Here is a 57,319-nt window from a genome sequence, read left to right as displayed (position 1 = left end):
TACGGATTCTGCGGCGACATCCCGCCGATCGAATGCGAACAGCTCCACTACACTCGACAATCGGATCAGCTCGCGAGCTGACCGAACTCACACGAAACCAAGTCTCCGGACTCACCGGTGCGGTTCAGATCGACGTCCACACTCCACTCGCCACCCATTGTGGCAGGTAAAATCCCAACACCGGTCCTCCGTCCTCCGCTGCGATTTGGCGCGTCAATTCGATACCGAGGTCCTTCCCCGCTCTCCGCGAGGGATTCGTGAAGTTCTGCAGGTATTCGCGCTTCTTGCGCAAATCAGGGCTAGGTATCGCCGTGATCGGGGCAGTTCGGCGCTCAAGCTACGGCGACGCAAACTCAATTATCGTCTTGTGGAATACACTGGGGGATACAATGCTTCGAGGTATCGGTGACTTCGAACAGCATTCCGTGAGCGGGCGAGGACTCACCCGGTCAGCGCACCACAACTGGTGAAATGAAGCGCAACCGTGAAGGCATGCACGGGCAACGAGACGCCTGGGTTCGGCGTGGAGAACGAGATGCTTGCCACGACCACGCTCGATCGGGGCCGACGAGGGCGCCAGGCTGGGGCTCCAGTCCAATCGACGAACCGATCAACCCGAAGCTTCATTGAGTGCAGTTCCTGAAGAACGTGGTCCTGATCGGCGGTCTGATGATGGTGTGAGCAGCTCGACTGCAGCGATGGACGATTCGAGGTCCTGGCGGCCCAGCACGGCAGCTCGGACGATGTATCCCTGGCAGAACGTGAGCATCGCTCGGGCGGTGTCGCGGGACGAGGACGGATCGTTCCCCGATGCGATTAGCCAACGCTCGGCGGCCGCGGCGAACGCGTCCTCGATTGCCGCCATCCGGGCCTCGGCGATGGCGCGGATCCCCGGATCTGATGCAGCTTCGCCCCAGATCTGGACGGCGGTGGCGTACGGGAGTTCATCGTGCTCGAGCCCGGCCAGCCACCACCGGACGGTCTCGAGAGGTGAGCGGGGAAACTCCTCGGACTCTGCGTTGAGCCGGTCGGCGCGATCACCGATCACCCGTGTCGCGACGAGCTCGATGATCTCGTGCTTGGTGCTGAAATGGGAGTAGACCGAGCCGGCGGAGAATCCGGACTCCTCGATGATATCGGCAATCGTCAACGCGCCCAGCCCGCGCCGCGCGATCACCCGAAGAGTTGCATCGACGATGTCATCGCGCTTGGCCTGCCGGTACGCGGCGCTCACTTTTGGCACCAGACCAGGTTAGCGTGTATCTTCCATAAAAGAGAATACTAATTCTGTTTAGGAGACCTCATGTCGACCCAGCAACCCGAGACCACGCAGCAGCCCGGAACCACGCCGCGCTCCCGTCCCATCGCCGTGGTCGCATTCGGGATTCTCGCTGGAGCAATCGTGGCGCTCGCAGCACTCGCTTTCCTCTGGCCGGTCGCCACCTCCGAAGCCCACGACCTCCCCGTCGGTGTGGTGGGAGGCCAGCTCCCTCAGGCGGCGGATCTGCCGGTGGAGTCAACTTCCTACGACTCACGAGCGGACGCCGTGCAGGCGATCCAGGAGCGCGAGGTCTACGGGGCCTTCGTCCTCGGCGCCGGCGGCCCAGAGGTGCTGGTCGCCGGCGCGGACGGCCCGGCGGCCGTGTCGGTCCTCCAGGGCATCGGCAGCCGGATCGCCCTTGCGCAAGGCGCGCAGCTCACCACTACTGACGTGGTGCCACTGTCGGCCGACGACCCCACTGGCGGCGGGATCAGCGCGATGGGATTCCCACTCGTGCTCGGAGGCATCATCGGCGGCGTCATCATTTCTCTGCTGGTTGCCGGTGTCGGTCGCCGGCTTCTCGCGCTCGCGGTCTACGCCGCGGTGGGCGGCGTCGTGGTCGCGCTGGTGACCGGCCCACTCTTGGGAATCCTCGGAGGCCACTTTTGGCTCGAGGCTCTCGCTATCGGTGTGGGAATGTTGGGGACCGCATCGACGGTCGTGGGTCTCAATGCGCTCCTGGGAGCTTCGGGCATCGGGATCGGTGCGGTGATCACCATGTTCGTCGCCAATCCGATATCCGGTGCGACCCTGCCCTACCAGTTCATCGCCGGGCCGTGGGGAGCGATCGGGCAGTACTTCGTCCCGGGGGCCGCAGCCAGCCTGGTCCGCGAGATCAACTACTTTCCGGACGCCTCGTCGCTGCACGAATGGATCGTGCTGCTGGCCTGGATTCTCGCCGGTGTTGCGCTCTCACTGACAGGCCACTACCGCAGCACCACCCCCGTGCACCTACCGGACAGCGAACTCGAGCAGCCGGTCGGCGCCCACGAGGCGTAGTAGACAGATTGCCACTCCGATCCCGATTCTGATGCCAGGTCCGCGGCGGGCGTGCGCGGCACCACCGGGCCGGTGAGGGCGCCTACAACGAGGACCGCGACTCCATACAGTGGTCATCATGACTGCCTGAATAGCGTTGGATCCGATCCTTGGTTCGACACGCCCAGCTGAGCTTGGCGGGAAGGATCGACAATGACCGGATCCGACCCTCTCCCGCCTGATCACAGTCTTGGCCGCCGACGCACCGAAAGCCCTGGCAGCGATCGACACCGCCCGAGCCGCGGCCCGTGCCGTGGCCTGGGACCATGCCGGCGAACGTGCCCCGGACCACGACATCGACGCCGATGACCCGATCATCATCGACCTCGATGCAACACTGGTCACCGCACGCTCAGAGAGAATGCTTGCTGCACCGACCTACAAACGTGGGTACGGATCTCACCCACTGACAACGTTCGTCGACCACGGACCATCCGGGACCGGTGAACCCGTCCCAGCACTACTACGCGCCCGGCAACCCCGTCTCGAACACCGCCGCGGACCACATCACCGTCACCCGGAAGGCGCTGGCACAGTTACCGTTCAGCGCTGAAAGCAGGCCTCGCAGAAAAGTATTGATCCGCACCGATGGCGCCGGAGCGACCCACGACTACCTGAACTACCTGCACCTTCTGCTTCGCGTTTTGTCGCAGCGTATCGATAGAGGCCCTGGCTCACTGACTCATCTGTTGCGATGGCGCGACGCCGTACTGGGCTCTGTATGTTGCAGCGAACCGTCCGGTGTGGGTGAAACCCCACCGCAGGGCAATGTCCGCCACTGTTCCACTACCGTCGAGTAAGTCGAGGCGAGCGCGTGAAAGCCGTATGTTCACAAGGCACTCACGAGGACTACATCCGACGTACTCCCGGAACCCCTCCTGAAGTCGGCGCACACTGACGCCAGCAAGCTCAGCCATGTCAGCTGCGGTCCACGCCTTGGCCGGGTCCGATTCCAACTCGTCGAGCACCCGTTTGACGATACGCGGCCGAGCTGCCTGCGTGCCGCCGACGTCCTCGGGCATAGCAGCGAGAATGAATGCGCTGGTCAGCGCCCCTGACAGTTGATCGGCCACGAGTGAGTTGTCCCATACGCCACCGCCTGTTCGGAGCCGACCGGACAGCGACTGAACCAGTTGCAACCAACTCCTACCGTCCCCTGTCGTGAGATCGATCTGCGGCGGCAGTTCGCGTTCCGGCTCAGCTAGCACCTTGACCATCTCGCGATGCAAATAGTCTCGATCCAAGCGCACACCGAGGATGGAGCAGCTCTCGCTCCATCGGGTGATCGAGGTCGGAGTATCGGCCGGACAAATGGTGCCGCGCCCCGGTGTCGACAGGACCTCGTGACGTCCTGTTCGCGACTGCAGATACCCGGACAACGGGATGTTGACCGCGTACGCGCCGCGATGCTCGGAGTCGACCGAGACATCCGCTCCCCATCCGATGTGAGCGATGCGAAGTGCACCGAGTTCGACGCTGTCGACATGCAGATGCGCTGTGGCAGCACGCGTCAGAGGACTCAGGCGATGCGGGAAGTACGCATGGGAGACCCTATCGGACGCGACGTCCCAATCGGCGGTGTCAGCCACCCTCTGTCCCTTCTGACCTACGGCGGACGCAAAGACGCCCGACAATTCAGTGTGACCGCAATCACTTCTTGATGCAACATCGAACACCCGCGTTTTTTGGATCACTTCCGCGCAAATCGGATCGACGGCACCTGTGATCGGGCTTACATTCATCGACATCTCCTGCTGTGATGCCACACAGCGGAGGTGAAATGAAAGGAAGTCGCGCTCATGGAGCCACGCGAGCTTCGCAACATATTTGGTCAGTTTGCCAGCGGCGTAACGGTCATCACCTGCACCAACGCTGATGGCACCCCGCACGGAGCGACCGTCACCGCATTCACCGCGATCTCTATCGAACCACGCCTGTGCCAGGTAACGCTCACCCGCAAGTCGAAGGCCTGCAGCTACCTCAGCGGCGAAGCCTTCGCAGTCAACATTCTCGCGGCCGACCAACTCGACACCGCGATGCACTTCGCCGGGCGCCCGCAATCGCCCGAACCCGTATGGGACGACGGTCCCACCGCGCCGGTCCTGTGCGGCACCGCCGCGACCCTTTCCTGTAAGCCGTGGGCCGAATACGACGGCGGCGACCACATCATCTTCATCGGCGAAATCGTCGATGCCACCGCCAGCGGCAAGGACCCCCTGCTGTTCTACCGCAGCACGTTCCACGATCTCGGGTCACCGACGGCCTCCGCCGCCTGGAACGGATCGATGGACGACCCGCACAGCGGCTGGTTCAATGCCGCCACCTCGTTCACACCTCTGCATCTCCAGCCCGCGCTCTGATTACCCGGAAGGACACCCACTGATGACCACCACCGAATCACGGTCCGATGCCCCGCTCGACCCATCCATCGACACTGCCGTCACCAACCCCGCCGAAAACTCCGCAGCGAACACCACGAAAACCTTTGCGACGAAACCCATGACCGGCAACGAATACATCGATTCGCTCAAGGACGATCGCGAGATCTACATTCACGGTGAACGCGTCAAAGACGTCACGACGCATCCGGCGTTCCGTAATCCGATCAGAATGACTGCGCGGCTTTACGACTCGATGCACACCGGCGATCTCGTCGACACCGTCACCTCGCCGACCGACACCGGCAGCGGCGGCGTCACAATGCCGTTCTTCAAGACCCCGCACTCCTCCGAAGATCTCCTCAAAGAACGCGACGCCATCGCTGCGTGGGCACGTATGACATACGGCTGGATGGGCCGCTCCCCCGACTACAAGGCCAGCTTCCTCGGCACGTTGCACGCCAACAAGGAGCTGTACTCCCCGTTCCAGGCCAACGCCGAGCGCTGGTACAAGGAGTCTCAGGAAAAGGTCCTGTACTGGAACCACGCGATCATCAACCCGCCCGTCGATCGCCACCTTCCGCCCGACGAGGTCGGCGACGTGTTCATGAAGGTGGAAAAGGAAACCGATGCAGGTCTGATCGTGTCCGGCGCCAAGGTCGTCGCCACCGGCTCGGCGATCACGAATTACAACTTCATCGCGCACTACGGTCTACCGATCAAGAAGAAGCAGTTCGCACTCATCTGCACCGTCCCGATGGATGCACCGGGCATCAAGCTCATCTGCCGGTCCTCCTTCACCCAGAACGCCGCAGTCATGGGCAGCCCGTTCGACTACCCACTATCGTCGCGGATGGACGAGAACGACACCATCTTCATCTTCGACAAGGTGCTCGTGCCGTGGGAGAACGTCTTCATGTACGGAGATGTGGACAAGATCAACGCCTTCTTCCCGCAGTCCGGATTCCTTCCCCGCTTCACCTTCCAGGGCTGCACCCGCCTCGCTGTCAAACTCGACTTCATCGCCGGCCTGCTCATGAAGGCCCTCGACGCTACGGGAGCCGGAGGATTTCGCGGAGTGCAGTCCCGCGTAGGTGAAGTCATCGGGTGGCGCAATCTGTTCTGGTCACTCACCGAATCGATGGCGCGCGATCCTGAGCAGTGGATCGGCGACACCGTCATCCCCAAGCTCGAATACGGACTGACCTACCGGATGTTCATGATGCAGGGCTACCCGCGGGTCAAGGAAATCATCGAACAGGATGTCGCATCGGGACTGATCTATCTACCGTCGAGCTCGCTCGACTTCAAGAGCCCCGAGGTTCGCCCGTACCTCGACAAATACGTCCGAGGATCTGACGGCATGACCTCCGTCGAACGCGTGAAAATCATGAAGGCACTGTGGGATTCGGTCGGCACCGAATTCGGCGGCCGCCACGAACTCTACGAGCGAAACTACTCAGGCAACCACGAGAACGTCAAAGCCGAACTGCTCTTCGCAGCCGAGGCCCGCGGCGACGTCGCCTCGATGAAGGGGTTCGCCGAGCAGTGCCTGAACGAGTACGACCTCGACGGCTGGACCGTCCCCGACCTCATCGGCAACGAGGACGTCTCCTACTTCGGCAACAAATAACATATCTATACATGTGGCGGCGATCAGAGTCGAGATTTCCTGGTCGCCGTCCAGGAAATCTCGACTCGGTCGGCACAGCCCATCGACCGCGATCCCCAGACCCCACTCTCGGACCCTCAGGAGCCCCACATGACCACCACCGAAGCGGGCAGCCCCACCGCTGCCGGATCCGGATCCGCAGCCACCGACAAGTTCAAGAACGAACGCGTCACCTCCGATACATCCCCCGAACGGCTTGCTGCCATCGCAAAGGACGCCCTTGGTGCACTGCACAAGGTGATCCTCGATCACGGCGTCACCTACCCCGAATACCGAGTCTTCAAGCAGTGGCTCATCGACGTCGGTGAAGGTGGAGAATGGCCACTGTTCCTCGATGTGTTCATCGAACATGCCGTCGAAGCAGTTCTCGCGCAGAGCCGTCAGGGCACCAAGGGCAGCATCGAAGGCCCTTATTACATCGCCGACGCTCCCACACTCTCCGCAGAGTGCGAACTGCCGATGCGCGACGAGGACCGCAGAACAACCCCACTGATCTTTTCCGGCCAAGTCAGCGACCTCGCCGGGAACGGGCTCGGTGGCGCAATCGTCGAACTGTGGCACGCGGACGACGACGGCTACTACTCACAATTCGCACCGCACCTGCCCGAATGGAATCTGCGCGGAAAGATCGTCACCGATCGTGACGGTCGGTACTCCATCAAGACGATTCAGCCTGCGCCGTACCAGATTCCAACGGATGGTCCCACCGGCGCATTCATCGAAGCCCAGAACGGTCATCCATGGAGACCGGCGCACCTGCACGTCATCGTCTCCTACCCCGACAAGCGGAGCGTCACCACCCAGCTCTACTTCCGCGGCGGCGAATGGATCGAGAGCGACGTCGCGATGGCGACCAAACCCGAACTCATTCTCGATCCGGTTACTGGCGACGACGGCATCAATCGCGTGTCTTACGACTTCGCACTCGACCCTGTATGACCCAACATGGCTGCCGCGGCGAGCTCAATGGAATGGCGGCACTCGAACTCACTTCGTCGCCGTCGCCGTCGCCGTCGCCGTCGCCGAAACTCGACACTTCGGCCAGGCTGCGAAACGCCTGTAGCTGGCGCAACAGGCATCGTCCCAGGTCCGTCCGGCAGCTCGAGACCGAGTGGGGTTGACACTGCTGGCCCGGACCCCGCTGCATGTCAGACTGATACCTGCAGCGAACAATCTGAAGGACATCTCATGAAGATCACCGCGGTCGACGCGATTCCATATTCCATCGACTACCGCAAGCCACTTCGGTTCGCGAGCGGCGAAGTTCATGCAGCCGAGCACGTTCTGGTTCGCGTACACACCCACGACGGGATCGTCGGTATCGCCGACGCTCCCCCGCGCCCGTTCACCTACGGCGAGACCCAGCGTGGCATGGTCGCGGTGATCGAGTCGATCTTTGCGCCACAGATAGTCGGTCTGAGGTTGACCGAACGCGAGATCGTGCATACCCGTGTCAATCGGACGGTGGGGAATCCGGTTGCCAAGGCTGCCATCGACTTGGCCATCTGGGATGCGTTGGGGCGCACGCTCGATCTCCCGGTCACCGAGCTACTCGGCGGCTATACCAACAGCATGCGTGTCAGCCACATGCTCGGCTTCGGCACACCCGAAGAGATGGTCGACGAAGCCACCCGGATGCGCGTCGACTACGGCATCGAGGTCTTCAAGGTCAAAGTCGGCCGCCGGCCCGCCTCCCTCGACACCGATGTAGTGCGTGCACTGCGCGAGAACCTCGGTGAGAGCGTCGAACTGTATGTCGATGGGAATCGCGGATGGAGTGCATCGGAATCCGCGAGGGCGATGGCGGAGATGAAGGACCTCGGGCTCACCCTCGCCGAAGAACTGTGCCCCGCCGACGACGTGCTCGGCAGACGGTGGCTCGTGCAGCAGCTCGACGTACCCTTCGTCGCCGACGAATCCGCTGTCACGCCAGCCGACGTGACCCGTGAAATTCTCGGCGGGTCGGCGACGGCGGTCAGCATCAAGACCGCCAGGAGCGGGTTCACCGGATCCCTCCGCACCCACCACCTCTGCGAAGGCCTCGGTCTCGAAGTCGTGATGGGCAACCAGATCGACGGACAGCTCGGCTCAGCCTGCACCGTCGCATTCGGCGCCGCATTCGAACTCACATCCAGGCGCGCCGGCGAACTATCCAACTTCTTGGACATGAGCGACGACCTACTCACCGAACCTCTCGAGATCCGCGGTGGCGAACTCGCCGTCCGCGCGGGATCCGGTCTCGGAGTCGAGATCGACGAGGACAAGCTCAGCCGCTATCGGCTCGACAAATAGACCCCGGATACCAAAGAAACAGCACGCGTCACCTGATAACGAAGCCGTCACCATGAGTATCGACCATGCAACGGACACTGCGACCGCCGCCGCTTCCGGCACCAACGCCACACAGCGGCTCACCTCCGACAATCAATTCGCAGCATCCACCCGTCCCAGGCGCGTGAACGCCGCTGCTCGACAGGTGTTTTCGGGGATTCACCAGACCATTCGTGAGTGCGAGGTCACCTACGACGCGTACAACTCGCTCAAAGCGTGGCTGATCAACGTCGGCCAGACCGGGGAGTGGCCTCTGTTCCACGAGGTAGGGGGCGAGCCGTCGTAGAGGAAGTCGCCAGCGACTCCGGTGGGGGCGGCAAGGGAAACCCTCGAGGGTCCCTACTACGTTCCCGATCCACCAGAAGTCGGTTCTGCTGCTCTCCTCCCCGTGCGCGATGGAGAAGGGCACTCCGCTGCTCGTCCAGGGTCAGGTCCGCGACGTTGCAGGCAACCGGTTGTCTCGCGCTGTCATCGAAATTTGGCATGCACACGTCTACGGTTACCACTCTCAGTTCGCACCGTGAATTCTCGACTGGAACCTGCGCGGAACCGTGACGACGGACGACCAGGGCCACTAGGATCCACACCATGAAGCCTGCGCCGTACCAGATTCCGACGGACGGCGCCGCCTGCGGCAACCTCATCACCGCTGCCGGCTGGCACCCCTGGCGCCCCATGCACCTGCACCTCGAGGTCGCAGCCGACGGATTCCAGCAGATCACCGCCCAGCTCTATTTCCCCGGCGACGAGCAGAACGACGACGTTGCCAACGCAGTCAAGCCCGAACTGATCCTCGACCCACAGAACGTCGACGGCGGCCAAGAAGTGACCTACAACCTCGCGCTAGACAAGGCCTGAGACAAAGACCGGGCCTGAAAGGAAATCGATGCTGTTTTCGGTCACCATGGACGTGGCGCTGCCACAAAACATGAATCCAGACGTCAGGAACGACACCCTCGCGAGGGAGAAGGCATATTCGCAGGAACTCCAACGCGGAGGTGAATGGGTCCACATCTGGCGAAACGTCGGGCAGTACTCGAACCTGAGCGTCTTCGATGTGAGAGACAACGAACGACTCCACGAAATTCTGTGGAATCTTCCGCTGTTTCCGTATATGTCCATCAACGTGACCCCACTGGCGGTTCATCCGTCGGACATTGCGAAGGCGTGATCTTCCCTGCCATTGAGTAAATCCGCTGGCGGACTACAGCCGGCGCGGCACTAGTGGTCCGTGTTTGAAGTTGAAGTGGTTTGACGGACCGCTTTCTCGAGAATTTCTTCCGCCGTTTTTGTCCACACGAATGGTGTCGCGCGGGCGTTCCAGCCGTTGATGAAGTCTCGGATCTTGGCGTTGAGGTCGGCGACGGAGGTGAAGATTCCCCGCCCGATGGCTTGGCGCTGGATGACGCCGAACCCGACTTCGACGAGGTTGAGCCATGTTGCCGATGTTGGTGTGAAATGCACTGCGATGCAGGGATTCGCGTCAGTTCAATCTCTCGTACTGCCGCTGTCTTGTGGGTGGCGTAGTTGTAGGCGATCAAGTGCAGTTCACGGCCGGGGTAGTTGCGTGCAATCTGTTTTTGAGAAAATTCAGGTATTCGCTACTTCGATGGCGTGGTTTACAGCACGCAGTGACGTGCCCGGTAGCGATGTCGTGAGCAGCGAACAGCGTAGTGGTGTTATGCCTCTTGTAATCATGGGTGCGGCGTTTGACCGATTCCGGTTGCTGGGGAGCATCGGCTGGGTGCGATCGAGTGCTTGGATCTGCAACTTTTCGTCGATAGACAAGACGATCGCGTTCTCGGATGGGTTCAAGTACAGAGCATCACATGCCTTGGGCCTTGGCGATCAACGCATCCTCGGATCGCACCTGGTCGAGGTTGACCACCCGCGTCGGCAGGATCGAGTTGTACAGCCAGTCCGTTGCCACGCGTACCCGCGCTCCGGCGGTCGGCAGCGCGTACAAGTGATAGCTGCGAGCGACGAACTTGGCGACCGGCCCCTTCAGCGGTATACCCAAAGGCTTTGCCACACCGTCGAACCCGCCGAGATCGGCCACGAGACCCAGATCCTTGTGCACGTACCGTTTCGACTCGCCTACTCCTACGCTCGCGGCGACGTTGCGCGCCACTCGAACACCTTGCCGTTGAGCGTGCTGCGCAGTCGGTGGGGTCGGCTTCGAAGGGTCGGCTGCCAGATCCGGTACAGCCGCCGCATCGCCGATGGCCCACACGCCGGGCACACCCGGCACCGACATGTCAGCATCGACGATCAGTCGTCCATTTTCGGTGGGCAATCCGAGCTTGGCGATCAACGGGCTCGGCGCCACGCCTGCACCCCACACCAGAGTTCGCGACGGGATCACCGTTCCGTCGGTGAGCGTCACCGACGTAGCGGTCGCTGATTTGACAGTCACTTCCAGTCTGACTTCGACGCCCCGATGCCGCAGCACACCGAGGGCTTCCTTACCGAGATCTTCCCCCAGCTCAGGAAGCACGGTCGGGGCCAGGTCGACGAGCAGCCATCGAACATCGTTCGGGTCGATGCTCGCCCACCGTTTCGCGATCCCTTTGATCCAGTTCTGCATCTGAGCCACGAATTCGGTGCCTGTATAGCCAGCGCCGACTGCGACGACAGTGAGTCGCTCCACACGCTCGGCCCTACCACCAGGGGTGTCCGGCAACGAATCTGCGGCGTCGAGCTGGGCAAGAACGTGGTTGCGAATGAACGTTGCCTCGCTCAGGGTCTTCAATCCGTGGGCATTCTCGGCGACGCCGGGAATGTCGAATTGACGGGTCACCGAACCCGGCGCGAGGATCAGCTTGTCCCACTCGATATCGGTCGATCCCTCACGTCCTTCGACCCTCAAGCGGTGTTCGGCGAAGTCGACGGCGGTGACATGACCGAGCACCGTGTGGGTACGCCGCAACGTCTGCCGAATGGACACGGCGATGTCACGCGGATCGAGCACACCCGTCGCCACCTCGGGAAGCAACGGACTGTAGAGCAGATAGTCGTTCGGTGCTACGAGCGTCAGCGACACCCGCTCCGGTTCGAGCAGTTTCTGCAACTTACGCAGCGCGTGAAACCCCCCGAAACCCCCGCCGACCACAACCACCTTGACTGCCCGGGGTGGGAGTGGTGCCGCCGTCCGAAATCGCTGTCCCAAAGTGCGCATGCAGTCACCATAATGCGCCTTCGGCGCCCGTGTGCGCGTACTGAATGTTGCGACACAACCGGTTGCCGATAGCGCGCTCCGGTTGCGAAGAGCGAAGGCCGCGGCAGGATCGTCTGCACCCCGACGGACCGGAACTGGAAGCTGTGGTGACCGGTCGGACAATTCCATCTCGAGGCGGTGCCGTCCGGCAATCTGCCTCAGTGGCGTGCGGAGGCTCGTCGCGTCGATGGCCTACGACCATGCACAACAACGAGTGCCACCGCTGCCACGAACTCCGGGGAATATCACCCAGAGCAAGCTTGCCTCTTCGGTACTGGATAGATATTGTCCAGGTATGCGAATGAGTCAAGGTGTCGAGTGGGCGGTGCATACGCTCTTGAACCTCGCATGGCTCGGAACCAACGATGCGGTCCCGACTGCTGCACTCGCCGCAAGCCATGACCTCTCCGCGACTTACCTCAACAAACAACTACAGCTCCTGGTCAAAGCGGAATTGCTGAGTTCTGCACCCGGTAAGCGGGGCGGCTTTCGGCTGACTCGCCCCCCTGAATCGATCACCATGCTCGACGTTGTAGATGCGATCGAAGGTCGCGAGTCACTGTTTCGGTGCGCTGAAATCCGTCAGTGCGGAACGCTCGGCTCCCAAAGCTCCGCAATCGATTTCACTACATCCTGCGCAGTGAAGAGTTCGATGGCTCGGGCCGAAGTAGCTTGGCGAGAGGCGCTCGCAAGCCAAACGCTCGCAGACGTCAAATCTGCCGCCGAGGCCCACGCCCCCACGTTGGGGTCCACCGTCCAGCGCGTCCTCGGACGCGACTGATCCACCGACGCACGTGCACGTTTCATCCAACTACGGAGGAATTCTAGATGACAAGTATCCTGATTGTGGGTGGCGGTTTCGCCGGCGTCTGGAGCGCCGCCGCTGCCGTTCGTCTCGCCCGCGAAAACACAAGTAAAGCTGGAGAACTGACGGTGACACTGATCAGCAGCGGAGACGATTTGGTGATCCGGCCACGCTTGTACGAGACGGACCCCGGTGACATGCGGGTCCCCCTCGATCGCATACTCGGGCCCATCGGAGTCCGGCGTATCGCTGCGACCGTCACCGATATCGACCCGGCGTCTCGCACGGTGTCGGCGATAGGTCGAGACGCGAAGTCACTTGTGTTGAGTTACGACAGACTCGTTCTTGCTACCGGCAGTCAACTGGTACGCCCCACTCTGCCAGGAGCCGAGCATCTTTTCGACGTCGATACCCTCACCGGTGCAGCAACACTGGACCATCATCTGAAACGGCTCCCCGGCCGCATCTCCCATGAAGGCCAGTTCACCGCCGTCGTCGTCGGCGCGGGCTTCACAGGCCTCGAAGTAGCGACTGAACTAGCCGGCCGACTCGCGGGGTTGGCACCTGACCGCAATACCAGAGTAGTTCTGGTGCAGCGCACCAACGAACTGGGCCCCGAACTGGGCCCGGGGCCCAGGCCTCACATCGCAGACGTCGTCGATCATCTCGGTATCGAACAGCGCTTGAACTCCACCGTCGAGAGCATCACGGCGGATGCAGTGACCCTCTCCGACGGTGAGGTGATACCGACAGCTACCGTCATCTGGACCGCCGGGATGTTTGCGAGCCCCCTCACCGCCGACGTCGCGAGCAGCAGAGATGCTCTGGGTCGACTCGAAGTCGACCAGCATCTCCAGGTTATCGGCGCCGACGGCATTTATGCCGCCGGAGATACCGCAGCCGCGACAGCAGAACCCGGACATACCGTCATGCAGAGCTGCCAACACGCGGTTCCACTCGGCAAATTCGCTGGCCACAATGTGGCCGCAGATCTACTCGGAATCGACCAAGTACCCTTCTCCCCCGACCCGTATGTGACCTGCCTCGATCTCGGCGCCACCGAAGCCGTTGTTACCTCGGGCTGGGATCGCGCCGTCCAGATGACCGGTGCGGATGCCAAAAAGCTCAAGCGGCAGATCAACGCCGAGTGGATCTACCCACCGGTCGACGATGCCGCCACGATCCTGGAACATGCGGATTACCGCATTACATGGCCTTCCGCCTCAGCGCACGCCTAATCGTTACGCGCGGATGCACTTCGGGCGTACGCAACAAACGATGGCGCGTTTGGCAGCATGGTGCGATGCACCATCACGTGTTGGTTCCTCCCCGCACGCCGACAATCTGTGCGGCTTGCGGTAGTCAACTGAAGGAGAAGGCACGACATGGAATCTTCCGCAAAAATGAGTCACACGACCGCTGAAAATGAACTGCATATCGACATCTTGGCTCAGGTGGCCGGCGTGCCCGTTCCTGCTCTAGCTGATGCGACAACGATCGTTGTGACCTTACCGCCGGGCAGCGAGGGCTCGTCCCCTCACCGACATCCCGGGCCAGTATTCGGATATGTCCTCGAAGGAGAAGTCATCTTCGAAGTCGCAGGGCACCCTGAGCGGATAGTCAAAGCAGGAGAGACATTTTGGGAATTGGGTGGTGAGGTCATCCACTATCGAGATGCGAACAACCTGCCGAACGCGCAAACTCGATTCGTCGCAGTGATCTTGACCGAGCCAAGCCGCCCTATCGTAATCCCGGTCTCGGACGACGAACTTGCGGCCCGGCAGCATCTACGCGCACCCCGCGGATCTACTGAGTCGTTGTCGAGCACCAGGATTGACCCACGATGACCCAAGCAACTGGCCATCGGCCGACACTGCCGCCCTCACCTGAGAACCCGCGGCCTGTATCGCCGTGCGCTTCCGAGTACACGATGTGACGGTGTGCCTATCGGACGTTGAAAATTCGGTACTTAAGGAGAAATGATGGGAGACACTACACCGCGCGACGTGGCGCAAAGAGCAGATGAGTTGCCCCTGCGGGAGACTCCAGCCCGCAGCTCGTTTTATCGGGGCGGATTGTCGATGTGGGCGTGGGTTGCGCAACGGGTCAGCGGGATGGTGATCTATGTCTTCCTGTTGGTGCACGTGGCGGACAATCTGATGTTGCGTGTCTCACCTGCCGCCTATGACGAGGTGATCGGCACCTACAAGACCCTGGTGATGGGTATCGGCGAAATCGGGCTCGTTGCCGCCATCCTTGGACACGGGTTCAACGGGATCCGTATTGTTGCGCTCGACCTCTGGTCGAAGGGTATCGACAGGTCTCGGCTGATGCTGTGGACCGTGGTCGTGTTGTGGGTGCTGGTGATGGTGCCGTTCATTATTCGTCATCTGAGTCATTACCTGTGAGAGGCGATTATCGATGAATGAGACTGCGAATAGTGCTGTCACGGTGAAGCAGCGTCACTCGAACTTCGAGAAGTACGCTTGGTTGTTCATGAGATTGTCCGGCGTCGTCCTGTTGGTGCTGGTTCTGGTGCACGTATATGTCAATGTGGTGGCCGGTGACGGGGTATTCAAGGTCGACTTCGCGTTCGTGGCCGGGAAGTGGGCGAGCCCGTTCTGGCAGCTGTGGGATTTTCTGATCCTGCTGCTGGCTGTCCTACATGGCACCAACGGCGTGCGGATCATTATATCCGACTACGCGATTCGGCCGATGCTGCGTTTCTGGTTGACCGCGTTGGTCACGGCGGCAGCGGTACTGATGCTGGCGGCCGGGACGTTGACCATCTTTACGTTTGATCCGTGTCCGACTGCCAAAGGGGATCTGCCCGCGTTCTGTCCGGTCGCGTCAGAATCGTCACGATAGGAGTGGTTCGTCATGTCTATAGGGTTGTTCTTCGAGGCCGTCCTCGCTGGGGCGGCGATGTTCATAATGTGGTTTACCGTTGTCGTCGTCCGGCAGCTCATCCGTAATCGACCGGGACGGTGAGTGTCGTGAACAAGAAGATGGTTGCGATAGGAGGAGCAGTAGTCGTCGGCGTCGGTGTGCTCACGTTGGGCTTCACGGCTGCAGCAATGTTTTCGAGCGGGGCGGTTGCAGGTATCGCCATGGGCCTGGCCTTGATCGTGTTCGGCTGCGTCATTGGTGTGTTGACCGCTAGCCAGATCAGATTCGGCTACACAGCTGACAGGCTACTCGCGAAAATGGTTTCACAGCAGGACTATCGAGCATATCCGGAGTTGGCATGTCTTCCCTCCGGCCGCGTGCAGCCCGCCGCGGCGAAGGAATACCTGGCCCGGTGTCGGTCAGGCGTCGCCGGTCGTCCCAAGGATTGGCGGGAGTGGTTTCTGCTTGCGGGTAGTTACGAGATCGCACGCGACCACCGGCAGGCGGCGCTCGCCTTAACGCGAGCGTCCGCTCTCGAAAGGACCGGCTCGCGCCCTGTGTAGGCGCTCCCGAAAATGAAGTGATCTGCCGCGGGGGATTCGGACAATGGAGATGGTGTTCCGCTGTCACAGCGCCGCAGGGCGGGCCGTTGTACGGCGAACGGCGGACACGGGCGCTTCGCTCGCCGATAGTTGCGGCCCTGCTACACCGCCGAGTCCGAACAGATCACCCTGCTCGAAACCTGAGGTGGGATGTGGGTGGTCCCAAGCACCGAGCTCACCGCACGCGCTGTGGCCCGTATACGCATCACTGGGCCGCGTGAGCTTGCTGATGTGACGTCCAACGCTCCCGCTCAATTCGGCGTCACCGCAGAGATTTTCACCACCGGGAACTACCAGCTGACGCAGCTGTGGGCGGCGGCGCTTCGTGGTGCGGGGTTCTCGGGGGATCCGGTACTGGGCGCGGCACGATCTCGCGCACACTCATGCTTGCCTGGGTGTGTTCGACACCGCCGGCGCCCACACGTGCCCGGGCGAGGATCAGCAGAGCTACTCAGTGACCGACACCGACATGCTCTCCGAACGGCCAGACCTGATCGACGCACTTCAACGCGACACAGGCATTATCGTCCTGCCCGTTCCCCAGCCACTCTGACGTTTCGATCAGGGCACGGTGCGCGAAACGCAGTTACCGCACCGTCAAGATGTCTTGACGTGAGGCGCGCCCTCTGGCCGGCTTCTATGTCAAACCACGCTCTGTAAATACCGGCTTCTGAGCGGCGATCGGGTCACTCTGGTGGGTACCGCCGGACGGTCTGATGATGTGGCGACGCGGGGTATGCAGTAGAGAAACGGCCCGTGCGGTGTGCGCGCCACCCGGTTCCATATCGGCGTCGGTCGAAACCGGCGGCGTCTTTGGGAGCGATGCGGATTCGGTGGCGGCCGCCGATTTACACGCTGGCGCGCCGTCGCTGGTGATGTCTGTGCGATCGAGTCCTGCAATATCCCTGTAAGGCAAGCCTGCTGCAGCGAGAAGGAGAACGACGGCGTCGCGGTGGCCGAACAGTGCAGCCGTCGATCCGTATGACGGCAATCCAGACGCGATTACTTGTACTGCGTGGCACGCCTGACCACTCGGTCGCTACGCGCCGAGTCCGGTGCGATCCGGATCGCGGTGACTCGACTCGGTGCGGGCAGGACGGCCTCGAGATGAACACGATTGATCGCGAAAACCCGGCGAAGCGGAACCGAGTCGCCAGCGGGGTTCAGCGAGGGATTCCGCCAGCGCGACCGGCGATGCCGATAGCGACTCGACGTCGGCCGCGTCGCACCAGTCGGCGAACAGCGACCACTGGACCTGGAACCGCCCGTCGTGCTGCCCCGCCTCGGTAACACAGATGCGACGGTGCGGGGCTGAAGGCTGACCGAATCAGACACCGCCGCCGCGAGCCGCTGCCCGCGAACCTGATGTATGCGCGTCGACGGATGGGGCAGTCAACGGTCGATCGGGATGGTGCACCACAGGCATCAGTATTGGTTTGAACCATCGTGTGTGTACCCGAGTATTACTCGGAGAGCTTGGCGATCGACTGCGCCCCGGGAAGTACTTGTTACATCCGAGATCGCCAATGGTCCCGGTGTTGAACGCGGTCTTGAGATGCGCGGCATCGCCAGGGCTGACCGCTGCACTTCCCCAGACCACTGAAATGGTTTGCGGGCGCCACCGACCAACGAGGAACCCGCCGGGTTGCACAGGCTCGGTTCTGGCTTTTGCTGTGATCTCCGCCTCCTGTGGGCCAGACAGTGCCATTTCAGATTTCGATTGAAATTTCTTGAACCTGCCTGGGTCGCTCAGGGTCACTTTGGGGGCGTGCATTTTCAGGATCACCGCACAAATATGGGAGATGTAGTACCGGAAGACAGAACCGAACATGTTGCTGCGCAACAGTTTTGTGTATTTTTTCAAAAAGTGGAATTTGAGGATGCGTGTCGAGACGAGCCCGCTTTTCGGTAGATCGTTGCGCGTAAGCATACTTGATTGTTAGCTGAGCTAAGCTTCAGTTTGTCAAGCTTACCTCCATAAAGGGTAAAGGTTAACCAAATCCGCAAGCCCAGCGCTGTGGACCATCTGGTCTCTTTGGCGTTATTTCCCTTTGACGACCTCCTCCACCGCTGTTACGGTTCGCCCATCGAATCAGGGCCCTGATATTGATAGCGTTAGAGATCTGTAACAGGGTCCTGTTAGATCTACCGGCATTGCAATCGCGAGCCCGTAGCAGTCCCTCTCCGGAAGAAGAGCCGATGAGCCTGGTTGACGCCTCAGACATGATCGTTGAACAACGCCCCCTCACCGACCACAGCAGCATCGACCGACGGCTCGTCCACCGCAGCGCTCTGAGTGAGGTGTTTCTGACAGACGCAGTAGCCGAGGACTCGCTCACGTACATTGTGGCCGCCCAGCTACCCCCGTCTCATGCTTACTTCACCGACCATCTGTCCCGTCGCGGCGGCATAGACCCACTGCTGCTACTCGAATGCTGCAGGCAGGCCGAGACGTACGTCTCGCACCGGTATTTGGACGTGCCGCTCGGGTATAACTTCATTCTTGCGTCGTGGTCGATGAGCTTCGAGAATCTTCATTATCGAAACAGGATCGAGCAGTGTGTATCTCTCCGGCTGAGTGTCCATGCCGAGGTCCCGCGCTACATCGCCGGACAGCTTCGGTCCGTGACATTTCGGATCGAAATTTCGACTGCCACTGCCGTTCGGCTCGGCACCGTCACGATGAAGGTGAAGTACACCTCCAAGGAGGTGTACCGAGCACTGCGCGAGAGCCGCAGGGGTTCTGCGCCCAAGATGAACACGGAACTGCCGGGTGCCCGGCACGGAGTGGTGGAAGCAGTCACAGTAGGTCGGCTCTCGGCGCAGAACGTGGTGCTCTCCGACCTCAGGCACACCCCGAACGGGATCAAGGCACAGGTACGCCCCGCGTTCGACAACCCCAGCTTCTTCGATCACCCGCAGGACCACGTCCCGGCCATGGTGACTGTCGAAGCCGTACGTCAGCTCGCACTGCTTGCCCTCGCCGACGAATGTGGTCTTTCTGCCATGCACACACAGGTCAGCGCAATCGAGGGCACCTTCTACGACTACATCGAGCTCGACACGACCGCTGAGCTGACCGTCGCAGAACTCACTACACGTGTCGACACAGATCACCCCGGTGCGCTCTTCCGCTCGAGGCTGCACGTGGACGTCGAACAAGAGTCGAAGACGATGTGCCGACTGGTCATGGAACTGATCACCGCCCGAGGCTCGATCACTCCTGCGGCGATGACGGCATGAAGATCGGCAGTCCACTGCGCGTCGCGGCGGTTGCAGTACAGAAACCGGACACGGCGGTTACGACTACGCACGCAATCGAACTGAAACGCACGGACGATCACGACGCCGATCGCACCGGCATCAACGAGCTGCCGGTCTCGACAATTGCTTCCGGCCCGGATCTGGCAGTAGGTGCTGCCCGGTCCGCGTTGGCAGCTGCGCGATGGGAACCTTCGTCGCTGGACTTCATCGGGCACGCCTGGATTCACCACCAGGGTCACGACTTCTGGTCTCCGGCGCATTTCGTCGCAGACTCCCTCGGCGCACATCGTGCCATGCCGGTCGGCATTCAACAGATGTGCAACGGCGGAGCTATGGGACTCGAACTTGCAGCGACGCGGCTGCTCGCCGACCCCACGGCACGACGCGCTCTGGTTACCACCGGAGACCGATTCGCAGACGAGGGCTTCGATCGTTGGAAAGGCGACTACGGCGTCTGGTACGGCGACGGCGGTACCGCATGCCTGCTCGAACGAGCAGACATCGTGAACCCCCACGACGTCACGTTGCGCTCCATCGTGTCCAAGGCGATCCCCTCGGTCGAATCACTGCACCGCGGGGTCGACGACTTCACCCCCGCAGCACGCTGGCTGTCGCCAACCACTGACGTTCGACGAACCAAAAAGGGATATATCGACGCCCGCGGACTCGACGAATTCCATCGAAGTTCGCGCGCTGCCCTCAGAGAGGTTGTGGCACAGGCCGTGTCAGAAGCCGGCATAACACTCGGCGACCCGCGGATCTCATCGATCACAGTTCCGCGTGTGGGCCGCACGCTGATGCAGGAAACCTACGCGAGTGCTCTCGACGGCATGACCAAATCGCACGTGAGCTTCACCGCCGCGCAGTCCGGGCATCTCGGTGCGGGAGATCTCGCAGCGAACATCGAGCACGTCGAGAGAACAGCCCCCGAACTCGACGGACACATCGGTCTATTCGTCTCGGCAGGCGGAGGATTCACCTTCACCTGCGCGGTCATCGCCTTCGGTGCAGGTGCTTGGTGACCGCCCGAGTTCTGGTGGTCGGAGCTGGTCCCGTTGGTCTGACCACAGCCTGCGAACTGGCACGTCAGAACATCGCCGTACGGATCGTCGATCGGCAGACCTCACCCTCGATTCATTCTCGCGCAGCGGTAATTTGGCCCCGCCAGCTCGAACTTCTACGTCGAATCGAAGTGACATCCGATCTCATCGGCGCAGGCCATCGCCTCGACAACGTCTCGTTCTATTCGGAAGGTAGACGCAGAGGCGGTATCGCCCTGTCCCGTCTCGAAAACAGCATTCACCCCTATGCCATCACCATCCCGCAGAATGCCACCGAGCGCATTCTCGCTGCCAAGCTCAGGTCGTACGGCGTCGAGATCGAACGCGGAACCGAACTACTCCATATCGACAACGGGCATGACGAGCCATATGCCACATTGCGCCCGAAAGACGCTGCGCTGGAAGGCGTGTCGTTCGACTGGGTCATCGGTGCTGACGGTGCACACAGCTCAGTCCGCCGGCTGCTCGGCGTTCCCTTCACCCCGACATCGACCGATCTTCGGTTCGGCATCTGCGATGTGGCGGTTGCCGACGGCCCCGCGGACACGGCGATGCATTACTACTACTCGCCCACGGGTGCGATCGGGCTAGCTCCGATGCGACACGGCATCTACCGAGTCGCGATGAGCGTCCCCGCGCGAACAGCCGACGGTGCAGTGCCCCCGCCGCCTGTTCGTGAGGATTTCCAACATGCACTCGATACCCGAGCACCGGGGGCCGGAACCCTCGCCATACCAGAATGGGCTGCGGCATTCGACGTGAGGTTCGGGACAGCCGAACGCTTCCGAGAGGGTCGGTGCTTCCTGGTCGGCGACGCTGCCCACATCATGAGTCCTGCCGGCGGCCAGGGGATGAACACCGGTCTGCAGGACGCGGTCAACCTCGGTTGGAAGCTGGCCGCTGTCATCTGCGGCCACGCAGACCGTTCGCTGCTCGACACCTACGAGACCGAGAGACGCTCCGCGGCCCTTCACATCACCAGATCGACAGGGGTGCAGTTGCGTCTCGGACTGGTCGATGGACCAATTCGCAGACGGGTCCGGGACGTCGCCATCACGCTCGCCGATCGCACCGGTGTCCTCCAACGTGTCGGGGCTCCGATTTTTTCGCAGCTCGACGTCACCTACTCGAATGCCCGCCGACCGGCTCTCGTCTCGACCTTGGAGGTGGGAGACCGATTCCCCGCATTTGCGCCCGACCCCGCCGCGGACACTTCAGGTCAGACCGGGTCGTGGCCGACCCTCGACTGTGACCGGCTCACACTCGTACTGTGGCCCGGCGTCGACCCCATCCAGGGATGGAGCACGTTCGTTCGCAGCACGGCAGCTGCTCTCCCTGAAATCGCCTGTGTCGACGGCGGTGGAATCGGCAACAATGCCCTGACCGCTCACCTAGGCCGAAAGCCTCGCCTCTTCCTCTGCCGTCCGGATGGCCACTTGCTGATGAGATCCGCGCTCGACATACGCAGGGGCGCAAAGCATGCCGTACGCACGATCGGTCCGCACACTCTGCAAGCACAGACCTCCCAGAAAGAAACCACCGCATGAACTCTGCAGCAGTCTTGAGCGGGCTGGGTTCGTGGCTACCGCCCACGGTTGTCACCAACGCCATGCTCGCCGAACGCTTCGACACCTCCGACCAATGGATCACGAGCAGGACCGGGATCGAGCAACGCCACGTCGTCACAGGCGGCCTGGCAACCAGCGACATGGCGGTCGAAGCCGGTATGCGCGCGATGAAATCAGCTGGCACCGACCGCGTCGACATGCTCATCGTCGCAACCACCACCCCGGACCGTCGTTGCCCAGCAACGGCACCCGAAGTTGCCGCAAGGCTCGGGCTGGGCCGGATCGCGGCATTCGACGTTGCCGCTGTGTGCTCAGGATTCCTGTATGCCCTCAGTAGCGCCGTCGGTGCTATCGCGTCTCGGCAAGCTGACACAGTGCTGGTCATCGGGTCGGAGTCGTTCACGACACTTCTCGATCCTGCGGATCGGTCGACCAATGCCATTTTCGGCGACGGTGCCGGTGCCGCCATCGTTCGCGCGGGTGACCGAGACGAACCAGGTGCCATCCTGAGCCTCGACCTGGGCAGTGACGGGTCGCTCGCCGATCTGATCGCAGTCGGTGGGGGAGGATCGCGCACCCGTCCGGAGAATCCCGAACTCGACCCGTATTTCCGAATGCAAGGCGGCGCAGTCTTTCTCGAAGCGGTACGCAGGATGGAAGAATCCACCCGAGCCGTTCTGGCTGCCACCGGATGGGCAACCGATGATCTCGACAGACTGGTCGGACACCAAGCCAACCTACGGATCATCACCGCGTTGGCCGAACAACTCGACCTGCCGGCAGAGGCAGCGGTGACCAACATCGACCGAGTCGGCAACACCGCCGGCGCGTCCATCCCCATTGCCTTGGTCGACGCCGTGGACACCGGTCGGATCAAGCCTGGCCACAAGGTAGCTCTGACCGCGTTCGGCGGGGGTGCCACCTGGGGCGCGGCAACTCTCGTCTGGCCCGAGATCGACATCATCTGACAGCGCCGTCAAATACAGCACTCCCGACATCTCCATCGAAAGGAACATTGTGACCACGACCCTTACCACCCTCGGAAGTATCCTGTCGACCAAGTTCGACGCACCCGAGTCCGACCTGGTTCCCACGGTGACCTTCGAGGAACTCGGACTCGATGACTCGCTCACCCTCGTAGAACTCGCTGTGTCCATACAACGCGAAACCGGCGCACGGCTCGAAGACGGTCAACTGTATCCCGACCAAACCCTCGGCGGTGCAGCAGCTCTCATCGATTCGGTACTCCTCGAATCCGTGCACACATGACCACTCTCCGGCCCCCGAGCGTCGTCATCACTGGCATCGGCTTGCTCACCCCAGCCGGCCGCGGAGTCGAAGCCAACTGGGAACGGGTCCTCAGTGCGGTGTCCACCTCGGCCGCGGATCCCACTCTCGGTGAGGCTGCATGGGCAATGTCGTGCACCGTGCCCCATTTCGATCCCCGCCGTGAACTAGGGCCGGGAAAATCGTGGAAAGTGGACAGGTTCGCCCAGCTCGCGGTAGTCGCCGCCCGTGATGCCGTCCTCGATGCCGGACTCGACCACAAGACCTGGGACGGTGCCAGAGTTGCTGTCGTACTGGGTAACTCGCTCGGCGGTTGCACAACCTACGAAGCTCAACAAACGGTGCACGCCGACGAAGGTGCCGACCTCGTGTCACCACTGCTCGTACCGATGTGGATGCCCAACATGGTCGCAGGATACGTAGCGATCGACATCGGAGCCCGTGGACCGAGCATGGTGACTGCAACCGCATGCGCATCAGGCACGACCGCCATCGGGACAGGACGTGACCTGCTGCGTTCCGGCGCGTGCGACATCGCAGTAGTCGGCGGAGCAGAAAGCGCACTGTCGCCTACGATCATGGCCGGTCTCGCCAGAATGGGGGCCTTGTCCACCCGCCGAGACGGCTCGGACACTGCGTCGAGGCCGTTCGACATCAGCCGAGACGGATTCGTAGCCGCCGAAGCCGCTGGAATCTTGATACTCGAACGGCAGAACGACGCCGTGGCCAGACACGCTCGTATGTACGCAGCGGTCACCGGCTACGCGGCGACCTCCGATGCCCACCACGTCACAGCCCCCCGCCCCGACGGAGCCAGCCTCACTGCCGCCGTCCGTGCGGCAATCCGCGACGCGGAGCTCACCGAAAACGACATTGCCTACGTCAACGCGCACGGCACTTCGACCCCCCTCAACGACAAGGCCGAAAGCCAGGCGCTGCACCAAGTGTTCGGAGATCGCACTGCCGTGAGTTCGACCAAGGGTGTGACGGGTCATGCACTTGCCGCTGCAGGCGCCATCGAAGCGGCGTTCACCGCGCTGGCGATACGCGACAACACCGCTCCGCCTACAGCGAATCTCGATATCCAGGATCCCGCGGTCGAGATCGATGTGATCTCCAAAACCCCGCGATCACTCGCGATCGACTCTGCACTGAGTGTGTCCGCCGGTTTCGGTGGACACAACGCAGTGATCGCCCTGTCTGCGATCTGAGTCTCGGAACCCCACGTCCACCCCGATCTACTAGGAGCCTTCGACATGCGACAACGACTGTTCACACCACACGGACCCTCCCTGGGAGCTGTGGGCCTCGGCTGCATGGGTATGAGCTGGGGATACGCTGAATCGAGTAGAGACGACGCCGAATCGGCCGCGGTGATCAGCGCTGCTCTCGACGCGGGTATCTCCATGATCGACACCGCCGACATCTACGGCGACGGGCACAACGAAACCGTTGTCGCCCAGGGAATCAAGGGACGCCGAGACGAGGTTTTCCTCGCCACCAAATGCGGCCTGGTCGTCGACGATCTACCTCGCAAACAAATGCACCGCGACGGCAGTCCACGCCATATCGCGGAGGCGGTGCGCGCAAGCTTGACCCGGCTCGACGTGGACAATATCGACCTGCTGTATCTGCATCGAGTCGACCCCGCAGTCCCACTCGAAGACACCTTCGGCGCAATGGCGCTGCTCGTCGAGCAGGGCTTGGTGAAGTATCTCGGCCTCTCGGAGGTGACCGTCTGGCAAGCCGGCGCGGCCAATGCGATCCATCCTGTGTCCGCTGTTCAGTCCGAGCTGTCGCTGTGGACCCGCGACGCTCTGGGGTCGGCGACCGATTCTCACGGCGCGAGCCCCGCTGCATCACCGCCGGGTGCAGGTGCCTCGGTAAGTGGCGACGTTGTAGGTTGGTGCCGCGCCAACGGGGCAGCGTTCGTTCCGTTCGCACCCCTCGGGCGCGGATTTCTCACCGGGGCCGTATCGGACGGGGTGTTCGAGGACGGAGACTTTCGGGCGACCAACCCCCGCTTCGCCCGCCACGCGTTGACTCAGAACCAGCGCATCGTCGACGTGGTGACCGAGGTCGCCCACTCTATCGGTGCAACCCCTGCGCAGGTATCGATCGCCTGGACACTCGCATGTGGCGATCACGTCATCCCCATCCCGGGCACGCGCAAGCTCACGCACCTCTCCGACAATGCCGGGGCGGCGGACATCGTTTTGAACGCGGAGGCATTGCGGGCGCTGGGCGAAGTCCCCGAGACAGTCGGATCCCGTTACTGAACGCACGAGCGCGCCGAGAAATTACTCGGCATGTACATATACTGATAAGTATCAGTACACTGATATAACCCAATCCGGATCGCCGTGCACCAGGAGAGCAATCGATGACCACCACCAATGAACAATCGCCTCTGCTGAGAGGCGCTTCTGCCGCGACACTGATCGCGGCGTGCATGATCGCAGTACTGTTTCCGACGTCGATCACGGGCACATCGGTTACGCTGCCTGACATTTCGAGTGACCTCGGCGGCGGAGTCGCTGGACTGCAATGGGTCGTACACGCCTACGACCTCACCTTCGCCGCGTTTCTACTGGCCATGGGATCGCTCGCCGACGTACTCGGGCGACGACGCGTCCTGATGTTCGGCTTGGCCTTGTTCGGAGCAGGATCCATCGCTGCGGCGTTGTCCTTCAACCTGCTCTTCCTCGATCTCGCGCGCGGCCTTACCGGGATCGGTGCCGCAGCGGCCTTCACCAGTGTCGCTGCCGCCCTGGCCAACGCCTTCGATGGTGCAGCCCGCGCCAAAGCATTCGGAGTGTTCGGCACGTGCTTCGGGATCGGCCTCGCGTTCGGACCGCTCCTCGGCGGCGGTATGAGCAGCTCGCTGGGGTGGAGGTACTTCTTTGCAGTACAAGCTTTGGTAGCAATAGCCGCTTTGATTTTGAGCAGTCGCGTGACGGCGACGGCCACCGTCAGCAACACTCGTGTCGATTGGGCCGGAACCGCCACGTTCGTCGGTGCCTTGTTCTTACTGATTCTTGCTCTCGTCGAGGGTCCACAGCTCGGCTGGGGATCGATCGGCACCATCGCCATGTTCGTCGGTGCGGCTGCTCTGCTGGCAGCGTTCGTCATCGTCGAACATCGGCAGGCCGCGCCGATGTTCGACCTGGCTCTGTTCCGATCGCGCCAGTACTTCGCAGTGTGCCTGTCACCGGTCGCCTTGGCGTTCGGATTCGTCGCACTCTTGGTGTTTCTGCCGACCTACTTCATTGCAGTCGACGGCCGGACACCTTGGGACGCCGGCCTTCTGATGCTCCTGCTGACCGCCCCGACGCTGGTGATGCCCGCAGTCGCCGGAAACCTCGCCGCGAAGGGCGTTACCTACCGGACACTGCTGATCACGTGCATGGTTCTGGTCGGCGGCGGAACTTTGTGGCTACTCACGTTGAGTGCCGGGATGCCGCTCTGGGAGCTGGCAGGGCCGCTCGTCGTCATCGGAATAGGTTTCGGAATCTCGAACGGAATCCTCGACGGGGCAGCAGTGAGCTCGGTTCGGCCCGAACGAGCAGGCATGGCCGCCGGCATGTTCGGAACCATGCGTATCACCGGCGAAGTGGTCGCCATCGCCGCGATGGGATCACTGATCGTCAGTCTGACGTCACGCCAACTCGGCGAACGCATCGACGGCCTCGCTGGAACGGCGTACGCGCAGGACCCGGCTGGACTCGCGAACTCGATGGCCAAGGGAGATCTCACCACGCCCGCCCAGGGACTGACGACAGACGCACAGTCGACGTTCCATGCCTTCGCTTCGGATATCTACAGCTCGTCACTGCACCAGGTCTTCGTCATTCTGGCTGCATGCTGCCTGGTCATGGTGCCCATCCTCTGGGTTCTACTACGTGACGACAAGTCCCCCACGTCGGACAACAGTGCACCGGTTTCGGCAGCCGCGAACAGTTCCGCAGACGCCGCGCCCACCGGTCAGGTGCTCACGCATGATTGAGCCCCAGGAGGGCATAGGCCGCAACGGAGTTGCCTTCTTCGATGTCGACGAAACACTGTTGACCATAAAAAGCATGGTCTCCTTCTACCGATACCATTGCGCGAATCTCCCAGCCGCCGAGCGACACACCCGACTCGATCGCCTCGACGACCTACTCGAATCCGGAATTCCGAGAGAACGCGCCAACACCGATTTCTATCGCTTCATCGAAGGCACGTCCGTCGCTGAGCTGGCGGAATCAGGCCGTCGATGGTTCACAGATGTTGCCATCCCAGCGCTGAACACCTCTGTCCTGACCCGGCTGCAGTCGCACAAGCAGCAGGGCCACGCCATCGTGTTGGTGTCCGGGTCGTTTCCAGCGTGCCTGAACCCTGTCTCGGCATACGTCGGTGCCGATATGATCCTTTGTTCGCGACCAGCCGTCGCCGAGGGGCGCTACACAGGCCGCCTCGCAACGCCCATGATCGGTAACGGCAAGGCAGCTGCGGTGGCCGACATTCTCGACACGATTCCCACTTCGGCCCCGAGCTGGGCCTACGGCGACCACGAGTCCGACCTTCCGATGCTTCTGCTCGTGGACAACCCCGTCGTGGTCGGCGCCGACGCGGTGCTGAACACCACTGCTGTGCAGCGGGGCTGGGACACCATCGAAAGCACCGCCTACGGACTGCGCCCCGCCGCGGATACCGCGGCCCCGATCCCGATTGGCACCCTATGACGTCGTATTCGGCATCAGACATCGCGGACCTCATCGAAGGTGCTGCAGGTGTGAGCTCGCCTGGGCAGCCTCAGCCGCCAGGTGCAGAGTGGTTGTACCTGCGCTACCTCAACAGAGCGCACGCCATGGCCGTGAGCGGGTACGCCGTCAGTGCATCCATCGACTCCGCAATGCGCGGCGCGTGCCGGCTCACATTCGGACCGGCCCAACTCCGCGCACACCACGATCGCGACGTCCTCGCGCGGTGGTCGAAACATCTCGACGCCGAGATTGACGGGACCGCCCGCAATCGCTCCTACAGTGCCCCGAACACCCACCCTGCCGGAGACGACGAGCAGGTCGAGCCGATGTCTGTCCGTTCGGTGGGAATCGTCGGCACCGGCATCATGGCAACGGGTATCGCCCAGACCTACTTGGCAGCGGGGATAGACGTCAGCGTCGCCTCGCGGTCCACCGAGTCGTCCGCGAAATTCAGTGCGAACCTCGACCGAGCGCTGACAAGACAACGCATCGACGAAAACACCCGGGCAGCAATAGCCGACCGAGTCCACATCGCCGAGGGGTACGGACACCTTCGGACTTGTGATCTGGTGATCGAGTGTGTCGCGGAGAATTTCACCACCAAGACAGCAGTGTTTTGCGCACTCGATCGCCTGTGTCCCAGCACAACTGTCCTCGCCACAACCACATCGAGCCTGCAAATCTGCGACATCGCAGCCGTCACCGACACCCCGACGCGGGTCATCGGCATGCACTTCTTCAACCCTGCGAACACAATGCCGCTGATCGAACTCATCGCCACCCACAAGAGCGCCCCGCGTACGATCACGATCGCCGAAAGCGCCGCAAAACTGGCAGGGAAAGAAGTGGTGCGTTGCGGAGACCGTCCCGGCTTCATCGTCAATGCCCTGCTCATTCCTTACCTCAACGACGCGCTGCGCGTTCTGCGCACGACCCGAAACGCACCTGACCTCGACTACACAATGCGGCGCTTCGGGTTCCCTATGGGGCCCGTCGCGCTCCTCGAGCTGATCGGCCTCGACGTCGCACTCACCATCCAGCACACCCTGAAGGCTGCATTCGGTGACGATGAGTCGGTACCGGATCCACTGCTCGCCGCGTTGGTAGAAAACAACATTCTGGGCAGGAAGAACCGAACCACCGTCGCGGAGTTTCTGGCGGCGGCTACGCCGGCGACCGACGTGAGCAGACGATCGGTGAATAGCCTGTGAACGCCCCCCTGCCGAGTTCACTGCCGCCCGTAGTCGACACAGCGGTCACCCGCCTCCTGACCGCAACGGAGCTCGTCGTCGACGGCTTCACAGCCGGAGAGCATTTCCAGACCTGGTGCTACATCGTCACGGACCCCGGAACATCGCAGTCCGTTGTCATCGATCCCGGCCAAGGTGCAGCTCGAGTCGTATCCGAACACCTACGGCTGCACGGGTTGGATGCAGTCGCTGTCGTGTTGACACACGGCCACATGGACCACAGCTGGGATGCGGTCCCCCTCGCATCCGAACTCGACGTACCTCTAGGTATCCATCCAGCCGACGAGCAATCTCTGGTGAACCCCGAAGTGCTACTGCCGGAGGACTTCCCGAACAGTGCGTTGGCCGACTACCCCCGCGTCCCGGCCCGCCGCCGGCTCGAACTCCTAGACGGAACGATAGTGGCAGTCGGAGCACTGCAGGCTCGCGTCATCAGCATCCCCGGCCACACCCCGGGGTCGGTGATGTTCTCGATCGACGCCGGGCACGCTGCTCTGTTCGCGGGAGACAGTCTCCACCATTTCGGGCCAGGACTCGCTGCACCTCCAGCCGGTGACCGCTCTACTCTGCGCAAATCACTTGGGCGGGTTCTGCCCCAACTTCCCGACACCACCGTGATCTTCAATGGCCATGGACCACAGACCTCAGCAGCCGAGTGCAGACGTCCGGCGCACAGCAAGGCACACCAGGTATGGTCGATCTGACATTGTCGACCCCACTGATACCCATCAGAGCCCTGGCTCACAATATGAAGGCCCACCATGGTGAGCAAAGCAGACAGCGCGACCATCCAAGCCGAGATCGCGGCACGCATCGGAACCGACATCAAACGGGCCGAAGTCGCGCTGATTGCTCGCAAGACCAATGCGCTGAAGCCGTTCGATATCACTGTTCCCCAGTACGCCGCTTTGATGACGCTCTATCACTCACCAGGATCGTCGAGCGCACAGGTCGCTCGAGCATGCATGGTGACCGCTCAGACCATGAACACAGTGTTCAAAAACCTGGAATCGAAAGGCTTGATCGTCCGCACCCCCTCCTCGGTGCATCAGAAGGTCCTCGTGACAGAACTGACGAGATCGGGGCGTGCCTTACTGATGAAAGCAGACAAGGTAGCTCGGACCATCGAGGGAGAACTTGCGGACGAATTCAGCGCCGATGAGCGAGCGGCACTACATTCACTTCTCGAACGTGCGATAAAGAACCTCAGTCGATAACGCATTGCAGGATTACCTCCTACTGAGGCCAGCCTTACGGGCAATTCATTACGACCAAAAGAGTCCTCCAACCAGATTGGACAGTTATGTCGGTAATTCCGGAGTCACACGTGGATCTTCTCACCAGACCGCTGTATGCCCATCTGGCGACGATCCGTCCCGACGGGTCGCCGCAGGCCAACCCCATGTGGTTCAACTGGGACGGCACGCACATCAGGTTCACGAACACGAGCACACGGAAGAAGTCCCGGAACGTCGCCCACGAGCCTCGTATTGCTTTCTCGGTCAACGACCCTGATCAGCCCTATAGGTACCTCGAAGTCCGAGGTCGTGTCGTAAATGTAGAGCCCGACCCGAACGCAGAACTTTTCATGGCACTGGCAGATCGGTACGACCTGGCAATGTCTGGCCCGCCGGGTGACGCACCCGACCGGGTCGTGTTCGTTGTCGAACCAACTTCGGTCAGTTATCAATAGTTACCGCACCGTCAAGAAATCTGGCCCTTGTGACTGATGTGTGGGGTTATCGGCGGCCGGGTAGTGACGGCCGGTGTCCTCCGAGATCGAGCATGGCCAAGGATATGAGCGCTTCGGGATGGACAAAGCCGAAGGCGATGCGAGTGAGTAGTCGGATCTTGGTGTTGATAGATTCGACGAGTCCGTTGGACAGGCCGTGCTCGATCGCAGCAAGGATTTGTTCGCGATGGACGCCGACTCGGCGTTGAAGGGTGACGAATGATTCGATTCGGCTCCGTCGTGCCCACTGAATCCAGCGTTCGAGTGCATCGGAGGCCTGGTCGACGGGTAGTTTGAAGACCGTTCGTAGGCCCTCTTTGAGCAGGTAAGCGCGGTGGAGACGAGGATCGGTCGTGGCGATCCACCGCAGTTTCACGCGTTGGCGGTCGGTGAGGTTCTCTGGGTTCTTCCACAGTGCGTAGCGGGAACGCAGCAACGCCGGGCAGGCCCTGTGGAGACGGTGGAGCGTCGTCCGTTGATCCAGCCGTGCGATCGGGTGTTCCCTCCACTGCGTGCGTCGGACCATGCTTGGCGGCGTACGGCATCGAGTGCCTCTGTGGCCCAACCGACTACGTGAAAAGGGATCGGCACAACGGATCGCGCCTGGGCATCGATCGCGAACTACATCGGAGATCCATAGCGCCCCGTCAGCGGTGACATGAGTGATGCGGGCACACCTCCCCGCACCGGATGACTCGAGTGCATCGAAGAAAGCGCGAACGGTCGCGCGGTCGCGGCCGGGATGAACCGACACCAGGCGTCCGGTGTCGTGGTCGACGACGACGGTCAGGTACTTGTGGCCGCGTTTGTAGGAGATCTCGTCGATCCCGATTCGTGTCAGACCCGCCAACGCATCGATACCGGCGGCGGTGTCGGCCCACACTCGAGCGATGATCGATCCTACTGTGCGCCAGGCGATCCGCATCAGTTCGGTGATTGCCTTCTTGGAACACTGAGTGGCCAGCCACGCGACCTGCTGATCGAAGGACCGGGTGTGTCCTGCATTGTGGCGGGCCCACGGGACCTGGCGCACTGTCGGTCCGTGTGTGGGGCAGTCGACTCGTGGGGCATCGGCTTCGAGGTAGACCTGAACGGTTCCCAGATCCAGGCCACGCCACTGCCGTCGACCCTGCCCACGGTCGTACCAGGAGGCCCTCGATCCACAGGCACCACATCGACCCCTGGTCGCCCTCGCAGGCCTCACCTGCGCCACGATCGCTTGTGCGTCGTCGTTGAATTCGATGTCTTCGACGACAGTGTTCTCGACGCCCAACACAGTGCGCCATAAGCTAGCGTTCTGCACGCCGTTCTCCGTTCTTCAGTTTTGACCTTCGACAAGCCAAAACCTAGACGGGGGACGGCGTGTGGCCGCTCAGGCGCGATCAGCGACCCACGCACGTGTCACAAGAGCCAGAAATCTTGACAACCTCCGGTACCTGCCAACCCTAGCGTGAAAAATTGTCAGGATAAAGAGCCGCGCATTTTGCCACGATTGGCCACGGCCTTATGGCCCCGTCAGCGAAACTTCCATCTGAACCCTAAGCGATCACACCTCTACGTTGCACCAGCAGCGCGTGCGCAGCTACCCCAACCTCAACTCGTGCGCCACACGAGCAGGAAGGTCTGCACCTCAGCAAGATCGCGGCACACACCGACGTCGAGCGCATGTTCGCCGGGCGTCGGCTGTACTGGGGTGCTTCGTAGTTCTCGGTCCGTCGCTCCGAGGCCGAGGCTAATTGCATTCGTAGAGAGGTCGGAGTCGCGCGAGAATCCGGCGGCCGCGCCCTCCTGGGCTGCACCCGCCCCGACCCGGGGGTACGCGCTCCGTGGTGGTGGCACAACACTTGGGCGTGCATTTTCAAGGAATCCGGACAAGCGGTTCTCGTCTTGGGTCGCAACCGTATTGTCGCACGTGTCCGCACTCGCCACGGCGGTCTGCCTGCTGAAGCCCGCGCCTGGCTGAAAGGATGCCAGCACGTTCCGATATGAAGTAGTTCAACTGACTCCGAAGGAAGCGCGCACCCAGTGACGATCACCCAGCAACAATTCGAGACGCGTCTTTGGGACGCGGCCAACGCCCTGCGCGGACCGGTCGACCCTGCCGACTTCAAGACCTACGTCTTTCCGATGCTGTTCTGGAAGTGGATCTCCGATACCTGGTCGTACGAGCACGACGAAGCACTCGACGGGTACGGTGACGACCTCGACGACGAGATCGAGGCCGACTTCCACAGGTTTGAGATGCCCGCGGGCACGCTGTGGTCCGAGATCACGACCAAGGTCAAGAACCTTGGAGCGACTACGGTGACAAGTCGGTTCGACGAGAACTGCGCGCGGTCCTGAAGAACTACTCTCTGCCGATCAAGGGCGACCTTTTCGACCTGACCTATCATTACGTCCGAGAGAACTACTAGCGCTAGTTCGGGGTCCGGAAACTGGTCTGCGAGCGCAGGTCCGGCGTTGATCGTCTCCTACTTGTGGACCAAGGCCCGCGCGCCGGTCAACAGCCTTGGATGACGTTCGGAGCTCCGCTCGTTGCCCCTCTGTTCAGGTTCGCCAGGACCCGTCTTTTTCGGAAAGGCTCGCAGCGGTGTGTTTACCGACACACTGTGAAAACCTGGTCGGCGCGCATAAGGCGCGGCGAGAGTGCCGTTCCAGGCCGGTCTGCGAGAATCGTCGGCGACGAGAGGGGAATGAGCATGGCACGGGCAGATCTGCTTCTCGCGCTGGTTCGGTCCGGGGCAGGCGGCGACGACTTGGCGTTTCGCCGTGCCGCAGAAGCCCTGATCGCCGAGGAAAATGCGAAGAAGCACGGGGTCTTGGCCTCACAGCTGGCCGAGGCGCTGACCAGGCGTAAGACGTTGGGGTCGACTGTTTCCCCACTAACTAGGCCGCGTGAGTCCGTCGGCCTCCTCCACGAGACCGAGCCCGTACGCCGCCTCACCGACCTCGTCCTTCCGACCACGGTTCGACTGTCCGCAACCGAACTTGTCGAGGAGCACCACCGACGGGACCTGCTTCGCAGCCACGGCTTGGAACCACGGCATCGTATCCTCCTTGAAGGACCGCCTGGGAGTGGGAAAACAACGCTCGCCGAAGCCATCGCAACGGAAGTTGCAGTCCCGCTGCTTACGGTCCGGTATGAGGGTGTCATCGGTTCGTTCCTTGGAGAGACCGCGAGCCGGCTCGACGCGCTGTTTTCGGCGGTCCGTGTCCGCCCATGCGTGCTCTTCTTCGACGAGTTCGACGCCGTCGCCAAGGAGCGCGGTGACACCCATGAGACCGGCGAGATCAAACGCGTAGTCAGTTCGCTCCTGCTGCAGGTCGATAAACTGCCGAGCCACGTCATCGTCATCGCGGCGACCAATCACGCCGAGCTGCTCGATCGCGCAGTGTGGCGGAGGATGCAGATTCGGCTGCCCCTGCCTAGCGCAACCCGCGAAGGGAAGATCGAATGGCTCCGGGCGTGGTCGGCTCGCAAGGGAGTGGTGTTCGGCAAGTCCGAACGAACGATAGCCGACCGTCTGCGCGACGCGAGCTACGCGGAGCTGGAGGACTTCGCAGGCGACGTCCAGCGCCGCCAGATCCTCGGTGGTTTCGACGCCGACCCCACCTCAGTGACCGAGAGCGTCCTGCGGGCGTGGGCGGCCCGAGCGCGACCTGGCGCCAATGGCTGACGCCGGGGTTCAACGGCCCGTGCTGTGGGGCGAGGTCCGGCCTCCGATTGAATACAAGCCGACGACGAGCGGAGGGGCAAAGGTCGACGCGCCGTCGTACGGCGAGCAAGGCTCTCGGCTCGGAAGCAGATTTGACGACATCGACAATGCGTTCTCGGAGCAGGCGACTCTCATGCAGTCACTGGGGGCCAGCGATCCGCAGTTGGTCATCGTGTTCGAGGCCGTCGATGAACAGGCCGATTTGACCCGCGTGGCCGAGCTCGCTGGGTTGGAGATTCTCACGGAGGTCGAACGGGACTACGATCCAGACCCGGCATTCCCACGTAAGAGCAAAAACAAGGCCCTGCCCGTTACGGGCTGCCTCCATGCGGTCTGCATCAACGAACGGTCGCGGGCCAACATTCTCGCGCAATGGCGGCAATACAGTCAGACGGGGCAGGTCGATCGCGGCTACGCGCCACTGCGGGTGGTATTCGATCACCTGAAAGACGTGCGGCCTTGGGGGCCGCAGGACCGGGTGCGGACGAACGAACTTGCCGCCGCGCTGTCCGGGATGCTACCCGGCGACCACTCAATCGAGATCGAGCTCTGGTACCGCCTGTCAGAGTCGTTGCGTCAGAAGGCCCAAACCGAGGTGGCAGCACTCGTCGAGGCGAGCGCCGGTCGAGTCGTCTCCGTTGCCCGGGTCGACGAAATCGGGTATCACGGCATGAAGTGCTCCGTCCCGCTTGAGTTGCTCCAACGGTTGGCCAGTGGCGACCTCGATGCGGTCATGGCCGTGAAGTCGAGCCACGTGATGTACCTGCGAGCAACGGCGCAGTCCTATTCGTTCTCCGACGGTGTACCTGCGGAGTCGGTCGCTGCGAGCCCGCTCCCAAATGGCGACCCCGTTCTCTGCGTGCTGGACGGAGTGCCCGTGGCGAACCACCCAAGACTGGCCGGCCGCGTCATCGTGACCGATCCGGACGACCTGGGAGCCGACACCGGGTCCGAGACCAAGCTGCGTCGCCACGGGACTGCCATGGCTTCTGTATGCGTCTGGGGTGACCTCTCTTCCTCTGGTACTCCCCCAGCAACGAGGCCTGTGCTCGTCCGTCCGATCCTCACCCCGGTCGCTGATGCCCAAGATCGATTCGAGGAAGTTCCAGACGGGGAACACGCCCCCGACCTCATGCGCAGAGTGTTTCGAGAGCTCTTCGACGGAGACGGAACCGCCGGTCCGACCGCGCCCTCCATCGTGGTTCTGAATCTGTCCGTGGGTGATCCTGCGTCCCCCTTTGACGGTTTAATTTCGTCGTGGGCGAGGACTATCGACTGGTTGAGCGCGCGTACGGCGTCGTTGTTGTGGTGTCCGCAGGTAATCACCGCTCGCTATTAGTCCCGTCGGGGGTTGACACCCTGACCGCGCTTAACGGCGCGAAGCGCGCCGACGCAGTCAACGCCGTCGTAGCGGAGACAACGCCACGGCGCAGCCTACTCTCCCCGGCAGAGTCGATGAACGCGCTGACGGTCGGCGCACTGAACGCGGATGAGGCCGGCCCGGTGAATCTGGGGTATCGATTCGATCCCGCGGACGGCGAACTTATCGTCAACCCCATGAGTGCCGTCGGCGCCGGCAACCGTCGATCGGTGAAGCCTGACTTGCTGGCTCCGGGCGGTCGAGCCCTGTTCCGGGCCCCCGTGATGTCCGGAGAGACGGAGCTCTTTCCAGCCGTCCAGAGCGCGCAAGGTCCCGGTATCAGAGTTGCCGCGTCGAACGGTGCTGAAGAAGCCTTCACGATGGGTAGCAGCCCCGCCGCAGCGATGGTATCGAGGGAGGCCGCGCGCGTCGTGGACTCGATCCTCGACCTCGCGGATCGACCGTTGACCCGGTCCGAACTCGCTGTCGCGACAAAGGCGTTTGTCGCTCACTCGGTACGTCTGCCTGACGAACTCCGCGTTCACGACGCTCTGCGTCCGTTCGCCCACGGCTATGGCGCTCCTGCTCGAACGCTTGCTGACGGTTGCGAACCTCACGAGGCGAGCATCCTCTTCGTCGGTAACGTCGGTGCAGAGGAACAGGTCGCGTTATCCTTCCCGCTGCCCAACGGTCTCCAGCAGACGGGCTTGAAGCGGGTGACGGCCACTCTGGCTTGGCTGTCCCCGATAAACTGGCGGCATCGTCAGTACCGCCGCGCTGCGCTGGACTTCTCGAAGCCAACTGGCTTCACAGAACTCGGCTCGGCGCTCGATGTAAGCAGCAACCGCTCGAAGCGGGGCACGCTCCAGCACGCCGTTTGGGAGGTCAACCGAGCGATCGGCGTCGGCTCGGGAAACACCTTCGACCTCACAGTCCACTGCAAGGAGCAGGCCGGAGGTCTGATGGGTGCGCGCGTGGACTTCGCCGTTGTGTTATCTCTCTGGGTCGCGCCTACGCTCGGCGTAGATGTCTATACGCAGGTCCAGCAGCAGGTATCTGCACGCGTCACGGTCAACCCAGGTGCTTAGAGTCGACCTTGCGTGCGTTGGCTTTTGTCGTCCGTCCGCCCTACTGCTTGGAGTAGCAAGCCCATTGGCCTGCTTCGATGGTCTTTTCTGGTTTGCCTAACAACGGTCAGTCGGCCGAATGCGGCGCATTCGACGCCACACGAGCCTGTGACACCGAACAGCGACGATGTCGCCGACCAGTGATGTAGGCGTTTGCGCTTTGCTCATCTAAGAATTGCCCCGAATTACTCTGCATTCGTTGCGGTTTCGGCTTTTGTGAACCGCTACAACCCAATCTCAGTGACCGCATTGCCCACGAGCGGTGCGTGTTCCCGGCGATACACCTCGACGGAGTCGAGGCTGGCGTGTCCGGTTTGGCGGGCGATGGCGGATCCGTCTGCCCCGTTGCGGGTGCTCTGGGTGACGAAACCTGCGCGTAGTGAATGTCCACCGAGTTTGGCGAGTGCACTGGGATCGAAGCCGGCCTGGGCGGCGCGGCGCCTGATGGTCTGGTGAATCGCCGCTCCGGACAGTGCGGTGCTGCCCAGATTTCCGTTCTGGGCAATCGCGCGGAGCAGCGGTGCCCGCGCGGCGGTGCGTGGCACTCCCCCGCGACACACATGCGCGCCGAACGGCTCAGGTTTCCGGAGCAGCCGGATGACCGACGAGCGGCCGCCCACATCGAATGCGGCCACGACCTGTACCCAACGGACATACGCACAGGGTGGGCAGGTCTCGTGAGACTCGGTGTACGGCAGTGCCTTGACCGCTCCCCTACCCTCCTGGTCCGTCTTCGACTTCCGTAGCCGTATGTGCAACCCGTCATGCCGATGAACGGTGACGTCTCCGCAGACGAGGTCCGACAATTCACTGCGGCGGTAGGCACCTGCGAACCCGAGCAGCAGGATTGCGGAATCGCGGCGCTCGAGGACCTCGTCGGCCCACCCCCGGCACCGCTCCCGGGCCGTCCCGACAAGGACCTTGATGTCGTCGACCAACAGTGGATCCCCTGGGGTGCGGGGTCGGTCCCCCGCTGCGGCGTACTCGCGTCGGATACCAGACAGGGTCGCAGTGACCAGTTCGTGTGCCGTGGGTGAGAGGTGTCCGGTGGTGCGGTGCTGGTGGTTGATCGCCGCGATCCAAGTACCGAAGGTGGCGACAGCGTAGGCGCGCTCCCCTGATTCCGAGCGAGTGTCGGCGGCGTCGACGAGGTACGCCGCGACGGTGACCGGGTGCGCGGGCAACGCGATATGCCCCTCCCGCTGACACCAACCTTCGAAGCGTCGCCACGCGGCCGCGTAGGTCCGGCGGGTGCCCTCCGAGCGGGACGACTGCACCGCACCAGCGATCCGCGCGGCCACGGCGGGCGGTATCTCGGGCGCCACAGCCACCGACACGAGCCCGTTGCTGTCGCCACGACTGCTCACCGCAGGCATTCGGGCTGGTCGGAAGTCCATACGGGCAGCCTAGCTCAGGTCACCGACGGATCCGCAACGCGAAAACTGTGCTGAACTGGCGTTTCGCTAGAGAGGGTGCGGAAAATGCAATTTACGTCGCCGTGGCCCGCAAATAGATGGATCAAGCAACATTCCATTTTTCAAGGGCCAAGTACGTTCTGTCGCTGCGTCCCGGAACGCACAAGTCCGACAGAGGGAGTTCACCGTCGACAAGTGCCATTTCCCCGCACCGAGGTGCACTAGTCAACTGATCTGATCGTTCCGAGGTTGAAGTTCACCGTCGAAACTCGGTCTGTATATCGGACTTCGGTGGTCCCGAAAACCGAGTAAGGATCGAGTAGTGACATCGGGCGGCACCGAGCCCCGTTTTGACGCTAAAAAGGCGGCTCCGGATTTCTCCGAAACCGCCTCAGACCTGCATCTATATGTCGGGCTGACAGGAATTGAACCTGCGACCCCTTGACCCCCAGTCAAGTGCGCTACCAAACTGCGCCACAGCCCGCCGCGCCCCGTAAGGCGCTCGATGAGATTACCCCAGCCCTACCCCCGAGGCGAAATCGCCTGGTCGGAGGTAGGGCGAAGAACTACTAGCGTCCGTTGCCCTTACCCGGCCGTTCACGCTTTTCGCGGATACGGACGGACACGCGCACCGGGCTGCCGTCGAAGTTGAATTCTTCACGCAGACGCCGCTCGATGAACCGGCGGTAACCGGCTTCGAGGAAGCCCGTCGTGAAGAGAACGAATGTCGGCGGACGCGTCGTGGCTTGCGTCGCAAACATGACACGCGGCAAACGCCCACCGCGCATCGGAGGCGGTGTTGCCGCCACAACTTCCTTGAGCCAGTTGTTGAGCTTGCCCGTCGGGATTCGCTTGTCCCAGGACTCCAACGCCGTCTCGAGCGCTGGTACGAGCTTCTGAACGGCCCTGCCGGTGTGCGCCGAGATGTTGACGCGCTGCGCCCACGGAACCCGAGCGAGATCGCGGTCGATCTCTTTCTCCAGCTGCATACGACGGTCTTCGTCGACCAGGTCCCACTTGTTGAATGCCAACACCAGCGCGCGACCTGCGTCGGCAACCATGCTCAGCACGCGGAGGTCCTGTTCCGAGATGACCTCCGAGGAATCGATCAACAGAATCGCGACCTCGGCAGCTTCGATGGCCGACTTGGTACGCAGCGAAGCGTAGAACTCGGCCCCGCTGGCGTGACTGACACGCTTGCGCAGACCTGCGGTGTCGACGAATCGCCAAGTCTTGCCGCCCAACTCGACGAGCGAGTCGACCGGGTCGACGGTGGTGCCAGCGACGTCGTGCACCACGGACCGCTCGTCACCGGACAACTTGTTGATCAGCGAAGATTTGCCAACGTTCGGCTTGCCCACCAATGCGACTCGGCGAGGACCGCCGCCGGGAATTCCCTCACGCGGAGTCTCCGGCAATGCTTCGAGCACCCGATCGAGCAGATCACCTGTACCGCGCCCGTGCGTTGCGGACACCGAAAGTGGCTCACCGAGGCCGAGCGACCACAGAGCGGCAACCTCGGATTCGGTGCGACCGTCGTCGACCTTGTTGGCTACCAACAACACCGGAGTCTTCGACCGACGAAGAACCCGAGCAACTGCCTCGTCGGTGGTGGTGGAACCCACGCGTGCGTCGACGACGAGAAGGATCGCGTCGGCCGTCTTCATCGCCAACTCGGCTTGGCGCGCAACGGATTGCTGCAGTCCCTTGGCGTCGGGCTCCCAACCGCCTGTGTCCTGCACCATGAATCGACGGCCGGCCCAGTTGGCCTCGTACGACACACGGTCGCGGGTCACGCCGGGAACATCCTCGACCACCGCTTCACGACGGCCGATGATGCGGTTGACGAGCGTCGACTTGCCCACGTTGGGACGACCGACGACAGCAAGCGTCGGAACGGCAACTGCCGCTTCGCCTTCCTCACCGTCGACGTAATCGAGAAGCTCCCACTCCCCCTCGTCGTTCCACGTTCCGTCGCCGGCAGTCTCGGCTGCGCCGCTGAAAAATTCCTCGGTCACTGCAATGCTCCAGTTCTCTCGCTCACGACTTGGAGCAACGCGGCAATAACGCCGTCCATGCCCAGATCGCTCGTGTCCACGATCACGGAATCCTCGGCAGGCCGCAATGGAGACACGGCGCGAGTGGAGTCCGCATGATCGCGGCGTTGGACGTCGGCGAGAACGGCGTCGTAGTCGTCGCCTCGTCCTTCGTTGATGTTCTGCTTGTTACGACGGTCAGCACGAGCCTCGGGCGACGCCGTCAGAAAGACCTTGACGTCCGCGTCCTGCAGTACGACCGTCCCGATGTCGCGTCCCTCCACCACAATTCGAGGTGAGGTGGACACCAGATCACGTTGCATCTGCACGAGCAGTTCGCGAACCCGCGGTACCGCCGACACAGCAGAAACGGCCTTGGTGACGGCGTCTCCACGAATTTCTGCAGACACGTCCTCACCGCCCATCGTGACGGCTTCGGCGGCAGGATCGATGCCGATGTTCAACGGAAGGGTCGCAACGACGTCGGCAACCTTCTCCGAATCGGTCGGATCGATCCCGGCACGCAGCACCCACACCGTCGCCACGCGGTACATCGCACCCGTGTCGAGGTAGCGAGCGCCGAGCGCCGTCGCGAGCTTGCGCGAGACTGTCGACTTCCCGGTGCCCGACGGCCCATCCATGGCCACGACGATTCCGTCGGTGCCGGTGACGAGGCCGCTCATCAGAGACCGACCGACTCGTACAGCTTGCCGATCTCGCCGCGTCCAAGCACGCGCAGCGTGCCTGGACGCTGATCGCCGAGCGCAATGTTGCCGACATCGGTGCGTACGAGGCGACCGACCGGGTAACCGACCTGCTCGAACAGACGGCGCACGATGTGCTTGCGACCTTCGTGCAAAGTGACTCGCACGAGCGAGAGGCCATTGGAGATGTCGAGAAGCGCGAAGCCGTCGACCTTCACCGGGCCGTCGTCGAGCGTGATGCCCTCTTTCAGCTTCTTACCCAGATCGCGAGGAATCGCGCCGAACAACGTAGCCAAGTAGGTCTTCGATACCTCGAACGACGGGTGCATCAGGCGGTGAGCAAGATCACCGTCGTTAGTGAACAGCAACAGGCCTTCGGTATCGGCATCGAGACGGCCGACGTGGAACAGCCGCTGTCCCGACTGAACGCGTTCCTGGACGATGTCGCCCACACAGGGACGGCCAAGATCGTCGGACATGGTGCACTGCCACCCACGTGGCTTGTTCATCGCGAGGTGGACCAATTCTTCCTTGACGACGACACGCGTGCCGTCGACTCGCACGACTGCGATGTCCGGGTCGATACGAATTCCTTGCTCGGTGACGATACGTCCGTCGACCTCGACGCGGCCGTCGGCGATCAGTTCCTCGGCGGCGCGACGCGATGCCACACCTGCCTGAGCGAGGACCTTCTGCAACCGAACGCCCTCACCGCGAGGCACGTGACGACGCTTGCCTTCGGGCTCGATGTACTGATGCTTCGCAGGCTTCGCATTGCTGATGGTGGTGGTCGGCGTCTGCTTCTTCTGCGGCTTCGGAGGCTTGGGGCGCGAAGGCTTCTTGCGCGGAACCGCATCATTGCTGCGGTCGTTGATGCCGTTGTCGACAGGCTTGTCGTCGAATGATCTGCGCTGGTCGGCACCATTTCTGGGTGCTGCCGGTCGTGCTCCTGCGCGCGGTCCGCCAGCGGACCGAGCGCCTCCACGTGGGCTTTCCGATCGTGCACCGCGGGGGGCATCGGCGGACCGAGCGCCTCCACGAGAGCCTTCCGATCGCGCACCGCGGGGGGCATCGCCCGAGCGGCGGTTCTCGCGCGGATCGTCCGACCTTCCACCTGTGGTCGGCTTCCTGTGCGGAGCCTGTCGTTTGTTCCTGTCCGGTGTGCCATCACGGCGAGCGGGCTTGTTCACTTCTTTACCTATCAGTCGTCCGAGTCGAGCTCAGCTACCGGATCGGGTTTCGATCCGCGGTTCTTGGTGGAGCGGGTAACTCTCGGGTCGGTATCCATGCTGTCACTGATCTCGTCGATCAAGTCCACACCTGGCAACAACGGAGCCAGTGCCGGCAGGTCCGTCAATGAAGCCAAGCCGAGGCGTTCGAGGAACAACTCGGTGGTGGTGTACATGGTGCCGTTCGATTCCGGGTCCACTCCAGCTTCCGAAATCAGACCGCGAGCGAGCAATGTGCGCATCACTCCGTCTACGTTGACCCCTCGCACGGCGCTTACTCGCGCGCGGGTCAAAGGTTGACGATATGCGATAACGGCCAGAGTCTCCAATGCAGCACGTGTGAGCTTCGACCGAGCACCGTCGAGAAGCAGCCTCTCGACGTACGGGGCGTACGCGGTGCGGGTATAAAAACGCCATCCATCGCCGGCGTAGCGGAGGTCGATTCCGCTGCCTCGCTCGGTGAATTTCGCCGCCATCGACAGCAGCATCGGCTTGACGCGGTTGACCTCGCTCCCGACCGCCGACGCCAACTGCTCGTTGGATGCGGGCGAGTCGACGACGAGCAAGATGGCCTCTAGCGCCGACTCCAACGTCGCGTCGTCGAGTTCCGACTCGTCCTCGGCGGCCTCCGGCTCGACTGCCACAGGCTCGACTGCCACAGGCTCGACTGCGACGGGCTCTTCCGGCGCGGCCACATCGGTCTCGCGAGGCGCCGTTTCCTCGGCCTCTTTCTCCTGGGTGTTCGATTCTCGCGCTTCTGGCTCGGTCATCTGCAATTCCTGATCATCCATAGTCCACCGCCGAGACGAGATCGGAGTCCGGCTTCGCGGTGCCGGTCCAACTCACCATGAGCTCGCCGAGGGGTTCCGGCTGTTCGAACGCGAGTACCTGCTCACGGAACAACTCCAACAAAGCGAGGAATCGGGCGACGATCTCGACCGTGTGCTCGCACCCCTCGGTCAATTCTGAGAACGGAGTCCATGCACCCTCGCCCTTGGTCTTCAGTAGGTCCATCACCCACTTCGCCTGCTCGGGCACGGACACCGAATGCTGGTGAATGTGATCGAGCCCAACCTTGGGTATCGGCTTTGGGCGAAACGCAGTTGCTGCGATATCTGCGAACCTTGACGGATCGACACCGAGAAGTACCTCGGGAATCAGATCGAGATAGCGATCCTCGACGGATACCGATCGCGGATACCGCCGCAGCGCAGCAGCTTCGAGCTCCCCGAACAGCTGAGCGACTTGTTTGTACGCTCGGTACTGCAACAATCGCGCGAAAAGGAGATCGCGAACTTCGAGCAAGGCAAGGTCTTCGGCATCTTCGACGTCGCCGGAGGGCAACAACCTCGCAGCCTTCAGATCGAGCAACGTGGCTGCAACGACAAGAAACTCGGTGGTCTGGTCAAGTCCCATTTCCTTGCCGAGACTCTTGGTGAATGAGATGAAATCGTCGGTAACCGTGTGCAGCGCAACCTCGGTGACATCGAGACGATGCTGACTGATGAGGGTCAACAGCAAATCGAACGGCCCTTCGAAATTGAGCAGCCGGACACGAAAACGTGACGGATCCTCGTTCTCGGGAACTTCGATTGTCGTCGAGTCGGTTTTGGGAGCGGCCACAGGTTACGGACCGGACCGGTAGATCACCTCTCGGGCGAGGGCCCGATAGGCTTGTGCACCAGCAGATTTCGGTGCCCACGTGGTAATCGGCTCGCCGGCGACGGATGTCTCGGGGAATCGAACCGTGCGTGTGATCACCGTGTCGTAGACGACGTCGCCGAACACCTCGACAACGCGCGTCATGACCTCGCGAGAATGCAGCGTCCTCGCGTCGAACATCGTGACGACGATGCCTGCCAACTTGAGTCGCGGATTGAGGCGGTCTCGTACCTTCTCCACGGTGTCGTTGAGCAGTGCCAGTCCGCGCAAACTGAAGTACTCACACTCCATCGGAATGAGAACCTCGTCGGCGCACGTGAGGGCGTTGACGGTGAGGAGACCAAGCGAGGGCTGGCAATCGATCAGCACGTAGTCGTAGCGGTCGAGTATCGGATGCAGCACGCGACCGAGTGTCTGTTCGCGACCGACCTCGGTGACCAACTGAATCTCCGCAGCGGAAAGGTCGATGTTGCTGGGAAGCAGATCGAGGTTCTCGACCCTGGTACGCATCAACACGTCGTCGGCCGAAACCTTGGACTCGACCAGCAGGTTGTAGACCGTCAGATCCAGCTCGTGGTGCGCGACGCCCAGTCCGGCCGACAGAGCGCCCTGCGGGTCGAGGTCTACGAGCAGTACACGACGTCCGTAGGCCGCAAGGGACGCACCGAGGTTGATGGTCGACGTCGTCTTGCCGACGCCGCCCTTCTGGTTGCACATCGCAATTATCTTTGCCGGGCCATGGCTCGGCAAGGGTTGCGGATCGGGCACTACGCGGGTCTTGCGACCTGTGGGACCAAGTTCGTCGGCCGCCGGAATTACATTTTTCGTCTCACGGCTGGATTCGGGCTGGCGGGTGTGAAACAGCGCGCCATCGCTGTGCGGATGCTGAGGCGACAAGCCATCAGGGGTGGCCTCGTACGAACGATGCGAGCTATCCGGGCCCGGCGTTGTCGGCGCCGGGGGTGTCGGGGGTGTCGGGGGATGGGGATCGGCTGAATTCGACGGAGCCGAGGTCACGGGAGTCGGGTTGCCCCAGGTTTGCCCTGAGCCTGACTCCGCCGCTGGCGGCTGCGGTGTCGACACGTGTCCTACGCTCCCCTGTCCGTTCAATCCTGCAATTGATCTTCAACGCTACCGCGTGCCCGGGCGCCGGGTTCGCCGGACACGCACAAAGTGTTTGTCCTCGCCGTCATCGAGCACGCGGATGCGCCTCCGCCCATACTTCTCGCAGCGTATTGACGGTGACGAGAGTGTAGATCTGTGTCGTGGTGACCGAGGCGTGACCGAGGAGCTCCTGCACGACACGCACATCGGCGCCACCGTCGAGAAGATGCGTCGCGAAAGAATGTCGCAGCGTGTGCGGCGACACGGCGGTCGCGATCCCTGCCCGCTCAGCAGCGCAATGCAACACCTGCCAAGCGCTCTGCCTCGACAATCGCCCACTGCGCGCATTCAGAAACAACGCGGGCGTCGCCTTCTTTGCCAGTGCAGGCCTGCCTCGAATCAGATACGCGTCGATTGCCTCGATGGCTGGACGTCCGACAGGAACGATCCGCTGTTTGTCCCCCTTGCCGCGCAGCAGCACCGAACGGGTCTCGGTGTCGATGTCTTCCACATCCAGACCCACGGCCTCGGAGATACGCGCACCGGTCGAATACAGAAGTTCGAGTATCGCCTTGTCCCGTAGGCCCCGCGGTGCTTCGTCACCTGAGATGGTCGCCGAGTCGAGAATTGCGAGAACCTGATCGAGCGGAAGCGACTTGGGCAACCGGCGACTCGGCGTCGGCGGTTTGACGGCACTCGCCACATCCAGCCGCGTCATTCCCTCGGCCGCGGCGAACTTGTGCAGCCCACGAACAGCGATGAGCGTCCGCGCCGCAGAGCTGGCGGCAAGTGCCGGGAACTCATCGCTGCCGCGGCGCAGATCGAGAACGAACTCGGACACGTCGGCCTCGGCCACTCCGCCGAGATCGTCGATCCGGTGGCCGGACAGAAATGCCTCGTACCGCCGAAGATCTCGGCGGTACGAGGACAGAGTGTTCTTCGCGGCGCCCCGCTCGACCTCCAAATGATCCAGGTAGGTCGAAATCTGATCGCTCAGCACGGCAAACTACCCGTGCGATTTCTTCCGACGCTCGAAGGTAGTCGGCAGATCCGGCCACGGAGCATCGGCAGAGCGAAGACTCGTCGAACCTGATCGAGCGGCTGCCAAGGACAGGATCCCCGACACGGCGGCCGCGTTGACGAATTCGCCGGACAGCACCCGGGTGATCGCCTCGTCGAGCGAGACGAACGTCAGAACGATGTCGGCTTCCTCGTCCCTCGCGTCCGGCTGCTGCACTTCGCGGAGATCTTCGGCCAAGAAGATGCGCACGCACTCGTCGGTGAACCCCGGCGAGGCCATGACGTCGACCAACACCGACCATGTCGAGGCCGCAAGCCCGGTCTCCTCGGCCAGCTCACGCTTGGCTGCCTCGACCGGTGGCTCGTCGATCTCGTCGAGCAAACCGGCGGGCAACTCGTACAACCGGCGACCGATTGGATGGCGGTACTGCTCGATCATCGCGATTCGGCCCTGATCGTCGAGCGCAACCACCGCAACTGCGCCGTGGTGCTCGACCACCTCACGCTCGGCTTCGCGGCCGCCGGGCATCTTCACCTGGTCGAGCCGCAACGCGAGGATAGCGCCTTCGTAGACGGTCTTGGACGAGACCGTCTCGAACTCGAAACGATCTGTCATCCGACACTTTCGGCGGTGGCACCGGAGATGGGGAATTCCGAATTCGTCGGAGCGTCGTCGCCGTGAACATCGACGGGAAGACGCTCCGCTGCCTTGTATTTCAGCGCCGCATTGATCAGTGCTGCGAACAGCGGGTGCGGACGCGTCGGGCGGCTCTTGAGCTCCGGGTGTGCCTGTGTGCCAACGAAGAATGGGTGCTTCGATGCGGGCAACTCGACGAACTCCACGAGGTGGCCATCGGGAGAGGTCCCACTGAAAACGAGGCCGCTCTTGGAGATCTGGTCCCGGTAGGTGTTGTTGACCTCGTAGCGGTGACGGTGACGCTCGGAGACCTCCGTCGCGCCGTAGGCTCCGGCGACGACAGATCCCTTGATCAGCGTTGCCGGGTAGGCGCCGAGACGCATGGTTCCACCGAGGTCCGCTTCGCCCGCGACGACCTCTTCCTGATCGGCCATCGTCGAGATCACGGCATGCTCGGTGTCGGGTTCGAACTCGGCCGAATTGGCATCGGTCAGACCCACCGAACGCGCGGCTTCGATGACCATGCACTGCAGACCGAGGCAGAGTCCGAGCAATGGCACGTTCCGGGTGCGCGAGTACTCGATGGCGCCGAGCTTGCCTTCGATGCCGCGGATACCGAAACCACCGGGGATCAAGACCGCGTCGACGTCACCGAGCGCAGCCTGAGCACCCGCAGGCGTCGAGCATTCGTCGGAGGGCACCCATTTGATCTCGACCTTCGCACGGTGAGCAAACCCACCGGCACGCAGCGCCTCGGTGACCGAGAGGTAGGCGTCAGGCAGGTCCACATACTTGCCGACGAGAGCGACCCGCACGGTTTCGCGAGGCTCGTGGACACGTTCGAGCAGTCCACCCCACACGGTCCAGTCGACGTCGCGGAACGGGAGTCCGAGCTGGCGGACGACGTAGGCGTCGAGGCCTTCCTTGTGGAGAACCTTTGGAATGTCGTAGATCGACGGCGCATCGGGCGTCGAGATGCAGCCATCGACATCGACGTCGCACATCAGCGCAATCTTGTTCTTCAGACCCGGAGGAACGTCGCGGTCGCAACGGAGGATCAGGGCATCGGGCTGGATTCCGATACTGCGGAGTTGAGCAACGGAGTGCTGCGTCGGCTTGGTCTTGAGCTCACCGGACGGTGCGAGGAACGGGACAAGCGAGACGTGTAGGAAGAAGACGTTCTCGCGGCCGACGTCATGGCGTACCTGGCGGGCGGCTTCGAGGAACGGCTGCGACTCGATGTCGCCGACGGTTCCACCGATCTCGGTGATCACGACGTCGGGCCGATGTCCCTGGAGGTCAGGGCCGCTCATCGCGAGGATGCGGCTCTTGATCTCGTCGGTGATGTGCGGGATGACCTGGACGGTATCGCCCAGATATTCACCGCGACGCTCCTTCGCGATGACCGCGGAGTACACCTGACCGGTGGTGACGTTGGCGAACCCGGACAGATCCCGATCGAGGAAACGCTCGTAATGGCCGACATCCAAGTCGGTCTCGGCGCCGTCCTCGGTCACGAAGACCTCGCCGTGCTGGAACGGGTTCATGGTGCCCGGATCAACATTGAGATAGGGATCGAGCTTCTGCATGGTGACGCGAAGGCCACGTGCTGTCAGTAACTGGCCGAGGCTCGACGCCGTGAGGCCCTTGCCCAGCGAGGACGCAACGCCACCGCTGACGAAGATGTGCTTGGTGTCAGATCGCGACTGAAGGCGTGACAATGATGCTCCCGTGACCAATCTGCAGGGCTTGCTCCCACCAGAGAGCTGGCAAGAGAGGTATTACGTACATAATGGGCCTGCTGCCCACGGGTCTTCACGGTAACACCAATCGGTGCATCATCGCGAACGACGCGCCATTTCAGGCAAGCGACCTCAGTGCCTTCTTCTAGCGTGCCGGTGCCCCGACCGTCACTGCAGTGGAGTTCGCGCCCGTTCCGTATCGACCCGACGCACCGTCCAACTGCTCCTGCAACGCCAACGCCGTCGTTATCCGACCTGCCTCACGATCCACGTTGTCGACAGTGCTCACAGCAGCCGACAGGGCCGCGTCCGCGCGAATGACAGCGACCGGCCCATTGCCGTCCGCAGCGCCGGTACGACCCGCAAGAACCGTTCCAGCGCCCCTCGCATCGAGTCCGCCCGCGAAGCGAGCGACGATTGCACCGCGGTTGCCGTCCTCGTTCGAGGTATTGGCACCGGTGACCACGACGGCTAGCTGAGCAGGCGCGACAGCGCCGTTGTCGTACGCGATGAATCCACCGCTACGCAGCGTCTCCAGGGCGAGCGACAACTCCTCGGGAGAGGACTGCGGCTCGGCAGTCTGGGCGTTCAACAGAAGGACTGAGCCCAACAGGTCGCCGGCCAGGCTTCCCTGGTCCACAGCACCCGTGCGCAGCTGAATACCGGCAGGGACGACGTTGGTCAGCCGAGTACGGAGATCGTCGCCGCTCGCTGCAGAGACGAACGAATCGGTCAGCGATACACGGCCCGTGACTGCAGCGCCCGACGCCTGGATCGACCTCGTAACGCCCTCGACGTCGCCGGGGTCGGCATCCGGGGTGGTGATCACGACGACACTTCGGTCCGCGAGTGCGTCCCGAACCACGCGTCCTGAGACGGCGGCATCGAACCCGTCGGCCGAGTTGAGCTGCTCGCCGAGCTGATTGTTGGTGTCCTGCAACGAGTTCACATCATTCTGAAGATCGGTCTTGTCGTCTCGCAAACCGGACACGAGACCACTCGAGAGCAGACCGGACCCGAGGACCACACCGATTGCCAGCGCGATGAAGATTGCCGCGATCGAAATGGCATGTTGGCGCATAGAAATCACGCGAGCAACCCCTGGACCCACACAGCGAAGGAATTCCACAGATTTACTGCCCAGTCCAGAACTTCACTTCCCATGTTGGACACGACCAAGGCAACGATGATCGCAACGAGGGCGGCAAGGATGAGCAATGCGACCGCTCCCCCGGAGACCCGGCTGCGATACAACGTCGCTACAGCTTTCGAGTCGACAAGTTTCGCGCCGACTTTGAGGCGGGTCATGAATGCCGCCGGGTTGGTGTTCCGTCGTCCACGATCGAAGAACTCGTCGAGGCTGGCGGGGCTACCGACGGTGACGATCAGCGACGCACCGTGGTGGTCGGCGAGCAGAAGCGCAAGATCAGCGGGCGCACCGGTGGCGGGGAAGGTCATCGCACCGATACCGAGATCCTGAATTCGCTCCAGACCATGTGCATGGCCGTCTGAATCGGCAGGAAGCACCACCTCAGCGCCGCATTTCAGCGTCTGCGCCGTGATGTCCTCCGGATCCCCGACGATGAGGTCCGGACGGTAGCCCGCCCGCATTGCAGTATCCGCTCCGGCTCCAACCCCGATGATGACGGGCGAGTACTCCTTGATGAACGGCTTCAGGTTCTTCAGGTCCTCGGCGTGACCTGGACCATCCGCCACGACCACCACGTGCCGGTCCTGCAGCACGATGTCGATGTCGGGAACCCCGACGCCGTCGATCAGTAGTGGACTTTCGGTGCGGATGAACTCGATGGTGTTTCCGGAGAATGCTTCGAGATGATCCACCAGGCCGGTCTTGGCTTCGATCATCTTGTCCGAGATCTCTGCTTCGCTCAGCTCCTCGCCTTTGGCGATGCGACGATCACCGGTGTACACGCCCCCCTCGTTGAGGCGGACCTTGGCACCGTCCTTGATCTTCTTGAAGATGTCGGCGCCTGCCGAGTCGATCAGAGTGATGCCGTTGGCGACGATCGCCTCGGGACCGAGGTTGGGATACCTGCCCGATATCGACGGGGACGCGTTGACCACCGCGAGGACCCCGGCCGCCACCAGCGCATCGGCGGTCAGACGATCCAGGTCGAGTTCGTCGAGAACGACGACATCTCCCGGACCGACGCGCTTGAGCAGCTTGGCGGTATTGCGATCGACCCGGGCGATACCACTGATTCCGGGCAGCGAATCCTGACTACGTGATAACAGAGCCGGCATCTTCATGGCTTCCATGATGACGCCGCCGACACGCCCGTCGGTGGAGGCGCGCCGAAACAACTACCACACGGCTCACACGAGCCTCATCAGTCTCGAGCATCGAGCGACGCGAGGCATGGTGTGCTCGACACGTCCGGACCAGCGCGTATGCACGTTCATGTGCGTGGGAACCCGGGAGGAGTCAGTCGTCGCGGTCCGCTCGGGCCGTCGCGAGCAGCTCTTCTGCATGTGCACGACCGGTTTCGGTGTCGTCGAGACCGGCCAACATTCGAGCGAGTTCGACGACGCGTTCCGACGAAGACAGAGTTTTGACGCCACTGTTCGCCGCACCCTTTTTCGCATCCGCCTTGTCGACGACGAGATGCGTGTCGGCGAAGGCCGCGACCTGCGGAAGGTGGGTTACGACGATGACCTGGTGCGTGCGTGCCAGACGCGCGAGACGTCGGCCGACCTCGACCGCCGCTCGACCACCGACACCCGCATCGACCTCGTCGAACACCATCGTTGCGCCTTTGTCGGATCCTGCGAGCACTACTTCGAGGGCCAACATGACGCGCGAAAGCTCACCACCGGATGCACTCTTACTGATCGGGAGAGCCTGGGCTCCGTCGTGTGCCGAGAGCTTGAATTCGACCTCGTCGACCCCACGCTGGCCTGCGTGAAGCTCAGTGCCATCGACGGTCATCGGCGCAGAATCTTCAGGACCGGCGGGCAGCGTACGAAGGTCGAGTTGCAGCTTGGCTTTGCCCATCGCGAGACCAGCCAATTCCGAACTGACCGCCTTCGCGAGTTTTGATGCTGCCTTGCTACGCGCCGCGGTCAGCTTGCTTGCGCATGCGGCCACCTCGAGTGCTGTCTCGTCGACGCGAGCCGACAGCTCGGCAAGTGCATCTGCCGACACGTCGATCTTCGACAGACGAGCGCGCGCATCCTCCGCCCAGGAAATCACGCCATCGACGTCCGCCGCGTACTTGCGGGTCAACGATTTGAGCTCGGCCTGACGATTGAGCAACGTCTCGAGAGCGCTGGGATCCGACGGTAGATCTGCAAGATACGAGGTGATGTCCGCACCGATGTCGGTGACGACGGCCAGAGCGTCGTTGACACGTGGGACAAGCTCGGAAAGGAGTGCATCGTCGGCGCTTTCGAGCCTGGTGCGCGCCTCCCCCAGAAGGTAGAGCGCTGAAAGACCCTCGCCTGTATCGTCGGCGGCTCCGACCAGAGCAGCTCCAGCGACTTCCGCCGATTCACGGAGTGAATCGAGGTCGCCGAGTCGGCGAACATCACCTGCAACCTTCACATCCTCCCCGGACTCGGGGGCAACGGCCTCGATCTCCTGAAGTCCGAACTGAAGGCGATCGGCTTCCTGAGCAAGCTCACGACTGCGCTCGGTGCGGTCGATCAGCTCTGTGCGCACGGACAACCACTGCGTCCGCGCTGCCCGGTACTTCTTCAAAGGGCTCGCGACAGACTCGCCTGCAAACCGATCGAGTGCATCGAGTTGCCGGTCTGCCCGCAGCAAACGCAGCTGATCATTCTGTCCGTGGACTGTCAACAACGAATCAGTGAATCCCGACAGAACAGCTGCAGGAACACTGCGACCGCCAAGGTGCGCCCGGGATCGTCCGTCGGCATTGACAGTTCGAAGAGCGATGATCGAATCGTCCTCGTCGCGTTGCGCGCCCGCTGATTCGAGGACCTTCTCGACTTCGTCGACAACCTGCGCCGATGCCGTGTCCGTGCTGAATCGGCCCTCGACCACCGCCCGATCTGCACCGAGTCGAACTCTGCCCGCATCTGCTCGCGCGCCCGAAAGCAGGTGAAGGCTGGTGACCACCATCGTCTTACCCGCCCCGGTCTCACCCGTCAGTACGGTGAGGCCCTCGTGGAACTGAGCACTCGCCGACGAGATGACTCCAAGGCTGTCGATTCGAATCTCTTCGAGCATGGTTACCTCGCCCTCCCCCGCCAACCGGAAGTGGGCAACGCAAACTTGGTCACCATTCGATCGGCGAATGGCGCCGAATCCAGCCGAACCCACTTGATCGGTGCGGCGCCTCGGATGACCTCCACGCGTCCCCCGGCAGGTAGCTTCATCGTCCTTCGGCCGTCACAGAACACCAGCGCCTCGTGTCCGCCGGCATCGGTTTCCACGGCGATGACCGACTCGGGACTGGTGACGAGCGGCCGCGCGAACAGTGCATGCGCATTGCTCGGAATGACAAGTATCGCTTCGAGTTCCGGCCAGACAACCGGGCCGCCAGCCGAAAAGGCGTACGCGGTCGAACCCGTAGGCGTCGAGATCAGAACACCGTCACACCCGAACGCCGATACCGGTCGATCGTCCACCTCGAGCACAACTTCGAGAACCCCGAGGCGAGAACCGTTCTCGATACTGGCCTCGTTCAGGGCCCACCCATGTTCGACCACTCGATCGCCGACTCGAACCGTGACGTCCAACGTCATCCGGTCTTCGATTCGGTAGTCACAACTCACGACGCGAGCAAGCGCGTCCTCTAGATGATCTGCCTCGGCTTCGGCGAGAAATCCGATGCGTCCGAGATTTATTCCGAGAACCGGGATTGCTGCGGCCTGAGCGAGTTCGGCGGCGCGCAGGAACGTTCCGTCTCCTCCGAGAACCAAAACCAACTCGCACCCGACCGCCGCCTCCGGGCCGAACTCCACGACGGTCAGTTCGAGGTCCGATGCCAGTCCCTCGTGTCCGTCGGGTCCGTCCATAGCTTCGATACGCGACGAGTCGACCTCGTCGAGAAGAACCCTCAACCGGATGCCGGCCTCACCGAAAACCTTTCCCACACGCCGGGCAGTCTCGGTGATATCGGGTCGTCCGGGATGAGCTACGAGCAAAACCTCACGCGGCGCTGTCACTTCTCACCCTTCGTTGTCACTGTGGTCCTTCCTCGACGGCGCGCTGCACGAGGGCTGCGACATCACGCTCGGACGAGACTTCCTGCGCCACGGACTGCGATCGTAGCCACAAAAAATACTCGACGTTGCCTGAGGGGCCAGGAAGCGGACTGGCAGTCACATCCTGCAACCTCAACCCGAGTCCTGCGGCAGCCTCGGCCACCTCGACAACGGACCGCACGCGGAGTTCGGGGTCCCTGACCACGCCTCCCGTACCGACCCTGTCCTTGCCGACCTCGAACTGCGGTTTGACCATCAGCGCCAAGTCCGCACCCGGTGCGACACTCGCGACGAACGCGGGAAGTACCAGTTTGAGCGAAATGAAAGACAGGTCGGCGACAACTACGTCCACGACTCCCCCGAGGATGTCCGCGTCGATCGAACGAACATTGGTGCGGTCGATGACCTTGACTCGAACGTCGGACTGCAGGCGCCACACCATCTGGCCGTATCCAACGTCCACGGCCACTACTTCGCGTGCGTCCTTGCTGAGCAATACGTCTGTGAATCCTCCGGTCGAGGCACCGGCATCGAGGCATCGTCTACCCGCGACGGCGAAGCCGCCCTGTTCGAAAACGTTCAACGCCCCAAGTAGCTTGTGCGCGCCTCGCGAAGCCCACTGAATCTCGTTGTCTTCTTCTGCGACCAAAAGCGGAGTACCCGCCTCGACCGCTGTCGCCGGTTTCGTGGCCACGGTCCCGGCGATCTTTACCCGGCGAGCGTCGATCAACTCGACTGCGTGTTCGCGTGACCGAGCCAAACCTCGACGTACGAGTTCGGCGTCGACGCGTGCGCGCCGCGCCATGTCAGCTCTTGTCCACGGACGATAGTGCCTGCACGAGAACATCGTGCGCACGTTCGAGGATTTGCGCTTGCACGTTCAGATCCATCGGCGCGTCAGCATCGGTCGGGAGGCGGTCCAGGAGACTGTCCACTTCGGCCTCGACAGCGGTCGGCTCGACCGCTGGGGTCTCGGACGGCCGGTGTTGTCCGGGGAGTGGAATAGGGGTGCTCATCACCGCTCACGCTATCGGATCACGGTGACACATGTCCGAGCGCATATCCCCTGCGAGTCAGGCAGTCAGAAGGTCGGCAAGTTGTTCGGTGCCGTGGCCGACGACGTTCACCGTGGACCACTCCTCGTCCTGCCAGGCTGCCGCTGCCACCGTAAGCAACCCGTCGAGGGTCGAACAGGTGGTCGAACCCTCGAACCTCACTGTCAGAACACCGTCGACGGACGTTGCCGCCCAACCGTCTCTGGATCCCACAACAGAATTCGCCGTGGGCTGGTTCAGGATGTCCAGATCGAAGCCGATATGAGTGGGACGCTCCTCCGGAATCGCACGGACCGCGTCGAGCGCGCTACTGACCCCGGTCAGCACCAGAAGCGACGGAATTCCTGTCGCGTTTGCGCCTGCGATATCGGTGTCCAACCTGTCTCCGACCACGAGCGGTCGTTCGGCTCCGCTCAACCGGATCGCGTCGTGCATGATCGGCGCGGCGGGCTTACCTGCGACCAAAGGTTCGACTCCCGCAGCCGTCCGTACAGCCGCCACCATCGAACCGTTCCCAGGCGCAAGACCGCGCGCAGTCGGCAACGTTGCATCAGTGTTGGTGGCAACCCAGATCGCACCCGCACGGATGGCGAATGTCGCCTCGGCGAGGATGCCCCAGTCCGACGCAACATTGTGCCCTTGGACAACCGCCTTCGGCTCACCATCGGAGCTGCGCACCGGCGTCAGCCCCACCAGCGAGATCTCGTCGACGAGGGCATCGGTGCCGACGACGACGACCGAAGAACCAGCCGGAATCCGATCGGCCAACATGCGCGCAGCAACCTGCGCGCTGGTCACGACGTAGTCCTCCGAAGTATCGAAGCCGAGCTCGCGAAGATGCTCGGCAACACTCGCCGGCGAGCGGCTGGCGTTGTTCGTGACGAAGAACTGCTTCTCCCGACCCAACTTCAGCGCGTCGAGGGCCCCGTCGATCGGATCTTGTCCCTGATAGACGGTTCCATCAAGATCGAGCAGCAATACATCGTGCTGAGAACGGAGAGTCGTCATTCGCCCAAACCCGACAGCTCCTCGACGCGCTCTTCCGCGTCGGTTTCGCCGTCGACATCGGCCGCAGCCGAATTCAGGAACCACTTGATGCCTTCGTCGACACGACCAGCCGCTACCAAAGCGTCCGCGTAGACATAGAAGAGCCGTGCCGCTGCGGTGCCGGACCGTGACGAATCGAGATCAGGTGTCTGCAGTGTCACTACCGCCTGATCGAACTGGCTGAGATCCATCCGTGCGCCGGCGACGACGATCCGGAGTTCCGACGCTTCGTCGCCGGTCAGTTCCCGAGCCTCGTCACTTCGACCCAGTTCGATAGCGCGTTCGGGACGACCGAGACCGCGCTCGCAGTCCGCCATGACCGCGATATGTCCAGGCCCGCCCGCCATGCGGCGAGCCGCACGGAGCTCCGACAGCGCTTCGGCCCATTCACCCGCGTGATAGGCGGTGATTCCTGCGGTCTCGCGAACAACAGCGATGCGACCGGCCCGTTGACGTGCCGCACGCGCATGCTGAAGGGCAAGCTGGGGATCGTCGTCGACGAGTCGACTCGCCATCACAAGGTGGCGAGCTACCGCTGTCGCATTGTTCTTGTCCAGGCTGAGCAAGTCGCGGCGTACAGCCGGCTCGAGCTCACTTGCTTCGAGCTCATCGGGCAGATCCGGTTCTTCGGGACGCGGTGGACGACGATCTGCCGGGCCACCGCCGGTGCGACGATCCCCCGAGAATCCACCCTCACCACCACGCCGGTGTGGAGGTCCGTCGCCGCGGCGATCGTTCGGGCGACCGGCGCCTTCGGACCTGCGGGGATTGCCCGACCGTCCCGCACCATCGGGCCGTCCGCCGGTTCGGCCGCCACGCGGATCGTTCGAGCGTGGGGTCCCGTCACCGCGGAAGGAGCGGCGGTCGTTGCTGTCTTCCGGCACAGCGGTTCCTTTCGATCGTGCGTTGCGCCCCCAATCAAATCAGAGAAAGGGCTGTAAACAGAAAAAAGGGGACCCACCGTGTGGGTCCCCTTTGATCGAAGTGTGTTCGGCGGTGTCCTACTCTCCCACACCCTGTCGAGTGCAGTACCATCGGCGCTGGAGGGCTTAGCTTCCGGGTTCGGAATGGGACCGGGCGTTTCCCCTCCGCTATGGCCGCCGTAACTCTGT

General features: G+C 62.4%; 54 protein-coding genes, 1 tRNA gene, 1 rRNA gene and 2 pseudogenes. 31 read left to right on the top strand and 27 right to left on the bottom strand.

Translation table 11 applies throughout. The features are described from left to right. Window positions 1–610 precede the first annotated feature (610 nt). On the bottom strand, window positions 611–1,243 hold the full coding sequence (locus QMK17_RS23335) for a TetR/AcrR family transcriptional regulator (protein WP_283511674.1): 633 nt from the start codon (window positions 1,241–1,243) through the stop codon (window positions 611–613). Between the two features lie 60 nt (window positions 1,244–1,303). On the opposite strand from QMK17_RS23335, the gene QMK17_RS23330 reads away from it, so the two are divergent. Together QMK17_RS23330 and QMK17_RS23325 are read left to right on the top strand one after the other, a co-directional pair. Further along, window positions 1,304–2,320, top strand: coding sequence for a hypothetical protein (locus QMK17_RS23330; RefSeq protein WP_283511673.1), 1,017 nt, complete (start codon window positions 1,304–1,306; stop codon window positions 2,318–2,320). A 199-nt stretch (window positions 2,321–2,519) separates the two neighbouring features. Continuing rightward, a pseudogene (locus tag QMK17_RS23325) lies at window positions 2,520–2,985 on the top strand (transposase); the annotation flags it as partial. Window positions 2,986–3,033: 48 nt separating this feature from the next. Here the strand turns inward: QMK17_RS23325 and QMK17_RS23320 are convergent. Continuing rightward, window positions 3,034–3,948: an AraC family transcriptional regulator gene (locus QMK17_RS23320; RefSeq protein WP_283511672.1), complete on the bottom strand. Its 915-nt coding sequence runs from the start codon at window positions 3,946–3,948 to the stop codon at window positions 3,034–3,036. A gap of 210 nt (window positions 3,949–4,158) precedes the next feature. Here QMK17_RS23320 and QMK17_RS23315 point away from each other — a divergent pair, with 210 nt between their 5' ends. The 6 genes and pseudogenes from QMK17_RS23315 to catC all read left to right on the top strand — a co-directional run bounded on the left by QMK17_RS23315 (window position 4,159) and on the right by catC (window position 9,911). Further along, a complete protein-coding gene (locus tag QMK17_RS23315; RefSeq protein WP_283511671.1) occupies window positions 4,159–4,719 on the top strand; it encodes a flavin reductase family protein in 561 nt (186 codons plus the stop codon). A gap of 22 nt (window positions 4,720–4,741) precedes the next feature. Beyond that, complete coding sequence (locus tag QMK17_RS23310) at window positions 4,742–6,370, top strand: 4-hydroxyphenylacetate 3-hydroxylase family protein (RefSeq protein WP_283511670.1); 1,629 nt, start codon at window positions 4,742–4,744, stop codon at window positions 6,368–6,370. Between the two features lie 129 nt (window positions 6,371–6,499). Next, on the top strand, window positions 6,500–7,348 hold the full coding sequence (gene catA / locus QMK17_RS23305; RefSeq protein ID WP_283511669.1) for a catechol 1,2-dioxygenase: 849 nt from the start codon (window positions 6,500–6,502) through the stop codon (window positions 7,346–7,348). Between the two features lie 249 nt (window positions 7,349–7,597). Beyond that, window positions 7,598–8,701 (top strand): mandelate racemase/muconate lactonizing enzyme family protein, encoded by a 1,104-nt coding sequence (locus QMK17_RS23300; RefSeq protein ID WP_283511668.1) that lies wholly within the window; start codon window positions 7,598–7,600, stop codon window positions 8,699–8,701. Between the two features lie 52 nt (window positions 8,702–8,753). Next, window positions 8,754–9,598, top strand: a pseudogene (locus QMK17_RS26530) (dioxygenase family protein). Window positions 9,599–9,626: 28 nt separating this feature from the next. Then, window positions 9,627–9,911 carry a muconolactone Delta-isomerase gene (gene catC / locus QMK17_RS23290; protein ID WP_283511667.1) on the top strand — a complete coding sequence of 95 codons (285 nt, stop codon included), beginning with the start codon at window positions 9,627–9,629 and terminating at the stop codon, window positions 9,909–9,911. A gap of 50 nt (window positions 9,912–9,961) precedes the next feature. On the opposite strand, the gene QMK17_RS23285 is transcribed toward catC, so the two are convergent. Further along, complete coding sequence (locus QMK17_RS23285) at window positions 9,962–10,204, bottom strand: hypothetical protein (protein ID WP_283511666.1); 243 nt, start codon at window positions 10,202–10,204, stop codon at window positions 9,962–9,964. A gap of 361 nt (window positions 10,205–10,565) precedes the next feature. Beyond that, window positions 10,566–11,918 (bottom strand): NAD(P)/FAD-dependent oxidoreductase, encoded by a 1,353-nt coding sequence (locus tag QMK17_RS23280; RefSeq protein WP_283511665.1) that lies wholly within the window; start codon window positions 11,916–11,918, stop codon window positions 10,566–10,568. 334 nt (window positions 11,919–12,252) lie between these two features. Here QMK17_RS23280 and QMK17_RS23275 point away from each other — a divergent pair, with 334 nt between their 5' ends. From QMK17_RS23275 to QMK17_RS23250, 6 genes are all read left to right on the top strand, one after another. Next, the gene (locus QMK17_RS23275; RefSeq protein ID WP_283511664.1) at window positions 12,253–12,738 is read left to right on the top strand and encodes an RrF2 family transcriptional regulator; all 486 of its coding nucleotides are present in this window, start codon (window positions 12,253–12,255) and stop codon (window positions 12,736–12,738) included. Window positions 12,739–12,785: 47 nt separating this feature from the next. Continuing rightward, entirely contained in the window at window positions 12,786–14,000 is a 1,215-nt protein-coding gene (locus QMK17_RS23270; RefSeq protein ID WP_283511663.1) for an NAD(P)/FAD-dependent oxidoreductase, read from the top strand. A gap of 147 nt (window positions 14,001–14,147) precedes the next feature. Next, on the top strand, window positions 14,148–14,609 hold the full coding sequence (locus QMK17_RS23265) for a cupin domain-containing protein (RefSeq protein WP_283511662.1): 462 nt from the start codon (window positions 14,148–14,150) through the stop codon (window positions 14,607–14,609). A 132-nt stretch (window positions 14,610–14,741) separates the two neighbouring features. After that, window positions 14,742–15,170 carry a succinate dehydrogenase, cytochrome b556 subunit gene (gene sdhC, locus QMK17_RS23260; protein WP_283511661.1) on the top strand — a complete coding sequence of 143 codons (429 nt, stop codon included), beginning with the start codon at window positions 14,742–14,744 and terminating at the stop codon, window positions 15,168–15,170. Between the two features lie 13 nt (window positions 15,171–15,183). Further along, a complete protein-coding gene (locus tag QMK17_RS23255) occupies window positions 15,184–15,630 on the top strand; it encodes a succinate dehydrogenase (protein WP_283511660.1) in 447 nt (148 codons plus the stop codon). Window positions 15,631–15,758: 128 nt separating this feature from the next. Beyond that, on the top strand, window positions 15,759–16,214 hold the full coding sequence (locus QMK17_RS23250; protein ID WP_283511659.1) for a hypothetical protein: 456 nt from the start codon (window positions 15,759–15,761) through the stop codon (window positions 16,212–16,214). Window positions 16,215–16,890: 676 nt separating this feature from the next. Here the strand turns inward: QMK17_RS23250 and QMK17_RS23245 are convergent. Both QMK17_RS23245 and QMK17_RS23240 read right to left on the bottom strand, forming a co-directional pair. Further along, complete coding sequence (locus QMK17_RS23245; RefSeq protein ID WP_283511658.1) at window positions 16,891–17,244, bottom strand: hypothetical protein; 354 nt, start codon at window positions 17,242–17,244, stop codon at window positions 16,891–16,893. A 336-nt stretch (window positions 17,245–17,580) separates the two neighbouring features. Then, entirely contained in the window at window positions 17,581–18,183 is a 603-nt protein-coding gene (locus QMK17_RS23240) for a hypothetical protein (protein WP_283511657.1), read from the bottom strand. A gap of 269 nt (window positions 18,184–18,452) precedes the next feature. Between QMK17_RS23240 and QMK17_RS23235 the strand changes: the two genes are divergently transcribed. From QMK17_RS23235 to QMK17_RS23175, 13 genes are all read left to right on the top strand, one after another. Next, complete coding sequence (locus QMK17_RS23235) at window positions 18,453–19,496, top strand: AfsA-related hotdog domain-containing protein (RefSeq protein WP_283511656.1); 1,044 nt, start codon at window positions 18,453–18,455, stop codon at window positions 19,494–19,496. After that, on the top strand, window positions 19,493–20,539 hold the full coding sequence (locus QMK17_RS23230; protein WP_283511655.1) for a hypothetical protein: 1,047 nt from the start codon (window positions 19,493–19,495) through the stop codon (window positions 20,537–20,539). The genes QMK17_RS23235 and QMK17_RS23230 overlap by 4 nt, the downstream gene beginning before the upstream one ends. After that, the gene (locus QMK17_RS23225; RefSeq protein WP_283511654.1) at window positions 20,536–22,125 is read left to right on the top strand and encodes an FAD-dependent monooxygenase; all 1,590 of its coding nucleotides are present in this window, start codon (window positions 20,536–20,538) and stop codon (window positions 22,123–22,125) included. Before QMK17_RS23230 ends, QMK17_RS23225 begins: the two co-directional genes overlap by 4 nt. Next, entirely contained in the window at window positions 22,122–23,114 is a 993-nt protein-coding gene (locus QMK17_RS23220) for a beta-ketoacyl-ACP synthase III (RefSeq protein ID WP_283511653.1), read from the top strand. The genes QMK17_RS23225 and QMK17_RS23220 overlap by 4 nt, the downstream gene beginning before the upstream one ends. A gap of 49 nt (window positions 23,115–23,163) precedes the next feature. Beyond that, on the top strand, window positions 23,164–23,415 hold the full coding sequence (locus tag QMK17_RS23215) for an acyl carrier protein (RefSeq protein ID WP_218775693.1): 252 nt from the start codon (window positions 23,164–23,166) through the stop codon (window positions 23,413–23,415). Further along, window positions 23,412–24,644 (top strand): beta-ketoacyl-[acyl-carrier-protein] synthase family protein, encoded by a 1,233-nt coding sequence (locus tag QMK17_RS23210; protein WP_283511652.1) that lies wholly within the window; start codon window positions 23,412–23,414, stop codon window positions 24,642–24,644. The genes QMK17_RS23215 and QMK17_RS23210 overlap by 4 nt, the downstream gene beginning before the upstream one ends. Window positions 24,645–24,689: 45 nt before the next feature. Next, a complete protein-coding gene (locus QMK17_RS23205) occupies window positions 24,690–25,712 on the top strand; it encodes an aldo/keto reductase (RefSeq protein ID WP_283511651.1) in 1,023 nt (340 codons plus the stop codon). Window positions 25,713–25,816: 104 nt separating this feature from the next. Continuing rightward, complete coding sequence (locus QMK17_RS23200; RefSeq protein WP_283511650.1) at window positions 25,817–27,439, top strand: MFS transporter; 1,623 nt, start codon at window positions 25,817–25,819, stop codon at window positions 27,437–27,439. Continuing rightward, window positions 27,432–28,157 carry an HAD family hydrolase gene (locus tag QMK17_RS23195; RefSeq protein ID WP_283511649.1) on the top strand — a complete coding sequence of 242 codons (726 nt, stop codon included), beginning with the start codon at window positions 27,432–27,434 and terminating at the stop codon, window positions 28,155–28,157. The genes QMK17_RS23200 and QMK17_RS23195 overlap by 8 nt, the downstream gene beginning before the upstream one ends. A 50-nt stretch (window positions 28,158–28,207) precedes the next feature. Beyond that, window positions 28,208–29,389, top strand: coding sequence for a 3-hydroxyacyl-CoA dehydrogenase family protein (locus tag QMK17_RS23190; protein WP_283511648.1), 1,182 nt, complete (start codon window positions 28,208–28,210; stop codon window positions 29,387–29,389). Continuing rightward, window positions 29,386–30,132, top strand: a complete 747-nt coding sequence (locus QMK17_RS23185) for an MBL fold metallo-hydrolase (RefSeq protein ID WP_283511647.1) — start codon at window positions 29,386–29,388, stop codon at window positions 30,130–30,132. The genes QMK17_RS23190 and QMK17_RS23185 overlap by 4 nt, the downstream gene beginning before the upstream one ends. A gap of 57 nt (window positions 30,133–30,189) precedes the next feature. Further along, window positions 30,190–30,645: a MarR family winged helix-turn-helix transcriptional regulator gene (locus QMK17_RS23180; RefSeq protein WP_084345209.1), complete on the top strand. Its 456-nt coding sequence runs from the start codon at window positions 30,190–30,192 to the stop codon at window positions 30,643–30,645. 86 nt (window positions 30,646–30,731) lie between these two features. Continuing rightward, window positions 30,732–31,121 carry a PPOX class F420-dependent oxidoreductase gene (locus tag QMK17_RS23175; RefSeq protein ID WP_283511646.1) on the top strand — a complete coding sequence of 130 codons (390 nt, stop codon included), beginning with the start codon at window positions 30,732–30,734 and terminating at the stop codon, window positions 31,119–31,121. A gap of 46 nt (window positions 31,122–31,167) precedes the next feature. Here QMK17_RS23175 and QMK17_RS23170 read toward each other — a convergent pair whose 3' ends face one another. Beyond that, window positions 31,168–32,463 (bottom strand): ISL3 family transposase, encoded by a 1,296-nt coding sequence (locus tag QMK17_RS23170; protein ID WP_283511645.1) that lies wholly within the window; start codon window positions 32,461–32,463, stop codon window positions 31,168–31,170. A 722-nt stretch (window positions 32,464–33,185) separates the two neighbouring features. Between QMK17_RS23170 and QMK17_RS23165 the strand changes: the two genes are divergently transcribed. The 4 genes from QMK17_RS23165 to QMK17_RS23150 all read left to right on the top strand — a co-directional run bounded on the left by QMK17_RS23165 (window position 33,186) and on the right by QMK17_RS23150 (window position 37,324). Further along, entirely contained in the window at window positions 33,186–33,503 is a 318-nt protein-coding gene (locus tag QMK17_RS23165; RefSeq protein WP_283511644.1) for a type I restriction-modification system subunit M N-terminal domain-containing protein, read from the top strand. 356 nt (window positions 33,504–33,859) lie between these two features. Next, window positions 33,860–34,837: an AAA family ATPase gene (locus QMK17_RS23160; protein WP_442972818.1), complete on the top strand. Its 978-nt coding sequence runs from the start codon at window positions 33,860–33,862 to the stop codon at window positions 34,835–34,837. Beyond that, window positions 34,830–36,215 (top strand): hypothetical protein, encoded by a 1,386-nt coding sequence (locus QMK17_RS23155; RefSeq protein ID WP_283511642.1) that lies wholly within the window; start codon window positions 34,830–34,832, stop codon window positions 36,213–36,215. Before QMK17_RS23160 ends, QMK17_RS23155 begins: the two co-directional genes overlap by 8 nt. Further along, entirely contained in the window at window positions 36,134–37,324 is a 1,191-nt protein-coding gene (locus tag QMK17_RS23150) for a S8 family serine peptidase (RefSeq protein WP_283511641.1), read from the top strand. The genes QMK17_RS23155 and QMK17_RS23150 overlap by 82 nt, the downstream gene beginning before the upstream one ends. Window positions 37,325–37,587: 263 nt before the next feature. On the opposite strand, the gene QMK17_RS23145 is transcribed toward QMK17_RS23150, so the two are convergent. The 20 genes from QMK17_RS23145 to rrf form a co-directional block, all read right to left on the bottom strand. Next, a complete protein-coding gene (locus QMK17_RS23145; protein WP_283511640.1) occupies window positions 37,588–38,760 on the bottom strand; it encodes an integrase in 1,173 nt (390 codons plus the stop codon). A 428-nt stretch (window positions 38,761–39,188) separates the two neighbouring features. Beyond that, window positions 39,189–39,262 (bottom strand) — tRNA-Pro (locus QMK17_RS23140). An 85-nt stretch (window positions 39,263–39,347) separates the two neighbouring features. Beyond that, a complete protein-coding gene (gene der, locus QMK17_RS23135) occupies window positions 39,348–40,796 on the bottom strand; it encodes a ribosome biogenesis GTPase Der (RefSeq protein ID WP_283511639.1) in 1,449 nt (482 codons plus the stop codon). Then, the gene (gene cmk / locus QMK17_RS23130; protein WP_283511638.1) at window positions 40,793–41,497 is read right to left on the bottom strand and encodes a (d)CMP kinase; all 705 of its coding nucleotides are present in this window, start codon (window positions 41,495–41,497) and stop codon (window positions 40,793–40,795) included. Before cmk ends, der begins: the two co-directional genes overlap by 4 nt. Then, window positions 41,497–42,708: a pseudouridine synthase gene (locus QMK17_RS23125; protein WP_283511637.1), complete on the bottom strand. Its 1,212-nt coding sequence runs from the start codon at window positions 42,706–42,708 to the stop codon at window positions 41,497–41,499. The genes cmk and QMK17_RS23125 overlap by 1 nt, the downstream gene beginning before the upstream one ends. Window positions 42,709–42,719: 11 nt before the next feature. Beyond that, window positions 42,720–43,517 (bottom strand): SMC-Scp complex subunit ScpB, encoded by a 798-nt coding sequence (gene scpB, locus QMK17_RS23120; RefSeq protein WP_283511636.1) that lies wholly within the window; start codon window positions 43,515–43,517, stop codon window positions 42,720–42,722. A gap of 13 nt (window positions 43,518–43,530) precedes the next feature. Next, a complete protein-coding gene (locus QMK17_RS23115) occupies window positions 43,531–44,370 on the bottom strand; it encodes a segregation and condensation protein A (RefSeq protein WP_442972816.1) in 840 nt (279 codons plus the stop codon). Between the two features lie 3 nt (window positions 44,371–44,373). Then, the gene (locus QMK17_RS23110; RefSeq protein ID WP_442972817.1) at window positions 44,374–45,273 is read right to left on the bottom strand and encodes a ParA family protein; all 900 of its coding nucleotides are present in this window, start codon (window positions 45,271–45,273) and stop codon (window positions 44,374–44,376) included. Between the two features lie 325 nt (window positions 45,274–45,598). Further along, the gene (gene xerD, locus QMK17_RS23105; RefSeq protein WP_283511635.1) at window positions 45,599–46,513 is read right to left on the bottom strand and encodes a site-specific tyrosine recombinase XerD; all 915 of its coding nucleotides are present in this window, start codon (window positions 46,511–46,513) and stop codon (window positions 45,599–45,601) included. A 6-nt stretch (window positions 46,514–46,519) separates the two neighbouring features. Beyond that, window positions 46,520–47,149: an NUDIX hydrolase gene (locus QMK17_RS23100; RefSeq protein ID WP_283511634.1), complete on the bottom strand. Its 630-nt coding sequence runs from the start codon at window positions 47,147–47,149 to the stop codon at window positions 46,520–46,522. Continuing rightward, entirely contained in the window at window positions 47,146–48,891 is a 1,746-nt protein-coding gene (locus QMK17_RS23095; protein ID WP_283511633.1) for a CTP synthase, read from the bottom strand. The genes QMK17_RS23100 and QMK17_RS23095 overlap by 4 nt, the downstream gene beginning before the upstream one ends. A 166-nt stretch (window positions 48,892–49,057) precedes the next feature. Next, window positions 49,058–50,002, bottom strand: a complete 945-nt coding sequence (locus QMK17_RS23090; protein WP_283511632.1) for a copper transporter — start codon at window positions 50,000–50,002, stop codon at window positions 49,058–49,060. Next, on the bottom strand, window positions 49,999–51,183 hold the full coding sequence (gene steA / locus QMK17_RS23085; protein ID WP_283511631.1) for a putative cytokinetic ring protein SteA: 1,185 nt from the start codon (window positions 51,181–51,183) through the stop codon (window positions 49,999–50,001). The genes QMK17_RS23090 and steA overlap by 4 nt, the downstream gene beginning before the upstream one ends. A gap of 175 nt (window positions 51,184–51,358) precedes the next feature. After that, window positions 51,359–53,125 (bottom strand): DNA repair protein RecN, encoded by a 1,767-nt coding sequence (recN, locus tag QMK17_RS23080; protein WP_283511630.1) that lies wholly within the window; start codon window positions 53,123–53,125, stop codon window positions 51,359–51,361. Window positions 53,126–53,127: 2 nt separating this feature from the next. Further along, window positions 53,128–54,066, bottom strand: a complete 939-nt coding sequence (locus QMK17_RS23075; protein ID WP_283511629.1) for an NAD kinase — start codon at window positions 54,064–54,066, stop codon at window positions 53,128–53,130. 16 nt (window positions 54,067–54,082) lie between these two features. Then, on the bottom strand, window positions 54,083–54,910 hold the full coding sequence (locus QMK17_RS23070; protein WP_283511628.1) for a TlyA family RNA methyltransferase: 828 nt from the start codon (window positions 54,908–54,910) through the stop codon (window positions 54,083–54,085). 1 nt (window position 54,911) lies between these two features. Next, on the bottom strand, window positions 54,912–55,121 hold the full coding sequence (locus QMK17_RS23065) for a hypothetical protein (RefSeq protein WP_283511627.1): 210 nt from the start codon (window positions 55,119–55,121) through the stop codon (window positions 54,912–54,914). Between the two features lie 57 nt (window positions 55,122–55,178). Then, a complete protein-coding gene (locus QMK17_RS23060; protein WP_283511626.1) occupies window positions 55,179–56,168 on the bottom strand; it encodes an HAD-IIA family hydrolase in 990 nt (329 codons plus the stop codon). Continuing rightward, window positions 56,165–57,091 (bottom strand): hypothetical protein, encoded by a 927-nt coding sequence (locus QMK17_RS23055; RefSeq protein ID WP_283511625.1) that lies wholly within the window; start codon window positions 57,089–57,091, stop codon window positions 56,165–56,167. Before QMK17_RS23055 ends, QMK17_RS23060 begins: the two co-directional genes overlap by 4 nt. 104 nt (window positions 57,092–57,195) lie before the next feature. Next, a 5S ribosomal RNA gene (gene rrf, locus QMK17_RS23050) occupies window positions 57,196–57,312 on the bottom strand. Window positions 57,313–57,319: the final 7 nt, after the last annotated feature.

The organism is Rhodococcus sp. G-MC3 (genome assembly GCF_030063335.1).
Classification (GTDB): Bacteria; Actinomycetota; Actinomycetes; order Mycobacteriales; family Mycobacteriaceae; genus Rhodococcoides.
The sequence above is the reverse complement of the archived record's forward strand: the minus strand, read 5'-3'. Positions and strand labels throughout refer to the sequence as shown.

Excerpts from the sequence above, each read along its gene's own strand:
- QMK17_RS23330 (WP_283511673.1), top strand. The coding sequence starts at position 1,304 with ATGTCGACCCAGCAACCCGAGACCACGCAGCAGCCCGGAACCACGCCG.
- QMK17_RS23315 (WP_283511671.1), top strand. The coding sequence starts at position 4,159 with ATGGAGCCACGCGAGCTTCGCAACATATTTGGTCAGTTTGCCAGCGGC.
- QMK17_RS23310 (WP_283511670.1), top strand. The coding sequence starts at position 4,742 with ATGACCACCACCGAATCACGGTCCGATGCCCCGCTCGACCCATCCATC.
- catA (WP_283511669.1), top strand. The coding sequence starts at position 6,500 with ATGACCACCACCGAAGCGGGCAGCCCCACCGCTGCCGGATCCGGATCC.
- QMK17_RS23300 (WP_283511668.1), top strand. The coding sequence starts at position 7,598 with ATGAAGATCACCGCGGTCGACGCGATTCCATATTCCATCGACTACCGC.
- catC (WP_283511667.1), top strand. The coding sequence starts at position 9,627 with ATGCTGTTTTCGGTCACCATGGACGTGGCGCTGCCACAAAACATGAAT.
- QMK17_RS23280 (WP_283511665.1), bottom strand. The coding sequence starts at position 11,918 with ATGCGCACTTTGGGACAGCGATTTCGGACGGCGGCACCACTCCCACCC.
- QMK17_RS23275 (WP_283511664.1), top strand. The coding sequence starts at position 12,253 with ATGCGAATGAGTCAAGGTGTCGAGTGGGCGGTGCATACGCTCTTGAAC.
- QMK17_RS23270 (WP_283511663.1), top strand. The coding sequence starts at position 12,786 with ATGACAAGTATCCTGATTGTGGGTGGCGGTTTCGCCGGCGTCTGGAGC.
- QMK17_RS23265 (WP_283511662.1), top strand. The coding sequence starts at position 14,148 with ATGGAATCTTCCGCAAAAATGAGTCACACGACCGCTGAAAATGAACTG.
- sdhC (WP_283511661.1), top strand. The coding sequence starts at position 14,742 with ATGATGGGAGACACTACACCGCGCGACGTGGCGCAAAGAGCAGATGAG.
- QMK17_RS23255 (WP_283511660.1), top strand. The coding sequence starts at position 15,184 with ATGAATGAGACTGCGAATAGTGCTGTCACGGTGAAGCAGCGTCACTCG.
- QMK17_RS23240 (WP_283511657.1), bottom strand. The coding sequence starts at position 18,183 with ATGCTTACGCGCAACGATCTACCGAAAAGCGGGCTCGTCTCGACACGC.
- QMK17_RS23235 (WP_283511656.1), top strand. The coding sequence starts at position 18,453 with ATGAGCCTGGTTGACGCCTCAGACATGATCGTTGAACAACGCCCCCTC.
- QMK17_RS23230 (WP_283511655.1), top strand. The coding sequence starts at position 19,493 with ATGAAGATCGGCAGTCCACTGCGCGTCGCGGCGGTTGCAGTACAGAAA.
- QMK17_RS23220 (WP_283511653.1), top strand. The coding sequence starts at position 22,122 with ATGAACTCTGCAGCAGTCTTGAGCGGGCTGGGTTCGTGGCTACCGCCC.
- QMK17_RS23210 (WP_283511652.1), top strand. The coding sequence starts at position 23,412 with ATGACCACTCTCCGGCCCCCGAGCGTCGTCATCACTGGCATCGGCTTG.
- QMK17_RS23205 (WP_283511651.1), top strand. The coding sequence starts at position 24,690 with ATGCGACAACGACTGTTCACACCACACGGACCCTCCCTGGGAGCTGTG.
- QMK17_RS23200 (WP_283511650.1), top strand. The coding sequence starts at position 25,817 with ATGACCACCACCAATGAACAATCGCCTCTGCTGAGAGGCGCTTCTGCC.
- QMK17_RS23195 (WP_283511649.1), top strand. The coding sequence starts at position 27,432 with ATGATTGAGCCCCAGGAGGGCATAGGCCGCAACGGAGTTGCCTTCTTC.
- QMK17_RS23180 (WP_084345209.1), top strand. The coding sequence starts at position 30,190 with ATGGTGAGCAAAGCAGACAGCGCGACCATCCAAGCCGAGATCGCGGCA.
- QMK17_RS23175 (WP_283511646.1), top strand. The coding sequence starts at position 30,732 with ATGTCGGTAATTCCGGAGTCACACGTGGATCTTCTCACCAGACCGCTG.
- QMK17_RS23160 (WP_442972818.1), top strand. The coding sequence starts at position 33,860 with ATGGCACGGGCAGATCTGCTTCTCGCGCTGGTTCGGTCCGGGGCAGGC.
- QMK17_RS23155 (WP_283511642.1), top strand. The coding sequence starts at position 34,830 with ATGGCTGACGCCGGGGTTCAACGGCCCGTGCTGTGGGGCGAGGTCCGG.
- QMK17_RS23145 (WP_283511640.1), bottom strand. The coding sequence starts at position 38,760 with ATGGACTTCCGACCAGCCCGAATGCCTGCGGTGAGCAGTCGTGGCGAC.
- cmk (WP_283511638.1), bottom strand. The coding sequence starts at position 41,497 with ATGAGCGGCCTCGTCACCGGCACCGACGGAATCGTCGTGGCCATGGAT.
- scpB (WP_283511636.1), bottom strand. The coding sequence starts at position 43,517 with ATGACCGAGCCAGAAGCGCGAGAATCGAACACCCAGGAGAAAGAGGCC.
- QMK17_RS23100 (WP_283511634.1), bottom strand. The coding sequence starts at position 47,149 with ATGACAGATCGTTTCGAGTTCGAGACGGTCTCGTCCAAGACCGTCTAC.
- steA (WP_283511631.1), bottom strand. The coding sequence starts at position 51,183 with ATGAAGATGCCGGCTCTGTTATCACGTAGTCAGGATTCGCTGCCCGGA.
- recN (WP_283511630.1), bottom strand. The coding sequence starts at position 53,125 with ATGCTCGAAGAGATTCGAATCGACAGCCTTGGAGTCATCTCGTCGGCG.
- QMK17_RS23070 (WP_283511628.1), bottom strand. The coding sequence starts at position 54,910 with ATGGCGCGGCGCGCACGCGTCGACGCCGAACTCGTACGTCGAGGTTTG.
- QMK17_RS23065 (WP_283511627.1), bottom strand. The coding sequence starts at position 55,121 with ATGAGCACCCCTATTCCACTCCCCGGACAACACCGGCCGTCCGAGACC.
- QMK17_RS23060 (WP_283511626.1), bottom strand. The coding sequence starts at position 56,168 with ATGACGACTCTCCGTTCTCAGCACGATGTATTGCTGCTCGATCTTGAT.